Annotated in this window: 46 protein-coding genes (2 of these 46 cut by a window edge); 16 read left to right on the top strand and 30 right to left on the bottom strand. The window is 62.2% G+C overall.

Going from position 1 to position 57,671, the window contains the following annotated elements; genetic code table 11:
• Nucleotides 1–1,297, bottom strand: the 5' portion of a protein-coding gene (locus tag ACYP2A_RS08715; RefSeq protein WP_459744437.1) for a benzaldehyde dehydrogenase. Its footprint begins 173 nt before the window's first position; 1,297 of the gene's 1,470 nt are visible here — the first part of the coding sequence; the start codon lies at nt 1,295–1,297; its stop codon lies off the left edge, out of view.
• A gap of 409 nt (nt 1,298–1,706) precedes the next feature.
• Between ACYP2A_RS08715 and ACYP2A_RS08710 the strand changes: the two genes are divergently transcribed.
• The 4 genes from ACYP2A_RS08710 (at nt 1,707) to ACYP2A_RS08695 (ending at nt 4,675) form a co-directional block, all read left to right on the top strand.
• Complete coding sequence (locus ACYP2A_RS08710; RefSeq protein ID WP_459744435.1) at nt 1,707–2,144, top strand: bleomycin resistance protein; 438 nt, start codon at nt 1,707–1,709, stop codon at nt 2,142–2,144.
• A gap of 67 nt (nt 2,145–2,211) precedes the next feature.
• Nucleotides 2,212–3,771, top strand: coding sequence for a sensor domain-containing diguanylate cyclase (locus ACYP2A_RS08705; protein WP_459744433.1), 1,560 nt, complete (start codon nt 2,212–2,214; stop codon nt 3,769–3,771).
• 30 nt (nt 3,772–3,801) lie between these two features.
• Entirely contained in the window at nt 3,802–4,188 is a 387-nt protein-coding gene (locus ACYP2A_RS08700; protein ID WP_459744431.1) for a hypothetical protein, read from the top strand.
• 28 nt (nt 4,189–4,216) lie between these two features.
• A complete protein-coding gene (locus ACYP2A_RS08695) occupies nt 4,217–4,675 on the top strand; it encodes a metallophosphoesterase family protein (protein WP_459744430.1) in 459 nt (152 codons plus the stop codon).
• Between the two features lie 3 nt (nt 4,676–4,678).
• Here ACYP2A_RS08695 and ACYP2A_RS08690 read toward each other — a convergent pair whose 3' ends face one another.
• From ACYP2A_RS08690 to ACYP2A_RS08665, 6 genes are read right to left on the bottom strand one after another with little or no spacing between them, the layout of a single operon-like run.
• Nucleotides 4,679–6,622, bottom strand: a complete 1,944-nt coding sequence (locus ACYP2A_RS08690) for a response regulator (protein ID WP_459744429.1) — start codon at nt 6,620–6,622, stop codon at nt 4,679–4,681.
• Nucleotides 6,612–7,475 carry a sensor histidine kinase gene (locus ACYP2A_RS08685; RefSeq protein ID WP_459744428.1) on the bottom strand — a complete coding sequence of 288 codons (864 nt, stop codon included), beginning with the start codon at nt 7,473–7,475 and terminating at the stop codon, nt 6,612–6,614. The genes ACYP2A_RS08690 and ACYP2A_RS08685 overlap by 11 nt, the downstream gene beginning before the upstream one ends.
• A complete protein-coding gene (locus tag ACYP2A_RS08680) occupies nt 7,468–8,478 on the bottom strand; it encodes an ATP-binding protein (RefSeq protein ID WP_459744619.1) in 1,011 nt (336 codons plus the stop codon). The genes ACYP2A_RS08685 and ACYP2A_RS08680 overlap by 8 nt, the downstream gene beginning before the upstream one ends.
• Nucleotides 8,475–8,879 carry an anti-sigma regulatory factor gene (locus ACYP2A_RS08675; RefSeq protein ID WP_459744427.1) on the bottom strand — a complete coding sequence of 135 codons (405 nt, stop codon included), beginning with the start codon at nt 8,877–8,879 and terminating at the stop codon, nt 8,475–8,477. Before ACYP2A_RS08675 ends, ACYP2A_RS08680 begins: the two co-directional genes overlap by 4 nt.
• Nucleotides 8,876–9,238 carry an STAS domain-containing protein gene (locus ACYP2A_RS08670; protein ID WP_459744425.1) on the bottom strand — a complete coding sequence of 121 codons (363 nt, stop codon included), beginning with the start codon at nt 9,236–9,238 and terminating at the stop codon, nt 8,876–8,878. Before ACYP2A_RS08670 ends, ACYP2A_RS08675 begins: the two co-directional genes overlap by 4 nt.
• A gap of 4 nt (nt 9,239–9,242) precedes the next feature.
• The gene (locus ACYP2A_RS08665; RefSeq protein WP_459744423.1) at nt 9,243–10,094 is read right to left on the bottom strand and encodes an STAS domain-containing protein; all 852 of its coding nucleotides are present in this window, start codon (nt 10,092–10,094) and stop codon (nt 9,243–9,245) included.
• A 290-nt stretch (nt 10,095–10,384) separates the two neighbouring features.
• On the opposite strand from ACYP2A_RS08665, the gene ACYP2A_RS08660 reads away from it, so the two are divergent.
• Nucleotides 10,385–10,939 carry a DUF6891 domain-containing protein gene (locus ACYP2A_RS08660; RefSeq protein WP_459744421.1) on the top strand — a complete coding sequence of 185 codons (555 nt, stop codon included), beginning with the start codon at nt 10,385–10,387 and terminating at the stop codon, nt 10,937–10,939.
• A gap of 4 nt (nt 10,940–10,943) precedes the next feature.
• Here ACYP2A_RS08660 and ACYP2A_RS08655 read toward each other — a convergent pair whose 3' ends face one another.
• Complete coding sequence (locus ACYP2A_RS08655) at nt 10,944–12,131, bottom strand: MFS transporter (RefSeq protein WP_459744419.1); 1,188 nt, start codon at nt 12,129–12,131, stop codon at nt 10,944–10,946.
• A gap of 192 nt (nt 12,132–12,323) precedes the next feature.
• On the opposite strand from ACYP2A_RS08655, the gene ACYP2A_RS08650 reads away from it, so the two are divergent.
• Nucleotides 12,324–14,039, top strand: coding sequence for an amidase (locus ACYP2A_RS08650; RefSeq protein ID WP_459744418.1), 1,716 nt, complete (start codon nt 12,324–12,326; stop codon nt 14,037–14,039).
• A gap of 8 nt (nt 14,040–14,047) precedes the next feature.
• On the opposite strand, the gene ACYP2A_RS08645 is transcribed toward ACYP2A_RS08650, so the two are convergent.
• Entirely contained in the window at nt 14,048–14,875 is an 828-nt protein-coding gene (locus ACYP2A_RS08645; protein ID WP_459744416.1) for a hypothetical protein, read from the bottom strand.
• Here ACYP2A_RS08645 and ACYP2A_RS08640 point away from each other — a divergent pair.
• The gene (locus tag ACYP2A_RS08640) at nt 14,868–15,032 is read left to right on the top strand and encodes a hypothetical protein (protein ID WP_459744415.1); all 165 of its coding nucleotides are present in this window, start codon (nt 14,868–14,870) and stop codon (nt 15,030–15,032) included. The genes ACYP2A_RS08645 and ACYP2A_RS08640 overlap by 8 nt on opposite strands.
• On the opposite strand, the gene ACYP2A_RS08635 is transcribed toward ACYP2A_RS08640, so the two are convergent.
• Both ACYP2A_RS08635 and ACYP2A_RS08630 read right to left on the bottom strand, forming a co-directional pair.
• Nucleotides 15,019–17,277: a glycoside hydrolase family 3 N-terminal domain-containing protein gene (locus ACYP2A_RS08635; protein WP_459744413.1), complete on the bottom strand. Its 2,259-nt coding sequence runs from the start codon at nt 17,275–17,277 to the stop codon at nt 15,019–15,021. The two genes, ACYP2A_RS08640 and ACYP2A_RS08635, sit on opposite strands and share 14 nt — an antisense overlap.
• A gap of 32 nt (nt 17,278–17,309) precedes the next feature.
• Nucleotides 17,310–18,830 (bottom strand): OpgD/OpgG family glucan biosynthesis protein, encoded by a 1,521-nt coding sequence (locus tag ACYP2A_RS08630; RefSeq protein ID WP_459744618.1) that lies wholly within the window; start codon nt 18,828–18,830, stop codon nt 17,310–17,312.
• A 289-nt stretch (nt 18,831–19,119) separates the two neighbouring features.
• Between ACYP2A_RS08630 and ACYP2A_RS08625 the strand changes: the two genes are divergently transcribed.
• On the top strand, nt 19,120–21,600 hold the full coding sequence (locus tag ACYP2A_RS08625; RefSeq protein ID WP_459744412.1) for a UvrD-helicase domain-containing protein: 2,481 nt from the start codon (nt 19,120–19,122) through the stop codon (nt 21,598–21,600).
• A 1-nt stretch (nt 21,601) separates the two neighbouring features.
• Here ACYP2A_RS08625 and ACYP2A_RS08620 read toward each other — a convergent pair whose 3' ends face one another.
• Nucleotides 21,602–21,862, bottom strand: a complete 261-nt coding sequence (locus ACYP2A_RS08620; RefSeq protein ID WP_459744410.1) for a DUF1652 domain-containing protein — start codon at nt 21,860–21,862, stop codon at nt 21,602–21,604.
• Nucleotides 21,863–22,196: 334 nt separating this feature from the next.
• On the opposite strand from ACYP2A_RS08620, the gene ACYP2A_RS08615 reads away from it, so the two are divergent.
• Complete coding sequence (locus ACYP2A_RS08615; protein ID WP_459744409.1) at nt 22,197–23,276, top strand: polyamine ABC transporter substrate-binding protein; 1,080 nt, start codon at nt 22,197–22,199, stop codon at nt 23,274–23,276.
• Between the two features lie 14 nt (nt 23,277–23,290).
• Here ACYP2A_RS08615 and ACYP2A_RS08610 read toward each other — a convergent pair whose 3' ends face one another.
• Nucleotides 23,291–24,058: an AraC family transcriptional regulator gene (locus ACYP2A_RS08610; protein ID WP_459744407.1), complete on the bottom strand. Its 768-nt coding sequence runs from the start codon at nt 24,056–24,058 to the stop codon at nt 23,291–23,293.
• A gap of 116 nt (nt 24,059–24,174) precedes the next feature.
• On the opposite strand from ACYP2A_RS08610, the gene ACYP2A_RS08605 reads away from it, so the two are divergent.
• From ACYP2A_RS08605 to ACYP2A_RS08595, 3 genes are all read left to right on the top strand, one after another.
• Complete coding sequence (locus ACYP2A_RS08605; protein ID WP_459744617.1) at nt 24,175–25,062, top strand: EamA family transporter; 888 nt, start codon at nt 24,175–24,177, stop codon at nt 25,060–25,062.
• 280 nt (nt 25,063–25,342) lie between these two features.
• Nucleotides 25,343–26,020 (top strand): hypothetical protein, encoded by a 678-nt coding sequence (locus ACYP2A_RS08600; protein WP_459744406.1) that lies wholly within the window; start codon nt 25,343–25,345, stop codon nt 26,018–26,020.
• 82 nt (nt 26,021–26,102) lie between these two features.
• On the top strand, nt 26,103–26,999 hold the full coding sequence (locus ACYP2A_RS08595; protein ID WP_459744404.1) for a polysaccharide deacetylase family protein: 897 nt from the start codon (nt 26,103–26,105) through the stop codon (nt 26,997–26,999).
• A 14-nt stretch (nt 27,000–27,013) separates the two neighbouring features.
• Here the strand turns inward: ACYP2A_RS08595 and ACYP2A_RS08590 are convergent, their stop codons facing one another.
• Nucleotides 27,014–27,904 (bottom strand): LysR substrate-binding domain-containing protein, encoded by an 891-nt coding sequence (locus ACYP2A_RS08590; protein WP_459744615.1) that lies wholly within the window; start codon nt 27,902–27,904, stop codon nt 27,014–27,016.
• Nucleotides 27,905–28,076: 172 nt separating this feature from the next.
• Here ACYP2A_RS08590 and ydiJ point away from each other — a divergent pair, with 172 nt between their 5' ends.
• Entirely contained in the window at nt 28,077–31,118 is a 3,042-nt protein-coding gene (ydiJ, locus tag ACYP2A_RS08585; protein WP_459744402.1) for a D-2-hydroxyglutarate dehydrogenase YdiJ, read from the top strand.
• A 105-nt stretch (nt 31,119–31,223) separates the two neighbouring features.
• A complete protein-coding gene (locus ACYP2A_RS08580; RefSeq protein WP_459744400.1) occupies nt 31,224–32,330 on the top strand; it encodes a Gfo/Idh/MocA family protein in 1,107 nt (368 codons plus the stop codon).
• 29 nt (nt 32,331–32,359) lie between these two features.
• Here the strand turns inward: ACYP2A_RS08580 and ACYP2A_RS08575 are convergent, their stop codons facing one another.
• The 15 genes from ACYP2A_RS08575 to ACYP2A_RS08505 all read right to left on the bottom strand — a co-directional run bounded on the left by ACYP2A_RS08575 (nt 32,360) and on the right by ACYP2A_RS08505 (nt 55,644).
• Complete coding sequence (locus ACYP2A_RS08575) at nt 32,360–34,183, bottom strand: glycoside hydrolase family 15 protein (RefSeq protein ID WP_459744399.1); 1,824 nt, start codon at nt 34,181–34,183, stop codon at nt 32,360–32,362.
• A gap of 130 nt (nt 34,184–34,313) precedes the next feature.
• Nucleotides 34,314–36,146 (bottom strand): hypothetical protein, encoded by a 1,833-nt coding sequence (locus ACYP2A_RS08570; protein ID WP_459744398.1) that lies wholly within the window; start codon nt 36,144–36,146, stop codon nt 34,314–34,316.
• Nucleotides 36,147–36,161: 15 nt separating this feature from the next.
• Nucleotides 36,162–39,860 (bottom strand): hypothetical protein, encoded by a 3,699-nt coding sequence (locus tag ACYP2A_RS08565; RefSeq protein ID WP_459744396.1) that lies wholly within the window; start codon nt 39,858–39,860, stop codon nt 36,162–36,164.
• The gene (locus tag ACYP2A_RS08560; protein ID WP_459744395.1) at nt 39,857–40,711 is read right to left on the bottom strand and encodes a hypothetical protein; all 855 of its coding nucleotides are present in this window, start codon (nt 40,709–40,711) and stop codon (nt 39,857–39,859) included. The genes ACYP2A_RS08565 and ACYP2A_RS08560 overlap by 4 nt, the downstream gene beginning before the upstream one ends.
• Nucleotides 40,708–42,195, bottom strand: coding sequence for a hypothetical protein (locus tag ACYP2A_RS08555; protein WP_459744393.1), 1,488 nt, complete (start codon nt 42,193–42,195; stop codon nt 40,708–40,710). Before ACYP2A_RS08555 ends, ACYP2A_RS08560 begins: the two co-directional genes overlap by 4 nt.
• On the bottom strand, nt 42,192–46,745 hold the full coding sequence (locus ACYP2A_RS08550; RefSeq protein WP_459744392.1) for a DUF6603 domain-containing protein: 4,554 nt from the start codon (nt 46,743–46,745) through the stop codon (nt 42,192–42,194). Before ACYP2A_RS08550 ends, ACYP2A_RS08555 begins: the two co-directional genes overlap by 4 nt.
• A gap of 31 nt (nt 46,746–46,776) precedes the next feature.
• Nucleotides 46,777–48,939: a ComEC/Rec2 family competence protein gene (locus tag ACYP2A_RS08545; protein WP_459744391.1), complete on the bottom strand. Its 2,163-nt coding sequence runs from the start codon at nt 48,937–48,939 to the stop codon at nt 46,777–46,779.
• Nucleotide 48,940: 1 nt separating this feature from the next.
• On the bottom strand, nt 48,941–49,204 hold the full coding sequence (locus ACYP2A_RS08540; protein ID WP_459744390.1) for an acyl carrier protein: 264 nt from the start codon (nt 49,202–49,204) through the stop codon (nt 48,941–48,943).
• Nucleotides 49,205–49,219: 15 nt separating this feature from the next.
• Nucleotides 49,220–49,960, bottom strand: coding sequence for an SDR family NAD(P)-dependent oxidoreductase (locus tag ACYP2A_RS08535; RefSeq protein WP_459744388.1), 741 nt, complete (start codon nt 49,958–49,960; stop codon nt 49,220–49,222).
• Complete coding sequence (locus ACYP2A_RS08530) at nt 49,957–51,249, bottom strand: beta-ketoacyl-[acyl-carrier-protein] synthase family protein (protein ID WP_459744386.1); 1,293 nt, start codon at nt 51,247–51,249, stop codon at nt 49,957–49,959. Before ACYP2A_RS08530 ends, ACYP2A_RS08535 begins: the two co-directional genes overlap by 4 nt.
• Entirely contained in the window at nt 51,242–51,763 is a 522-nt protein-coding gene (locus ACYP2A_RS08525) for a 3-hydroxyacyl-ACP dehydratase FabZ family protein (protein ID WP_459744385.1), read from the bottom strand. The genes ACYP2A_RS08530 and ACYP2A_RS08525 overlap by 8 nt, the downstream gene beginning before the upstream one ends.
• Nucleotide 51,764: 1 nt before the next feature.
• Nucleotides 51,765–52,370: a hypothetical protein gene (locus ACYP2A_RS08520; protein ID WP_459744383.1), complete on the bottom strand. Its 606-nt coding sequence runs from the start codon at nt 52,368–52,370 to the stop codon at nt 51,765–51,767.
• Nucleotides 52,371–52,383: 13 nt separating this feature from the next.
• Nucleotides 52,384–52,758 (bottom strand): hypothetical protein, encoded by a 375-nt coding sequence (locus ACYP2A_RS08515; RefSeq protein ID WP_459744382.1) that lies wholly within the window; start codon nt 52,756–52,758, stop codon nt 52,384–52,386.
• Nucleotides 52,759–52,794: 36 nt separating this feature from the next.
• The gene (locus tag ACYP2A_RS08510; protein ID WP_459744380.1) at nt 52,795–54,450 is read right to left on the bottom strand and encodes a M64 family metallopeptidase; all 1,656 of its coding nucleotides are present in this window, start codon (nt 54,448–54,450) and stop codon (nt 52,795–52,797) included.
• A gap of 270 nt (nt 54,451–54,720) precedes the next feature.
• The gene (locus ACYP2A_RS08505; RefSeq protein WP_459744378.1) at nt 54,721–55,644 is read right to left on the bottom strand and encodes a LysR substrate-binding domain-containing protein; all 924 of its coding nucleotides are present in this window, start codon (nt 55,642–55,644) and stop codon (nt 54,721–54,723) included.
• Between the two features lie 107 nt (nt 55,645–55,751).
• On the opposite strand from ACYP2A_RS08505, the gene ACYP2A_RS08500 reads away from it, so the two are divergent.
• Nucleotides 55,752–56,564 carry a phytanoyl-CoA dioxygenase family protein gene (locus ACYP2A_RS08500; RefSeq protein WP_459744376.1) on the top strand — a complete coding sequence of 271 codons (813 nt, stop codon included), beginning with the start codon at nt 55,752–55,754 and terminating at the stop codon, nt 56,562–56,564.
• 103 nt (nt 56,565–56,667) lie between these two features.
• Nucleotides 56,668–57,615: an ABC transporter substrate-binding protein gene (locus tag ACYP2A_RS08495; protein WP_459744614.1), complete on the top strand. Its 948-nt coding sequence runs from the start codon at nt 56,668–56,670 to the stop codon at nt 57,613–57,615.
• 14 nt (nt 57,616–57,629) lie between these two features.
• Here the strand turns inward: ACYP2A_RS08495 and ACYP2A_RS08490 are convergent, their stop codons facing one another.
• On the bottom strand, nt 57,630–57,671 hold the final stretch of the coding sequence (locus ACYP2A_RS08490) for a TonB-dependent siderophore receptor (RefSeq protein WP_459744375.1). The gene runs 2,373 nt beyond the window's last position; 42 of the gene's 2,415 nt are visible here — the last part of the coding sequence; the start codon falls outside the window, past its right edge; its stop codon occupies nt 57,630–57,632.

Genomic DNA, 57,671 nt, shown 5'->3' with positions numbered 1-57,671 from the left:
TGCGCAGGCGCTCGCCCAGCTTCAATGCGCGCCCCACATCACGGGAAATGACCGCTGCCGACAGGCCGTACTCGGTATCGTTGGCCAGGCGAATGGCGTCCTCGTCGGTGTCGAACGGCACGACGACGGCGACCGGGCCGAAGATCTCTTCATGAAAGGCCGGGTTGTCCTGCTGCACACCGCTGAGCACGGTGGCCTGGAAAAACAGCCCGTCGTACTCGCCGCCGGCTTCGATGCGCGCACCGGCCTGTTGCGCGGCCTGCACGACCTTGTAGGCATGGTCGCGTTGCTGGGCATTGATCAGCGGGCCCAGGTGCACTTCGCCTTGTGCAGGATCACCCACGGTCAGGCTGCGCGCCTTGGCGGTCAGGCGCTCGACAAAGGTGTCGTAGATGCCGCGTTGGACCAGCAAACGGCCGGTCGACATGCAGATCTGCCCCTGGTGCAGGTACACGCCCCAGGTGGCGTTAGCGAGCGCAGTGTCCAGGTCGGCATCGTCGAGCACGATCAGCGAGTTCTTGCCGCCCAGTTCCAGCGAGACTTTTTTCAGGTGTTTGCCTGCCGCTTCGCCGACCTTGCGTCCGGCACCGGTAGAGCCGGTGAACTGGATCATCGCTACATTCGGCTCGGCGACCAGCGCCGCACCCGCTTCGGCCGCGCCCGGCAGCACGTGCAGCGCGCCGGCTGGCAGACCGGCCAGTTCAAACAGCCGCGCCAGCACCAGGCCGCCGCACACTGCCGTGCGTGGGTCGGGCTTGAGGATCACGCTGTTGCCCACCGCCAGTGCCGGTGCCACAGCGCGCGCGGCCAGGTACAACGGAAAATTGAACGGCGAAATGATCCCGATAACACCCAGCGGGCGACGGCGCGCCAGACTCAGGCGGCCCGGTGAAGTCGGTAGCACCTCGCCCTGGCTGCGCGAAGGCAGGCCTGCGCTTTCATAAAAGGCCTTGATGGTCAGGCTGGTTTCAAAGGCCGCCTTGGGCCGGGTCGAGCCGCTTTCACGTACCAGCCACTCGACGATCTCATCGAAATGCTGCTCGGCCAGTTGCGCCGCTTTACGCAGCACGCGGGCACGATCGTCATAGGGCAGGGCGAACCAGTTTTCCTGTGCGTCGCGTGCCACCTGCGCCGAGTGGGCCACGGTGTCGGCATCGGCCAGGCCAATGCGGCCCAGCGTGGCGCCACTGGCTGGTTCGATCACCTCGCCTGGGGCCAGCGGTCCTGCGACCCACGCGCCGTTGAACAGGCGCTCGTTCCACAGTTGATTGGGCAGCAGGCTTGAAGTCTCAGACATGGGGCATCCTCGTTGTGCTTGTTATGGGGGCCGCACCAGGCGGCTTGGCGTTGCGGATTGAAGGATGCTCAGCATGAGCTGTGCCAACCCGGATTTATTGGAGTTGAGGCTGGTTGAGTGTTCAGGGGGTGAACAACTGGACAGTGCAGTGTTCAGGAACTGCACAGTAGGAGATCACCCGCCGCCACGGCGCCGCGCTGTCGCGCAGCAAACATGCGATTGTAGGAGGGGGCTCTGCCGGAATGCCGGACCACCGCGGTCGGCTGCGTTAGCAGTCGTAAATGTTCAGCGTTTCATAGATTTCTGTGAGCGCTTCGCGCTCAATCGCCAGCAGAGACGGATCGCCGCCCGCTCCCTCCTACAATCGTATGATTCAGGCCATCGCTAATGTCCGAAGAGAAGCCCTGTCATGAGCAATGCTCTGGTTCCCGAATTTTCCGTATCCGACTGGCGTGCTTCCAGGCGGTTTTATTGCGACATCCTCGGTTTTACCTGTGTGTACGAGCGTCCCGAAGAGGGCTTCTGTTATCTGAAGATCGGCGAGGCGGAGTTGATGATCGATCAGATCGGCGCCGGACGTACGTTTGATGACGGGTACTGCCCGGACAGCTACCCGTTTGGCAAGGGGCTCAATGTGCAGATTCGCGTCACGGCCGTGGCGCCGCTGCTTGAAGCGCTGGCGCGTGAGGGCATTGCGCTGTTCTTGCCGGTTGAAGAGCGTTGGTACCGTGTCGGTGCAGAGGAAAGCGGTAACCGGCAGTTTGTCGTCGCAGACCCGGATGGTTATCTGCTGCGCTTTTACCAGAACCTGGGTGTTCGTCCGGCCGGGCCGTTGGCAATAAGCTGAGCAAGTGGTTCAAAGGTATGAAATCTGCATGTGGGCAAGCCGTGCGTCAGAATAATAACGAGGTCTCATGACGAGTATTTCAGCCGAACCGGAGCGACTGTCACACAAGACCCTGTCGGTCTGGCTGGTGTTCTTTATCTGTCTGGTGTGTATCTCGCTGATTCTGGCCACTGCCTGGCAGATCAGGCAATCGGCCAACGAGCGTCTGGCCAGTGCTGAAACGGCGGTGTTCAACATCGCCCGTGCTGTTGAACAGCATGCCATCGACACCGTGCGCCAGGCCGATAACACCCTCAAGAATCTTGCCGAGCGCATTGAGGTCGATGGTGTCGGGCCGCAGCAGCGTCTGCGCCTGTCCCGGCTCATGGCGCGCAATGTGGCGGATGTCGAAGGCCTGCAAGGGTTGTTTATCTACGACGCTGACGGCAACTGGGTCGCCAACTCGTTCAGCACCGAGCCGAGCAACAAAAACAACAGCGATCGCGATTACTTTATCTATCACCGCGATAACCCTTCGGCGCTGGTCAATGTCGGCTCGATTGTAGTGAGCCGCACCACCGGCGAGCCGATCATTCCGATCAGTCGCCGGCTTGAAACAGCGGATGGGCGTTTTGCCGGAGTGGTTCTGGCCACGGTGCCGGTGGCTTATTTCCAGACTTTTTTCGAACGCCTGAACGTCGACACTCAAGGGGTGATCTTCATTGCCCGCTACAACGGTGAGTTGTTGGCGCGCCGGCCCACCATCGACGGGCTGATGACCACCAACATTTCCAAAGGCGAGATCTTCAGCAAGTACTTGCCTGCGCGACCCAATGGCATCGTGTTTGTCACCTCGGTGATCGATCATATTGAAAGGCTCTATGCCTACCGCAGCGTACATGGGCTGCCGCTGGTGATCGCTGCCGGGCTGTCGTCGACGTCGGTCTATGCGCCATGGTGGGGATATGTGGTGCGCTCGTTCATGATCACCGGGTTGATGATCGCTGCGCTGTTGATCCTGGGGTATCTGATCTGGCGGCAGATTCAGCAGTTGCTGACCGCGCAGGGCAAACTCAGCGCAGCGCACCATGAACTGGAGCAGATCGCCCACACCGACGGCTTGACCGGCATCGCCAACCGGCGCCGCTTCGACACAGCGCTGGCCCAGGCTTGGGCGCGCAGCCAGCTCAGGAGTATGTCACTGGGGATCATTCTGCTGGATATCGACTGGTTCAAGCAGTACAACGACCGTTATGGCCACTTGCAGGGCGACGAATGCCTGAAGCGCGTGGCTGCTCTGATTCGCGACCAACTCACGCTGCCCGGTGTTCAGCATCAGAGCTATCTGGCCGCCCGTTATGGCGGGGAAGAGTTCGTGGTTCTGCTGCCCGACACCGATCTCGACGTTGCCACAGGCGTGGCCGAGCGCATCCGCGCGGCGATTGCCGCCGACCGCCTGGAGCATGCCGCTAGCCCGTTTGGCACCGTGACCATCAGTGCCGGAGTGGTCAGCACCCGTTCGACGGCTGCTGAAACACCTGCTGACCTGCTGGCCAGGGCTGACAGTTTTTTGTATGAGGCCAAGCGGCAAGGGCGCAATCGGGTGTGTCAGCGGTTGAGCGTCGACCTGCTGCATAAGCAGTCGTAAGATCACGAAACTTGATATGGACATCTCCTTATGACCCGCAGAACGCGCATGCTGTTGCTTCTTCTGGTGCTGGTTTCGGCCTTTGCCTTCGTCGTGATTTTCGACTGGTCAGTCCCCGGCAAGTTGTATCGTGGCTACCAACAGTCCCAGGCTTTTATCCCCACGCCTGAGCAGCGTGAGCAACTGATCAGTTCGCTGCGCGCCGAATTCGGCGAGAACGTCGATGTCAATTACAGCGTCGGCTTCGATCAGAGCGGCGAAGTCAACAAGACCGTACAAGTGGTGTGGTTCTGCGGTACTGACGTGGACGGCCCGCGCTTTCTGAGAACCGCCGTGCGCAAGCTTAACGACATCGGTTTTGGCTGGCCCGACCATGTGGAAATGTTATTCAGGTGCGGTTTTGCCCAGCCAGAATAATGTGCGCCGTTGACTGACAGGAGTCTGCATGAAAGCTGGTGTGATATCCGATACCCATGGCCTGCTGCGACCTGAAGCGCTGACGGCGTTACAAGGGTGCGAGCAGATTATCCATGCCGGCGATATCGGCAAGTCCGACATTCTTGAGCAACTGGCGCATATTGCGCCAGTGCATGTTGTGCGCGGCAATAACGACCTGAAAGCCATCTGGGCAAATGAATTGCCGGATCGGCTGGAGTTCGAATTGGGTGGCTGCAAAATCCTGCTGGTACATGACATCGCTGATGTCCCGTCTGACCTCGATCCGGCGATCAGGCTGGTGATCACCGGGCACTCGCACAAGCCGCTGATCGAGTGGCGTGGCGAGCGGCTCTATCTCAACCCCGGCAGTGCAGGGCCAAGGCGCTTCAAGTTGCCGGTGACGGTGGCAATCGTCGAGGTACAGGCTTCAGGGCTTGAAGCGCATCTGGTGGCATTACTGGAATGATTGTCAACCTCCCGCCAGCGTCCTGCCGACCTTGTCGAGCAGTTCGTTGATCTGGAACGGCTTGATCAGCATGTCCATGCTGTCGCCGAGAAACATCTGTCGGTTCATGGCCCCTGCTGCGTAGCCGGTCATGAACAGGATCGGCAGGTCGGGCCGTTGATGGCGTGCACGTTCGGCCAGCTCGCGGCCGCTCATGCGTGGCAGGCCGACGTCGGTGAGCAGCAGGTTGATCGAGGGGTCGTTCTGCAGGTGCCGCAAGGCGGCGTCGACATCCTCGCAGGCAGTGCAGCGATAACCGGCGTCGATCAGTACTTCGGCGACGAACATGCGCACCGAGGCAATGTCATCGACGATCAGCACATGCTCGCCGGCACCTTGCGGCGGCGGGTTTTGCGCGGGGCGCTCGGCGATTTCGGGCTCCAGGCTGGCGGGCAGCATGATGGTCACCTCGGTACCCCGGCCTGCGACGCTGCGAATGCTCGCATTGCCGGCTGACTGGCGGGCGAAGCCGTAGATGCTCGACAGCCCGAGCCCGGTGCCCTGGCCCAGCGGTTTGGTGGTGAAGAACGGGTCGAACACCTTGTCGATCAGCGTGTGGTCGATGCCGGTGCCGTCGTCGCGCACACTCAGCGCCACGTAGGCGCCGTCGGCCAGGTTCGGGTCGCCGCTGGAGTGGGCCATGTAGGTCGCGATCCAGATATGTCCGCCCAACGGCAAGGCGTCGCGGGCATTGATCACCAGATTGAGCACGGCGCTTTCGAGCTGGCTTGGGTCGACCAGCGCGATGGCTGCATGGGTGGTCAGCTCGAATTGCAGGGCGATGCGTTCGCCGATCGTACGTTGCAGCAGTTCTTCCAGCGAGCGCACGCGTTCGTTGACGTTGACCGGCCGGGTATCGAGTGGTTGCTTGCGGGCGAAGGCCAGCAGCCGGTGGGTCAGTGAGGCGGCGCTCATCGCCGAGCTGAGGGCGGCCTCGGTGTAGAGCTGCAGCTTGTCTAGGCGTGAATCGCCAATGCGCTTCTGGATCAGTTCCAGGCTGGTGATAATGCCGGTCAGCAGGTTGTTGAAGTCGTGGGCAATACCGCCGGTGAGGTTGCCCAGGGCGTCCATCTTCTGTACTTGCAGCAACTGTGCCTCGGTGCGTGCCCGTTCGGCGACTTCGATGGCCAGTTGGGTGTTGGCGGTGTCCAGTTGCGCCAGGTGCGAGCGCTCGCGGTGGCGGTGCTCGGTGACGTCTTCGACAAACACCAGGCTCAAGCCCGGCGTACGGTAGGGCGAGAGCTGCCATTCGGTTTCGCGCAACTGGCCCTTTACGCACATCGTCAGCGAACCCTGCCAGCGCTCACCGTCGGCCAGCCTGCGGCGCAGCTCATCGATCAGCGCGGTCTGTTCGCCGGCAAAGCATTCGTCCAGGCCCTGGGGATTGCGATTGTCCTGAATCAGCTGGCTGAAGGCGCGGTTGCATTCGTGCACCTTCAGTTGTGCATCCAGCACGGCAATGGGCGCCGAAACGTTGACGAAGATTTCGCGAAACCGCGCCTCGCTCTCGCGCAGGGCGTTTTCGGTATCGCGCACCCGCAGCAAGGTGCGCAGGGTGGCTAACAGGACGTCCGGGTCGACCGGGTGAATCAGATAGGCGTCGGCGCCGGCGTTCAGGCCGGTAATGATGTCACCGGTCTGGATCGAGGCGGCCGACACGTGAATAACGGGCAGCAAAGCGGTAAACGGATCGGCGCGCAGGCGGCGCACGATGTCGAAACCGCTCATGTCCGGCAGGTTGACGTCGAGGATCAGTGCATCGGGTTGCTCGGCATCAAGCAGGCTCAGACCTTCACCGCCAGTGCCTGCTTCCTGCACTGTATAGCCATGTTTTTCAAGGCGTCGGCGCAGGGCATAGCGGGTGGCGGTGTTGTCATCGACGATCAGCAGGCGGATTTCACGCTTCATCAGCGGTGTCCTCGGCAATCGCCAGCGGAATGACGACAAAGAAGCTGGAGCCCACCCCCGGCATACTTTCGACGCCCACCCGGCCACCGAGCAGTGCCGCGAAGCGTTTGCACAGCGACAGGCCCAAGCCTGTGCCGCGCAAGCGTTTTTGCAGTGGCGAGTCGACCTGGGAAAAGTCTTCGAACAGTTTGTCGTGCAGTTCGGGGGCGATGCCAATGCCGGTGTCGCTGACTGCAAAACGGATCTGATCGTTGCCTTCAAGTTGCGCCGAGACACGCACTTCACCGTGGCTGGTGAATTTCAACGAATTGGCAATGAAGTTGCGCAGAATCTGCGCCAGCTTCTTGTCGTCGGTGAACAACTGCGGCAAGCCTTGCGGCTCTTCGAAGATCAGGTCGACGTTGCCGGTGTCGACGATAGGCCGGAACATGCCGCGCAGGGCGGCGAACAGGTCGAGCATGTCGAACCAGGCCGGTGAGATATTGATGCGCCCGGCTTCGATCTTGGCGAGGTCGAGCAGGTCATCGACCATGTCGCTCAGTTCGCGCGTTGCGCTACTGACAAACGCCACCTGCTTGTGTTGCTCGATGCTCAGCGGCCCGTCGAGTTCATCGGTCAACAGGCTGGTAATGCTCAGGATCGAACCCAGCGGGGTGCGAAACTCGTGGCTCATGTACGACAGAAACCGGCTTTTCAGGTCCGAGGCCTGGCGTAGCTGTTCGGCCTGGGTGTCGAGCTCCGAATACAGGGCCAGCACGCCTTGGTTGGTTTCATCCAGTTCGGCGCGCAAGGCGTCGTTTTCATCTTGCAGGCGTTTGATTTGCGCTGCCGGGTCGTTGCCGGTGTCAGCCATGTTCAGCCTCCAGTGTCAGCACGATGACCGTGACATCGTCACGACCGCGACAGAAGTCACGGTGCAGGACGGTGGCGATCACTGCGGGGTGGCGATGTACCAGGCCGGGGTAGTCTTGAAGGTTCCAGCGTGACTGCAAGCCGTCACTGTACATGATTAAAAGGTGTCCGTTGACCTGGGGATAATCGAACGATTGGGCCTTGCGATACTGGGTGCCGACGATGCCAGGGTGTGAAGCCAGGCCTCTGGAACGCGCGGCATTGACCAGGCTGGCGCTGATATTGCCGATACCGGTAAAGCTCAGCAGTCCGTTCGCTGCCTGGTATTGCGCAATGGCGACGGCGCCGCCCCGGGTGCCGCCCATGGCCTGGTTCAGCTCGTTCATCAGCTGTGTGGGCGCGCTGAACGGCGCATCGCCGAAGGCTTTCTCACCGGCGCGGGCGGCCAGTTCGGCCTCCGGGCCGTGGCCAAGGCCGTCGATGACCAGCGCACTGAAGCGGGTGCCTTTGACGCTCAGGTGCCAGACATCGCCGCACGCAGGATCGTTATGCAGGGAGTGCTGGCTGACCCCGAATGAAAGATCCGGGGCCTTGTCGCCACGTCGGTACAGGCGGGCGAGCAACACCGTGCCACGCTGGTCGCTATAGACATCGAAGACTTCGGCCAGACGCGAAATAGCGCCCAGGCCAATGCCTTGAGTACCGCCGGTGGAAAAACCATCGGCCAGGCAGGCATCGAGGTCAAAGCCCTGGCCGCGATCCACCGCCAGCAACTCGATGCCGAAACCGTCCGGGCGCGGCAACGCGCGCAGGTGCAGTTCGCCATGCGCGGCATGTTTGAGCAGGTTGCTGGTCAGTTCGGTGGCGACCAGCGCCACACGGCCGGCGTCGGTTTCGTCGAAGCCATGTTCTTCGGCGAGCTTTTGCGCAGAGCGGCGGGCATGCCCGACCTGGCTGCTGTCCTCGATCGACAGAACCCAGGTCAGGGTGCCGCTTATCGTCATGTCCATCGGGTAATCGTTATCCGGGTGCCTTGACCTGGCGCGGTGTCCAGTTCGAATTCATCCACCAGCCGCCGCGCGCCGGTCAGTCCCAGGCCCAGGCCACCGCCCGAAGTCCAGCCGTCGGTGAGTGCCAGCTTGAGGTCGGGAATGCCCGGGCCTTCGTCACGAAAGGTCAGGCGCAGGCCGACCCGGGTGCTGTCGTCGAGAATCTGCCAGTCCATGTCGCCACCGCCGCCATAAACCACGGTATTGCGCGCCAGTTCACTGACCGCCGTGACCATCTTGGTCAGGTCGACCAGGCGCATGCCGCACTCGGTGGCCAGCTTGCGTGCGGTCTGGCGAGCCAGTACCACGTCCTGCTCGATGGTGATCGGCTGGGTGCCGCTGCTGCGCTCGATCATCGCAGGCTCACTCGCTCGCGTAGCCGTTGCATGCCACGTTCGACGTTCAGCGCGGTGCTGACGCCGGGCAGGTCCATGCCCAGCTCGACCAGGGTGATCGCCACCGCCGGCTGCATGCCCACCAGCATGGTCTCGGCGTCCATGATCCGCGACAGGCCGGCAATGGTGCCGATCATGCGACCGATAAAGGAGTCGACCATGTCCAGCGCCGAGATGTCGATCAGCACGCCGCGTGCCGAGGTCTTGCTGATCAGCTCGGCCAGGTCGTCTTGCAGGGTCAGGGCAAGCTGGTCATGCATGTCGACCTGAATGGTCACCAGCAGAAACTCGCCCATGCGCAGAATCGGAATTCTGTCCATGATTTCAGACCGCTTTGGCAAGGTTGATGCCCAGGCGGGTCAGCGCCAGTTTCAAGGCATCCGACAGGTTGGCCTTGGTGACCACGCCTTGCAGGTCAAGCCCCAGGTGCACGATGGTCTGGGCAATTTGCGGCCGTACGCCGCTGATGATGCAGTCAGCGCCCATCAGGCGGATGGCGGTGACGGTCTTGAGCAGGTGCTGGGCCACCAGGGTATCGACGGTCGGCACGCCGGTGATGTCGATAATGGCGATTTCCGAGCCGGTGTCGACGATGCGTTGCAGCAAAGACTCCATGACCATCTGGGTGCGTTGCGAGTCCAGGGTGCCGATCATCGGCAGGGCCAGCACGCCGTCCCACAGCTTGACCACCGGGGTCGACAGTTCCAGCAGCTCTTCCTGCTGGCGCTTGATCACCGCCTCACGGGACTTCTGGAAGGTGGCGATGGTATGCAGGCCCAAGGCATCGAACAGTTCGGAGATTTCCAGCAGTTGCTCGGCCAGTTGTGCCGGGTCGTCGCGGTAGTGGCTTTGCAGCAGGCTGAACAACGGGCCCTTCAACGCAAAGATGAAATTGGCAGTCTGCTGCGAGTCCTGGCCGAGCAGGGCACGGCTGGCCGACAGCTTTTCCAGAAACTGGCGGGTTTCGGCCCAGCCGGCAGCGGCGATGACGGTACCGTTGCCGTTTTCGAGTCCTGTGATAACCAGCTGCAGGAACTCGGTGGTTTGCTGATGCAGGTCTTGCTCTTTGAGATTGCGGGTGGCGCCCTTGGCTTGCAGGCCCTTGAGCCACTCTTCGAGCAGGTGCGGCTGTTTATTCTTGATCGCTTCGATTGTGCCGATCTGCAGTACTGCCATGTGACTCGCTCCCCGAATAATAAACACCGATTCCCCCACGAGTTTCGGCGTACGACACTGACCTTGACGGCTTAAAATAGTTGAGACAACAGTGCAATCTGTATGAAAAATTTTCCGACAGGCTGACCGGTATCAATGCCGCGCAGAATAATTCAATCCTTGGCGGCAGAGAATAGACCTGTTGGCCCCTGCGTGTATTGAAATCATTGAGTTACGGGCTGTGGAACCGCCTTGACCGGTGCCGGTCGGTATGTTGTACCCACCTGCAACTCAATCACAGGTAACATTCCATGAATGAAGACGAGCGCTATGTGGCGAACAGCATCCGGTTATGGGTGTGGTCCGGCTTCTATACCGTTGAAGAAATGACCGAGATGGTCGATGACATTCTTGAGGACGACTGCAACGGCGCGATGCTCAAGCGCCTGATCGAGCCGCAATTGCAAAACAAGCGCGAGGCCCAGCAAGCGTGGCCGACGGTAACGTCGTGTGACCGGCTCGACAAGGTCTTCGAGCGGTTGCATCAGGCAGGCATCTGCGCGCTGGGCAATGCCGGCTACACCATGTCCGACGGTTTTTCCGAAGTGGCCGAGGCCACGCATGACATGCCCGAAGGGCTTTACCACGGCTTCTGCTTTTATCACGGCCAGGATGTGGAGCGCGCCATCGAAGAGGGCGGCCTGATGATTGCCTTTGGTGCCATGGCCGATGATCCCGCGCACAGCCTGCGCGTCGCACAGAAGATTTGTGACGCACTGAAAACCGCAGGTTTCGATGTGGCCTGGGACGGTACTGTCCAGCAGCGCATCGAAATTCCAGGCTTTCAGTGGTTGCGCCGCAGCTAGATGTTTATTTGACCTGATCACGCTGCCTGATAAGAAAGACCAGCCACAGGCACAAGCCAAAAGCGATCAGCGCCAGTGCCGTCAGTAAATGAATCACCGCATCGCTGCCCCATGTCGCGATCACATAGCCGCAGGCCAAAGGCGCTGCGGCCTGGGCGAGCAGGGCGGGCCGCGCCATGCGCCCGGACACCACGGCGTAGTCCGAGGGCTGCACGACCACCATCGGCAAGGTGCTTTTGACGATGGCCCGCAAGCCGTTGCCGACGCCGTAGCACAGCAGACCCAGGATCACCAGGTCCGGGGCAAAGTCGACCAGCAGCAGGCCCAGCGCGGTCATGCCGCTGGACAACAGTGCGGTGAACATCGGCGCCTGGCGCTTGATCAGCAAATCGCCTATGCGGCACAGCACTTGCGCCGGACCAATCAGTGCACCCAATGCAATCGCCGAGGCCAGGCTGTGACCGCGTGCCTGCAAGACGGTGATCAGGACGATGGACAGGCAGGTCATCAGGGCGGCGGCAATCGCGAACAGCAAAGTCATGCACCAGTAGATCGACGGTGCCAGCGCTTGCCCGCTACCGGTGGCAGCCTTGGTGCTGGCTGGCAACGGTACATGCTCGGCCAGCGCGTAACGATAAAGTGGATACAGGGTAAACAGCACGATGATTCCCAGCACCGCACAGGTCATGCGCCAGCCCATGGCATGGTCCATGATCGCCAGCAGCGGCCAGATCAATGTGGTGGTAAAGCCTGAAATCAGGGTGATGCCGACAATCACCGGTCGCGCCTTCATGCCATACATCGCGCCCAGCGAGGTGAACAGCGCGTCATACAGCCCGGTCGCCATGGCCGCGCCAAGCACCACCCAGGCCAGCAAAAAAACCGGCAGCGACGGCGCGATGGCCAGCAGTCCCAGGCCTGCGGCGAGAATCAGGCCATGAGCGCCTAGCACCTTGCGCCCACCGATACGCGCAATCAACCGCCCACATAACGGCGATAACAATGCAGCCACCAGTAAACCCAGCGAGGCCCCGCCCAACACCCATTGATGCGACCAGCCGGTGTCGGCCGCGATCGGGTCGGCCAGTACGCCGAGCAGATAAAACGAGCCGCCCCACGACAGAATCTGCAACAGGCCGAGCAGAATGATTTTGGTGCGGTTGGGGCGTTGCGGTTCAGTAACGGTGTTCAAACGGGGTCCTTGCGATCATGACAGGCGTCGGCGGGGCTGCAGCTTAGCGGCTCAAGCACGTGGTTTACAGGGCTGTCTGCGCCCTGCTGCAATCAGACAATGCAGTGGCGCTTATTGACGGCAAGATTAGGCCCTGTCGAAATGACCTGCTTATGCCGTAATGCCTGTATTCGAAACCGAGTGAATATGTTCATGCCAGAAGTCACCGAAGTCTCCATTGCCCAGTTGCGCGACGCGCTCGAGTCTGGCCGAACCACCGCCGTCGAGCTGGTCAAGGCCTATCAGGCACGCATCGATGCCTTTGATGCGCCAGGCACGAGTACGGCGCTTAACGCCGTTGTGGTGCGTAACCCTGAAGCCCTTGCCGAGGCCGAGGCTTCCGATGCCCGGCGCGCCAGCGGCAAGATCCTCGGACCGCTGGATGGCATTCCTTACACCGCCAAAGACAGTTATCTGGTCAAGGGCCTGACGGCCGCCTCCGGTAGCCCCGCGTTCAAGCACCTTGTGGCGCACAAAGATGCCTTTACCGTCGAGCGCCTGCGTGCCGGCGGGGCCATTTGCCTGGGCAAGACCAATATGCCGCCGATGGCCAACGGCGGCATGCAGCGCGGCGTGTATGGCCGGGCTGAAAGCCCCTATAACGCCGATTACCTGACTGCCCCTTTTGCGTCCGGTTCATCCAACGGTGCCGGCACTGCTACGGCCGCCAGCTTCGCAGCCTTTGGCCTGGCCGAAGAAACCTGGTCCAGCGGGCGCGGGCCGGCCTCCAACAATGGTTTGTGTGCCTATACACCCTCGCGCGGGGTGATTTCGGTGCGCGGTAACTGGCCGCTGACCCCGACCATGGACGTGGTCGTGCCGTATGCGCGGACCATGGCCGACCTGCTGGAAGTGCTCGATGTGGTGGTCGCCGACGACCCCGACAGCCGCGGCGACCTGTGGCGCCTGCAACCCTGGGTGCCGATTCCCCAAGCCTCCAGCGTGCGTCCGGCCTCGTATCCTGCACTGACTGCCGGCCCTGCGGCGCTGGCCGGCAAGCGTTTTGGCGTGCCGAAGATGTTTATCAACCAGGACCCGGACATGGGCACCAGCGAGGCGCCGGGTATTGGCGGCCCGACCGGCCAGCGCATCGACACCCGCCCGACGGTGATCGCCCTCTGGAAGCAGGCGCGTCTGGCTTTGCTGGCAGCCGGTGCCGAGGTTGTGGAAACCGACTTTCCGCTGGTCTCCAACTGTGAAGGCGACCGCCCCGGCGCGCCGACCGTGTTCAATCGTGGGCTGGTGTCCAAAGCCTTTATGCACGACGAATTGTGGGAACTGTCGGGCTGGGCCTTCGACGACTTTCTGCGTGCCAATGGCGACCCGGCGCTGAACCGTCTTGCAGATGTCGACGGCGCGCAGATTTTTCCTCACGACCCCGGCACCTTGCCCAATCGTGAAGACGAGCTGGCCGCAGGTATGGACGAATACGTGAACATGGCAAAGCGCGGGATCACGCCCTGGGACCAGATCGCGACGCTGCCCGACGGCCTGCGCGGCCTGGAGCAGACCCGGCGCATTGACCTTGAGGAGTGGATGGACCGGCTAGGGCTGGACGCGGTGATCTTCCCGACCGTGGCCGATGTGGCGCCGGCCGATGCCGACGTCAATCCGGCCTCTAACGACATTGCCTGGAGCAATGGCATCTGGGTCGCCAACGGCAACCTTGCCATTCGCCATCTGGGCGTGCCCACCGTCACCGTGCCGATGGGGGTAATGGCCGATATCGGCATGCCGGTCGGCCTGACCTTCGCCGGGCGTGCTTATGACGACAATGCGCTGCTGCACCTGGCGTCGGCCTATGAAGCTACCGGCAGCAAGCGGCTGGTGCCGCCACGTACGCCGCCGTTGGTCAATACCCCGCTGTAAGGCGGGTATCAGCGGTTGTCGTCCTCGAAGCCGCTGAATTCGATATCCGGTGCGCTGGTGTTGTGCCTGGACGGCACGCTGCGGCCCAGGCGCACCTGCATCGCTTCCAGTGTGCGGACGTCGGGCAAGGATCTCGCTTGCCAGGCGGCCGCAGGCGATTGCAGCCAGCGCACTTCGCTCACGTCGGCATTGTCGGCGGCGACGTACATCGAGCGCAGCATGGCGAAGGGCTGTGCATAGGCGCTGGGCCTGGACAGTGTCACGTCGAGCACGGTCTGCCTGCGGCTGATTTCGCCGACCCGGACCTCGGCACGGTTGCCATTGCCGAAGCGCAGATGGAAGGTGAGCGGCTTGAGCGCAATGCGGATCGATCTGATGTTCACCACCGGCCGCGGTGTCTGCTCGACCGGGCCGAGCAGGAACGACGAGCCGTACACGCCATCGCCAAAGCGTGCCTCGGGCAACGGTTTGATGCGCCAGTAACCATCGGCGGGGTAGAGCACAATCGCCTCCAGCGCCTTGCCGTTGCCTTTCTTGAACACTTGCAGCAGATGAAAGCCACGCTCGCGACGGGTGCCTATCTGCACCGGCACACGTTGCGGGCGCCAGAACGTCGGCAGCGTGAGGCCGACGATGCGCCACTCGGCGTTGTCGAGCAACACCACGCTGCGGGGCTGGAAGCGATGCGCCGGGTCAGTGGGGTGTGCGCCACCGTCGAAGTTGCAGCCTGAAAAGTCAGGTGCGACGACGGCGGTGTCGATTGTGTCGAGGTAGTCGGGTTGCAGCGCTTTGATACGCAGGTGCCGAAGGCCTTCTGCACGCAGCGATATGGACACATTGTCCTCCTCGGCGCAGACAGTGGACGTGCTACGGTTCTCGACCGTGGCGGCGACAGGGGCTGCCGACGCGGTGCTGGATAAAACCAGCACAACGGCGATGCCAGCGCATAACACCGAAGTGGCGCAGGGCATGGCCGGCATCAGCGCGCCTTAACTGCAGTTGGCAGGCGCACCGTGTCGATCACGGTGAAGCTGGCTTGATTGTCGGTGGTCGAGCTACCGCCGACAAAGACGGTAAAGGTCCCGGCCTCGACAACAGGCTGGAAATCTTCGTCCAGAAGAGCGAAGTCGTCTTGATCAAGAACAAAATCAACCGTCTGTGCCTGGTTCGGGGCGAGCCTGACTCGGGTAAACCCGCGAAGTGCGCGTACCGGCCGCGTCACACTGGCCACATCGTCACGCAGGTACAACTGGATGATCTCCTCGCCTTCACGTACGCCGGTATTGCGCACGGTCACCTGTACGTTCAGTGACTCAGTGGCCTTCAGCCGGGTCGTACTCAGCTCTGGCAGGCTGTAGCTGAAGGTGGTATAGCTCAAGCCATGACCGAACGGGTAGCGCGGTTGCCATGATTGATCGATGTAGCTGGAGGTATAGAAAGCTTTTTCGCTGGTTGGCCTGCCGGTGTTCTTATGCCCGTAATAGATCGGGATCTGACCCACAGCGCGCGGGAAAGAGACAGGCAGTTTGCCGCTGGGACTGACTTCGCCAAACAGCACATCAGCCAGTCCATTGCCCATTTCCGACCCAAGAAACCAGGCCTCAAGGATGGCGGGGACTTTCTCGGTGATCTCCGGTAATGCCAGTGGGCGGCCGTTCATCAGCACGAGCACCAGGGGTTTGCCGGTTGCGATCAACTGTTGCAGCCAGGCGTCCTGGGCGGCGGGTAACCCCAGCGAGGCGCGGCTACGTGCCTCGCCGCTCATATCGGCGCTTTCACCCAAAACCGCAATGATTGCATCGGCCCCGGCAGCGGCACGTTGTAGAGCACCTGTCTCCGGTAGCCCGGAATTCTCAGGCCCAGGCTCTGCGATATGCACCACCTGTGTCCCGGCAGCCACCGCGCGCTGTATGCCTTGCAGCACCGTGATCGACTCTTCGGCACGGCCCGCCCCAGCCCAGGGACCCAATGTCGATTGGGCGTCCGTTGCCAGCGAACCGACTACCAGCACCTGGCGCAGGTCCTTGGCCAGTGGCAGCAGCGTAGGGTCGTTTTTCAGCAAGACAATCGACTTTTGCGCGGCTTCGCGCGCCAAGGCTCGTGTTTCGGGCGTCAGTAGCCGGGCATGCTCACGAGCCATGTCGCTGTAACGGTACGGGTCGTCAAACAGGCCCAGTTTTTGTTTGGCGTGTAGAACACGCCGTACCGCGTCATCCAGCCAACGTTGCGGGATGTGCCCGCTACGGACCAGGGCTGGCAAGTGCGCGGCATAGAAGCCGCTGACCATGTCGATATCAACGCCTGCGTCGAACGCAAGCAAGGCTGCTCTTTCCGGGGTGGCCGCGATGCCGTGGCGCATCAATTCCTGTACGCCGGTGTAATCACTGACAATCACGCCGTCAAAGCCCCATTGCTCGCGCAACATGTTCTTGAGCAATGGCCGATGGGCATGCATCGGCACGCCGGCAATTTCATTGAAACCGGGCATCACCGCGTCGACCCCGGCGTCTACTGCAGCCCGAAAGGGCGGCAGGTAGACTTCGCGCAGGGTGCGTTCGGACAGGTCGGCAACGTTGTAGTCGCGGCCAGCCTCTGCCGCGCCATAGGCGACGTAGTGCTTGGCGGTAGCCAGCAACGAGGAAGGGTCGTGCCTGCCGGCACCGCGAAACCCGCGCACCCGCGCCACTGCCAGGGCAGAACCGAGAAAGGGGTCTTCACCGGCACCTTCCACGACCCGCCCCCAACGCGGATCGCGGGCAATGTCGACCATAGGGGCAAAGGTCCAGTGCACGCCGCTGGCACTGGCCTCTATGGCCGAGGCACGGGCTGTACGCTGCGACAGGTCAGGGTCCCACGCTGAGGCCTCTGCCAGCGGTACGGGAAAGACTGTACGAAAGCCATGAATCACATCGAATGCAAACAGCAACGGAATGTGCAAGCGCGAATGCTCCATCACCTGCTGTTGCAGGCGGCGTGTGTGTTCGGCGCCGTAGACCCCAAGCACCGAGCCTGCCAGCTCTACAGGCAAGGTCGTGCGGCTTTCCGGTACTGGGCCGGTGGGCGTCGTCTGCACGCCCGGTTGTGTGAGCTGGCCGGCTTTTTCTTCAAGGGTCATCTGCGTGAGCAAGCATTCTATCTGCTCGCTGTGGCTGGGCTGTACTTCTGCCCGGGCCAGGCTGCAGGCAATGACGATAAATGCCAGCAGCCTGCCGACGATGGTCGAGCGAACGGGATGCATGGTGATAGCGTCCTCAGGTCGGGGCTGATGCCCTATTGCTGTGCGGCAACCGGGCCGGACGAGGACTCGAACGGGTGATACTGATACAGCCAGATTTCCGACAGCGTCTTGTCTTCCAGGCGCAGGAACAGACGAAGCTCCACTGGTTCCTGGCCCGTCACACGCAAATCGAATCGCGCCCGCCAGTGTCCCGCCACGCCGTCAGGCACAGCCTCGGTAAGCACATCAGACAGGCTGCCTCTCGACGTAGACAGAACCGCTTGCGGCTTTACCCCCGAAGGCAGCTTTTCCAAAGGTGCGCCCTGAAAGTCCACGGTGAAATTGCGCACACCTTCGGGCCGCGTCTGGCCGGCCTGGCCGCCCCGGCCCAGGCGCGTGGCGACACAACGAGCCAGGGGCGTGGGGTAGGGCTCATCAGCCAGCCAATGCAGGCGGTAGCGCAAGCGGTAACTGTTACCCGCTTCGGCTGGCGCCTTGGGGACCCACATGGCGACGATATTGTCGTGAATTTCGTCATCGGTCGGAATTTCGACCAACTGCACACTGCCTTCGCCCCAATCGCCGAGCGGCTCGACCCACAGCGAAGGACGACGCTCGTAGCGGACGCCGTCGAGATAGTTGTTGAAGTCACGATCGCGCTGCAACAGACCGAAGCCTTTGGGGGTCTTGTCGCTGAACGCCGAAGCCATGGTTCGGGGCGGATTGTTCAACGGGCGCCAGATCCGTTCGCCACTTCCCGTCCACAGGGCCAGGCCATCAGAGTCATGTACTTCCGGGCGCCAGTCTGCGGCGGTGCGTTTGGCCGCCTCACTGAACCAGTACATCGAGGTCAGCGGCGCGATACCCAGGCGACCTGTCTCCCAGCGCAAAAACAAGGCGCAATCGATGTCCATGACCACGCCCTTGCCTCTATGGATCACGAAACGATAGGCACCGCAGATACTCGGCCCGTCGAGCAAGGCGTACAGCGTGACGTCCGGGTCCTTATCGCTGGCCGGCGTCTGGAACCAGACATGGGTGAAGTCAGGAAACTCTTCGGGTTTATCGGCCTGCGCGACATCCAGCGCGATGCCGCGCGCAGACAGGCCGTATTGATAGAGTTCGCCGATTGCACGGAAGTACGAAGCCCCCAGAAAGGCCAGCCAGTCATTCTGTTGCCACTTGAGTGCCCGTTGGTTGCCAAGGCGGCTCTCCTGGAAGCGAAAGCCGGCAAAGCCCGCCTGTACGGGTAACTGATGTGCAGGACTGTCTGGCGGGATTTCGAAGTAGCCGGGGTCATAGACAAGGGTTTGAGCAACGCCCTTGTCGATCACGTGCAGGGTGACAGGCACCTGAAAGAACTTGCCCAAATGAAAGAAGGTTACCGGAAATTGCCCCGGCCCCTGAGCAAACAGGGCCTTCTCTGGGTCAAACCTGATCCGGGCCAGAGCGTCGTAGTCAAGTCTGGAGAGCACAGGGGCCATGGCCGTGGACGCAGGTACATAAGGCTTTGCTGAAGTGGCCTCGGCCAGCTTGATCAATCCCTCGAATGAAAACGCTTCGGGCGGCCCCAGCAAGGGATGTTCATCGGCTATTGCCCGGTGTCTTGAACTGAGAATCGGCCCTGATGCACCCAGGCATATGAATGCCAAGAAGTTGCGACGCCGTAACATAGGGTCCCTCCGTTACGGTTTGAGAGAGCGAGTACGCCTGCCATTGCTGAAAGTATGGTTGTGAACCCGGCAAATGCAGGGCGGGGCGACCACTGACTTATCGGGTGCTAATGGCCAGCCGCCAGCTCTGGAGCCAGACGGCAATTTTGTTCACCATAGGCATCCTTCGAAGTCCCCCACGGAAAACCGCGTGCCTGACGACCTGCCTTCTGCATTGCCCCCGGAGCTTGCCATCGAGCTTGTCGATACGCAGCGCTTGCCCTGGCTCAAACGGCTGTTGTCGCGGGTATTGGGCGGTGGCCTGAACAGGCTTGGCGCACAGCACAAGGCGTCCTGGGCACAGGGCCACACCGATGGTTATCTGGCCGGTCATGACGAGGGGGTGCGTGAAGGCTACGGCGAAGGGCATCTGGATGGCGTCGAGCGCGGCCGGCAGATGCTGCTGATCCGTGACACCCGTCCCGAGGAGCATCGCGGACCGCAGATCGAGGATCATCTGTTCGACGACTGGCGCTTGCCGCTCACGCCCGAGCTGAAAAAACGCTTCAAGGCCGATGTCGCACAAAAGCTGCCGGTGCAGGCCCAGCCCAGCACCGCACAATGGAAAATGATCCTCAGCGACACGCCGTCCACCTACGTGATCGCCGGCGCCGGTGCGGGCAAGTCGACCTCGCTGGTGCTGCGGATTTTGTTGCTGACCCGGTATCTGGGGTTCGAGCTGGACAGCATGACCGTGGTGACGTTTACCCGCGAGTCGCGCAAGGACTTTATTGCACGGCTGATCGAGATCATGGCGCTGTGGGGGTATGCCTTGAGCCCGCAGCAGGGCCGCGAGCTGGTGCGTACCTTTCATTCACGCATCCTGCCGCTGGTGCGCAGCCTGCCGGGTTTCGAGCAACTGCAGGCGTTCGAGAACCTGACCCATCAAGCGGCAGGCAGCCAGCCGCAGGGCGAGGCGGATATCGACAGCAATCCGTTCGACCTGCGCATCAACGACGCCCAGCGTCAGGCCCTCAACCTCTGCTACCGCGACCTGTACCAGCGCGATGAACGCTTTCGTCAGGTCATCACGCCGCTGTACCGTCAGGCCCGGCAGCTCAGGATGCTGGACCGCGAGCATCCCGATGTGCAAAAACGCCTGGCTGTCACCGAACTGTCGGCCAAACGCGACGAAGACTGGTGCAACAGCGTCGAGCATTTGTGGAAGCAGGCCCGGGCCTGGCCGATCAAGGGCATCAAGCCTACGCGGCAGACGATGCAGATCAACGGCCATGCCTTTCACGTACACGGTTACGCTGCCGAACTGGACGCCTGGGTGGTGCTGGGTGTGGACGAGCGCGAAGACCGCGAACTGAAACGCCCTGACGCCAAATTACCGCTGTGGGCCGAAGGGGTGATCAAGCGCACGCTGTTTCAGGCGTTCTGCGGTAAACCGGTGATCTGGCTGGACAGCTACCAGAGTGGCGGGCAACTGCTGTCGAATCTCGCCGGCAAAGCGGTGACAGGTCCCGGATTCGACTACAAGGTCAAGGGTGAACTGGTCAGCGCGCCGTTGCTCGATTGCTTCGTCGCCGCCGCAGGCTTTATCGAAAACCTGGGCCTGGACGTGCCGGCGGCCGTGGCGCAGATGAGCTTTGCCAGCGACGATACGGACCGGTTCTTTTTCGAGGGGCTGAGCCTGTTCTGGAAAGCCTTCGAGTCACATTTGCTCGACCTGAGCCCGCCGGTGATGACTTACAACCGGATGTTCGCCCTGTTTGGCGAAAACGTGCCGGAGAACCTGACGCAACTGAGCGATGAGGTCCTGCGCCCGTTGTCGCACCTGATGATCGATGAATTTCAGGACGTGTCTCCACAGATCGTTTCGTGGTTGCGCGCCAGCCTGCGCGAGATTCGCCGTCGCGGCCCGGCCATGCATGCCGGGCGTAAGGCCAAGGACTCATCCTTGCTGTGTGTCGGCGATGACTGGCAGTCGATCTACGGCTGGCGCGGCAGTTCACCGCACTATTTCATGGCCTTTAGCGAGACGTTCTCTGCACCCGCTACCACGCGGGTGATGCTCAGCGAAAACTACCGCAGCCATCAACACATCATCGATGCTGCCGAGCATATCGTCCGCGCCGCGCCGGCGATTACCGGCAAGAAAGCCAAAGCCAGTGGTGCACAGCAGGAACTGTGGCCCGTCACGGTGCTTGATCGCGACGACACGGCACTGTTCGAGCGCGTTCAAGCCCATTACCAGCAAGGCGACAGCATCTTGCTGCTGTACCGCAAGGGCAGCGAGCGGCAGCGCTTCGACGAGCGTTTGCAGGGATTGCTTGCCAGCGACCGATCGCGGCAGATCAAGACCCTGAGCTATCACAGCGCCAAGGGGCTGCAGGCCGATGCAGTGTTTCTGCTCGGCGATTGCCAGCACCTGACCCAGTCACCGGCCAAGAATCAGTTGTATCGCCTGGCGGGACTGGGTGAGAAGGGCGAGCCGCAAGCCTTCGACAAGGCGCAGCAGGATGAAGTGTTGCGCCTGGCCTACGTGGCCATCACGCGGGCCGTACGCCAGTGTTACTGGTTTATCGACGCGCAGGATCCCAGCATCGCGCCCAAGGCCTCGGATCGGGTGGCCGGCGACAAACCGTTCTTCGACGATCAGCGCCGCCAGTCGCTGCGCAGCTGATTCACGACATTTGCATACGAGCGCCGGGCTGGCTGAACAGCTCCATCTCAGCCTCGATGGCTTCAATGATGATTTCCACGTCACGGGCATGCATCACCGTGGCGCAAGGCAGGCCGGCGATGGCCACAAGGGTCTCGCCGCTGACGCGATCAAACAGGCGGGCAATCATGCTGCTGGGGGCATCCATGGTGGCCTCGAAGCCGACTGGATGGAAATGCCAGCGCATCAGCTGGCAGGCATTGGGGAATGTAACCTTGTTCATGAGACCCACCTGTTACATACGAGCATCGGTCGATACTCAGAGTGGCAGGGCAAGACGTCTCTGCGCAGGTCCGTTTGTCCGATTATCCAAACCACGATTGTCGGGCAAATCCCTGCAGGGGTGTCAGAAATGTCCTGATCGAGCATTGAACATAGCACTGCATTGGGAAACAAAAAGAAATATTTGTTGGACGGTCGACCATCCGGCGGATTTCATGATGTGGATCATGTTTGAGACACTTTATTACGCTGCTGTTCTCTGCTCGCAGAAGGTTTTCCGTTGAAGCATTGACCGATAGAAGGCAAGCTGATGTCACGAAGTCGAGGGCAGCACCATGTTAAAAACCATCACGCTGGGATTGCTGTTGGCGGTCCCCGCCAGCCACGCGGCTGAAGTCGTCAATATCTATAACTGGACCGACTACATTGCCGCTGACACCTTGAAGAACTTTCAGGCCGCGACCGGCATCCAGCCCAGTTACAGCACTTTTCTGAGCAACGAAGAACTCAACGCCAAACTCCTGGCCCGGGGTTCGGGTTATGACGTGGTGTTTCCCTCTGTGCATTTTCTGGCGCGGCAGATCGAAGCCGGGGTGCTCAAGCCTCTGGACCGACGTCAGTTACCCAACTGGAACAACCTTAATCCGGTGTTGCTCAAAGCCTTGCAGGTCAACGACCCGGATAACGCCCATGGCTTCCCCTACCTGTGGGGTAGCACCGGCATCGGCTTCAACCGTGCCAAGGTCAAGGCGGTGCTGGGCGACACTGTGCCGCTGGACTCATGGGACCTGATTCTCAAGCCCGAGAACATGAAAAAGCTGGCTGGGTGCGGCGTGGCGTTGATCGACAACGGCCCCGAGATGCTGCCCATTGCTCTCAATTACCTGGGGCTGGCACCACACAGTGAAAGCCCGGCCGACTACGTCAAGGCCGAGGCCTTGCTGACAAGCGTGCGGCCTTATGTGCGGTATTTCCACCTCAATAGCTACATTGCCGATCTGGCCGAGGGCAAGATTTGCGTGGCAGTGGGCTTCTCTGGCGATATCTCTCAGGCCCAGGAAATGGCGGTCAAGGCCGGTAGCGATGTGAACATCGATTACGTGGTGCCCAAAGAGGGCGCGCCGATGTGGTTCGACATGGTCGCGATGCCAGTCGATGCACCCAACGAAAAGGCAGCCTACGCCTACATGAACTACCTGCTGCGTCCCGAGGTGATTGCCAATATCACCAACCAGATGCATTACGCCAACGGCAACGAAAAGGCCGATGCATTGATCGCCCCCAAATTGTGGAACGACACCACGATCTACCCGAATGCCGACATGGTCAGCCGCATGTTTGTACTCGAGTCGGTCAAGCCTGAAGTTGAAACGCTGCGCAACCAGATCTGGGCACGGATCAAGCTCGGTCAATGAGCCGGCTTGTCATCTTAGACATAGCGGCTCGGCACTTCACCGAGTACACGCTTGAATACAGCGGTAAAGGCACTGGAGCTGCTATACCCCAACGCCAGTGCGACCTGTGTCACCGGTTCGCCGTGGCCCATGCGGACCACGGCGGCGAGTAAACAGGCCTGTTGCCGCCATTCGATATAACTGATGCCAGTGTGCATTCTGAACAGCCGGGTGAAGGTGCGCCGGCTCATCGCGGTGCGCTGTGCCATGTCATCGATGCTCACCTCCAGAGACGGGTTTTGCAGAAACTCACGGCATGCCTGGGCTAGCCGAGGCTCATGCGGCACAGGGGCATTGAGTAAAAGCGCTGGCATCGCGGCGATCTCGTGCAGTAACAAGCCCAGCAGATGGCCGCCGTGGCCATCGCTGGCCGCGCCGACCGGGACCTGCATTGCCTTCATCAGCAACTGGCGCAGCAGCGCCGACACCTCTAGCACCTGGCAATGCGCCGGTAATTTCAAGCGTTGCGCCGCGTGCTCGCTGACATAGGTATTGAGCATCGTGACCGGGCCACGCATGTGCATGGCATGCGCCAGCCGGGCGGGCACCCAGACACCGCGCTGGGGCGGTACGACCCAGTTGCCATCGTCGGTCAACAAGGTGATGACGCCACGCGCGGCATAGGCGAACTGCCCGCGCTGATGACTGTGGGAGGCGAACAACTCGCCGTCGGCATAGTCGCAGGCGGTCACCACCGCGTCAGGTGGCGGGGTCTGGTCAGTGTTTGCGATGGTTATTGGCATGGCCCGATTCTAATGATAATTGGCCCTGGATCGAAAGCAGGCCATACCTGTTTCTTGCATATTTGCTCAGTAAATCAAGCACCTTCGCTTGGCGACCTGAGAAAAGATCCGCAACCATGCAGAAAAAACACCTGTTACTCGCTGTGCTGGTAACGGCCATCTGGGGGATCAACTTCCCTGTGACCAAGCTCGGTCTTGCCGATATCGATCCCTTATTGTTGACTGCGCTGCGCTTCACACTGGCCGCCTTGCCGTGGGTGTTCTTCGTCAGGCGCCCGCCGGTGGCCTTGCACTGGCTGGCAGCCTATGGACTGATTTTCGGCGTGGCGATGTGGGCGCTGATCAATCAGGGCATTGCGCTTGGTGTGCCACCGGGCAGCGCTTCGCTGCTGATTCAGTTCAGCGCCTTCTTTACCCTGGGATGGGGCGTGCTGGTATTCCGCGAGCGCTTCACCTGGCCGCAGCTGATGGGCAGCGTGCTGGCGGCGATCGGGCTGGTGGGCATGCTGTCGAGCAGTGCGGGCAAGGGCACCACGGTCGGCTTCATTCTGCTGATCGCCAGCGCGTTCGCCTGGAGCCTGGGTAATGTCGTCATCAAAGTGTCGAAGGTGCAGGAGATTTTTGCCTTCGTGGTGTGGGCGAGCCTGTTTCCACCCATTCCACTGTTTTTACTGACATGGCTGTCACACGGCTGCGAACCCTTCGCGGCACTGCCTGAGCACTTACATGCAGTCAGTCTTTTTTCGCTGGCCTTTCAGGTCTACGGTGCGACGCATTTTTGCTACTGGGGATGGAACCTGCTGTTGCGTGAATACCCGGTTTCAACGGTGGCACCGATGTCGCTGCTGATCCCTGTGTTTGGCATTGCCAGCACCCTGGTGATCCTCGGCTTGCGCCCGGGCGCTTGGGAGATGGCCTGCATGGCGTTGATTCTGCTGGCGCTGGCGCTCGGTTCAAGGCCGGGGCGCGGAGTGTTTTCACGCCGCAGGGCTTCTGAGTCGTGACGTTTTTCTGACAAATGACCTGCTAAGTTTCGGTTCTCTTTGCAACAGAACGCTTTTTTCTCACTCCTATGGTGGGATTTGGATACCCAAGAAGTAGAAAAATCCTACATGTCCTCGGTCTTCTTCATACAGAAACATACTGCAGTTAGCCTTCACAGAGGCTAACAGCGGCACTGGATTACCACCTTTCGAACGGACTCACGAACCCGCCAGGTCTGGCAACGTTGCCGCAGTGACTGGACAAAATTGCATTGATAAAAACCTGCACCGGATTCTGAACATGATCAAGCGTCTCAAATCTTCCCTGACCCAGTGGCGGCATCGCCGTTGGCTGGCTCTGCCTGTTGTGCTGACGGCCTCGGCAGTGTTGTGGTTTGCCAGCGGCGAAGGCGTGATGGCCGAACCCAAGAACGGCACTCAGACCCTGGTGTTTCTGCGCCACGCAGAAAAACCGGCCATGGGCCTGGGCCAATTGAACTGCCAGGGCCTGAACCGTGCACTGGACCTGGCAGAGCTGCTGCCCAATGAGTTCGGCAAGGCGGATTTCATTTTTGCCGCCAACCCGAGCCGGCATGTGGAAGAAGGCGAGGGCGACTTGTCCTACAGTTACATCCGGCCGTTGATGACCATCGGCCCGAGCGCGATCAAACTCGGCCTGCCCGTCAATATCAACTTCAGCGCCAATGACACCAGCGACCTGGCCCATGAGCTGATGGAAGCCAAATACCATGACTCGACTATCTATACCGCCTGGTCGCATGGCTATCTGCCTGACCTGGTCAACAAAGTGGCCGAAGAAGCGTCGGGCAAGAAAATGACCCTGATCGATGACTGGACCGGCGATGATTTTGATTCGCTGCTGGTCATAACCCTCAAGTGGACCAACGGCAAAGCCACGCTGGACTATCAAGTGCACAAGCAGAACCTTAATAACGGCACGGTCAGTTGCCCGACCTGATCCTTGGCGTTTGCAAGCCGCAGTGGCGCTAAAGCGCTGCGGCCGCTAGTGTGTGCAGCTTTTCGCTCAAGCACCGACCTTAATGAAAACCGTTTTTGCTGCCCTTTGGCTGTCTGCCGCTTGCCTGTTGTCCGGCTGTATTGGCGCACCGGTGCCTCTGACCGAGCACGCCGCCGAGCAATTGCGCCAGGCTGCGCCGGTGCGTTTTGTGCTGACCTTCGATGACGGCCCGAGCGGCTCAAGCTTTTATAACCCCACCGAGCGGGTGCTTGAAGACCTGGCCAATAACCCGGTGCAGCCCGGCATCAAGGCGGTGTTCTTTGTGCAGACCGGCGCCGTGGGCGGTGGTGGCACTGACAAAGGCCGTGAAGTGATGCACCGTCAGGGTCAGGAGCTACATGTGCTGGGGTTTCACAGCAGCACGCCACGGCACACCAACCATCGCTCGCTCAGCCCCGAAGCGCTGGAGCAATCGCTGAGCGAGGGTGTGCAGATCATCGAAACCCAGACCGGCCAGCACGCCACGCTGGTGCGCCCGCCGTTCTGGAATTACGACCATCGCACCTTTGCCGCCTATCAACGTCATGGCCTGCATGTACTGCTCACCGACCTGAGCGCCAACGACGGCAAGATCTGGGGCTTCAACATGAGCCCGCGCCGCCGGGCGCACTTTCTGCGCGAGGTTTCGCTGGTGCGTGAACGCATCGCCCGCGGTCAGTTACCGGTAGTGGATGGCGTGACGCCGGTGGTGGTGACCTTCCACGACATCAACCGCTACAGCGCGCGGCATATTCAGGAATACCTGCAAATTCTCATCGACAGCGCCCGCCAGGACGGCCTGCCGCTGGCCGCCAAACCTTTCTACGACGATACCGCTGAACTGCAACGCGCGGCCATGGCGCGCACTGTCAAGAATGGCGAGACCATCGTGCATTTGCCGGGGCTATGGGATTGGGTCTGGGACCATAACGGCCATTGAATACCGGCGCTGACTCAGCGGACAGCCAGCAACCAGTCCCTGAACACGCACAACGACGGCAAATTCTGAAACCGGGTCGCGTACGCCAGGTAATAGCTGCGACCGCTGTCCATCGGCTCGAACAGGCTGACCAGTTCACCCTTAGCCAACTCGTCGCGCACCAGCACACTGGGCACCAGGGCGATGCCGATGCCGGCCGCTACCGCCTGGATCAGATGCGAGGTGACCTCAAAGCTGGGTCCCGGCCGCAAAATGTGATGGTTCAGGCCGTTATGCTCGAACCAGTCAGACCAGGCATTGGGCCGCGACACCACGCTGAGCAGCGAATGCTGGGCCACGTCCTGCGGACGCATGTCGGCATGGCCGGGCAGCGCCGTGGGGCTGGCGATGACGACCAGTTTTTCAGCCATCAGCAGGTGGGCGATATAGCCGGGCCAGTTGCCGTTACCGACGCAAATCAAAGCATTCATGTCCTGCGCGGCCGTACTCAAATCGGTCAGGGCGATGCGCGAATGGATATGCACGACAAAGCCCGGATGCCGGGCGTAAAAGTCATGCATCTGCGGCAACAGCCAGCGCGAGCCAAAGGTCGGCAGCACGGCCAGATTCAATGTGCCGCCTTCGGATTTGTGCGCGATGGTCTGCAAGGTCGCACTGCGAATGCGCCCCAGGGCGGCGGCCAGCTCATGCTGGTACAAGGCGCCGGCGGTGGTCAGCTCGATGCGCCGGCCGTCGCGCTTGAACAGCTCTACCTCCAGTTGCGCTTCCAGCGCCTGCACCTGGCGGCTGATGGCGCTCTGGGTCAGGGCCAGTTCGTCGGCAGCCTTGGTAAAACTGCCATGCCGCGCCGCCGCCTCGAAAGCGATCAGCAGCGACATCGAAGGGGTAAGGCGTCGTGGATTCATCGTGGTCAAAAAGCTCATTCATAAAACTCATGCAAAAACGCCAGGTTTTACATTTGCCTGATCCAGGGTTGTGCCTGAAAATCCGTATCAACCGTTGATCAGCCGTATCCCGGCATTGCCGCCAGCATACGTGTTCTGCATATAAAAAGTCTTCGAGACAGGAAATACCGCCATGATTGCCTTGTTGAAACCCGCTAACGAGCAGGCCGACCTGTATGACCGCTTTCTGACTGCCCTGGCGCAGGAAGGCTTTGCCGGCGATATCGCCCGCGATCAGGGTTCGCGCACCGTGCTGGCCACCGACAACTCGATCTACCAGCGCCTGCCGCAAGCGGCGGTGTTTCCTCGCGACAGCGGCGATGTCGAGGTGGTTGCGCGCCTGGCCGCCCGGCCCGAGTTCAATTCTATCGTCCTGACCCCGCGTGGCGGCGGTACCGGCACCAATGGCCAGTCGCTGACCGACGGGCTGATTGTCGACCTGTCGCGGCACATGAACCGTATTCTGGAAATCAACGTCGAGGAGCGTTGGGTTCGGGTGCAGACCGGCGTGGTCAAGGACCAGCTCAACGCCGCGCTCAAGCCGCACGGGCTGTTTTTCGCCCCGGAGCTATCGACATCCAACCGCGCCACCATCGGCGGCATGATCAACACCGACGCCAGCGGCCAGGGCAGTTGCACCTACGGCAAGACCCGCGACCACGTGCTCGACCTGTCCACCGTGCTGCTGGGCGGCGCGCGGGTGTACAGCCATGTCATGGACGAGCAGGCCGTGGCCGCCGAACAGGCGCGTAACGACCGTGGCGCCGAGGTCTACCGCTGCGCGCAAGGCATCGCCGACGACAAGGCGCAGTTGATCAAGGATATCTTCCCGCCGCTGAACCGCTGCCTCACCGGCTATGACCTGGCGCATCTGCGCGAAGAAGACGGGCGCTTCAACCTCAACAGCGTGCTGTGCGGCTCCGAAGGCTCGCTGGGCTTTATCGTCGAGGCACGCCTGAACGTGCTGCCGATCCCCAAGCACTCGATTCTGGTCAACGTGCGCTATGCAGGCTTCATGGACGCACTGCGCGACGCCAAGGCACTGATGGCCCTCAAGCCGCTGTCGATCGAGACCGTGGACTCCAAGGTGCTGATGCTGGCCATGCAGGACATCGTCTGGCACGGCGTGGCCGAGTATTTCCCGGAAAACCCGCAAACACCGACGCTGGGCATCAACCTGATCGAGTTCAGCGGCGATGATCTGGACGACGTCGAGCGCCGCGTGCATGAGTTCGTCGAACACTTGCAGCGCGACACCTCGGTGGTGCGCCTGGGCCACACCCTGGCCGTGGGCCAGGCGGCGATGACTCGCATCTACACCATGCGCAAGCGCGCCGTCGGCCTGCTGGGCAACGTCAAAGGTGAAGCGCGGCCGCAGCCGTTCGTTGAAGACACCGCCGTGCCGCCGGAAAACCTCGCCGACTTCATTCAGGAGTTTCGCGACCTGCTCGACAGCTACGGCCTGCAATACGGCATGTTCGGCCATGTCGACGCTGGCGTACTGCACGTGCGACCAATCCTGGACATGAAAGACCCGGCACAGGCCGCGCTGATCCGGCCGATCTCCGATCAGGTCGCGGCACTGACCCAGAAGCACGGCGGCCTGTTGTGGGGCGAACACGGCAAGGGCCTGCGTTCGCAATACGTGCCGGGCTATTTCGGCGAGCTGTACCCGTCATTGCAGGCGCTCAAGGCTGCGTTCGACCCGCATAACCAGCTCAACCCCGGCAAGATCGCCACGCCGGCCACCGTTCCGACCGCCAAACTGACGCTGGTCGATGAAGTGCAACTGCGCGGCGACCTGGACCGCACCATCGACGAGCGCGTGTGGCAAAGCTACGAAAGCGCCGTGCACTGCAACGGCAACGGCGCCTGCTACAACTACGACCCCAACGACGCCATGTGCCCGTCGTGGAAAGCCACCCGCGACCGCGTTCACTCGCCCAAAGGCCGTGCTTCGTTGATCCGCGAATGGCTGCGCCTGCAAGGGGAACAAAACATCGATGTGCTGGCAGCGAGCATCAAGGCGCGTTCGGCCGGTGCCTTCAGCGGCGCGCTGAACAAGGTCCGCAACAGCATTGCCAGACTGCGTGGCCAGCAGGATTTCTCTCACGAAGTCTACGACGCCATGGCTGGCTGCCTGGCGTGTAAATCCTGCGCGGGGCAGTGCCCGGTCAAGGTCAACGTACCGGATTTCCGCTCGCGTTTTCTCGAGCTGTACCACACCCGTTACCTGCGCCCGCTCAAGGATTACCTGATCGGCTCGCTGGAATTCACCATTCCGCACCTGGCGCGCTTTCCCAAGTCGTACAACGCCATCATGGCTGCCAAGCCGGTGCGCTACCTGCTGGAGCACGTGGCCGGCATGGTCGACAGCCCGCTGCTGAGCCTGATGGATTTCCGCGCCGCCTGCGCGCGCTGGAACGTCGGCATCGCCACCCCCGAGCGCCTGGCGGCACTGAGCCCCGAGCAGCGCCAGCGCACCGTGATCCTGGTGCAGGACGCCTTCACCCGCTATTTCGAAACCCACCTGGCCGCCGACTGGCTGGAGCTGATCAGCCGCCTGGGTTATCAGGTGTATCTCGCGCCGTACGCCCCCAACGGCAAACCGTTGCAGGTGCAAGGCTTCATGGCAGCCTTTGAAAAGGCCGCCAACTACAACAGCCAGACCCTGAGCCGTTTGCAGGGCTTCGACATTCCATTGGTGGGCCTGGATCCTGCGATGACCCTGGTCTATCGCCAGGAGTACAGCAAAACCCTGGGTGAAAAAGCGCCTACTGTATTGCTGCCACAGGAATGGCTGGCCAACGCGCAACTGCCCGAGCGCGCCGACACTGGCCAAGTGTTCCGCTTCTTGCCGCACTGCACCGAGAAAACCAACGAACCGGGCAGCGTCGGCCTGTGGCAAAAAGCCTACTCGCGCCTGGGCCTGAAGCTCGACGTACTGCCCAGCGGCTGCTGCGGCATGTCCGGCACCTACGGCCATGAAACCCGCAACGTCGCCACCTCGAAAATCATCTACCAGCAGTCCTGGCAGCCGCTGGTGGCCAAACATGCAACGGACGGCGGGCTGGTCGCGGATGGCTATTCGTGCCGCAGCCAGGTCAAGCGCCAGGACGGCAAAGTGGTGCTGCATCCGTTGCAAGTGGTGTTGCAGCAGGTGAGGGGCGTCTGATCAGAGCGGCAACCTCTGGGCAAATCTCTCTGAACTTCTAAGCTCTCCACGGGCCAATCCTGAAAGGGCAATGTTTTCTTTTGCCCGCTCAAGAGGAGACTCAGGATGCCCACAGCAGACGGCAAGATTCGATATGGCGTAGTCGGTGGCGGCTCGATTTCCCAAGGGGCGTTCATGCCCGGTGTCGGTCAGACCGAGAATTCGGTCCTGACCGCCCTGGTCACCGGTGATCCGCAAAAGGCCGATCAACTGGCGAAGCTATACGGGATCAAGGCGTACCGCTATGAGGACTATGAGCAATTGCTCACCTCCGGCGAAATCGACGCCGTGTATGTCGCAACGCCCAATTTTCGCCACCGCGAGTTCGTGATTCCGGCCTTGGAGGCGGGTATTCATGTGTTGCTGGAAAAACCCATGGCCACCAATGAGGCCGACTGCCACGCAATGATCGAGGCGGCGAACCGCACCGGCAGCAAGCTGATGATCGCCTACCGCCTGCACCACGAGCCGGGCACGCTGGAGATTATCGAGCGCGTTCGCGCCGGGGATTTTGGCGAGCCAAAGCTGTTCACCTCGACCTTTACCCAGACCGTGAAAATCACTAATCACCGGGCCAAGCATGGCTTTGCCGCCGGTCCCGTGCCGGACATGGGGCCGTACCCGCTGAACATGGTGCGTCAGTTGTTTGCTGATGAGCCGATTGAAGTCACTGCGTTTGGCAGCAAAAACCCGGACCATGACATTGGCACCTGGGACACAGTGACCGTGGCGCTGCGCTTTCCGGGCGAGCGGCTGGCGCACTTTACCGTCAGCTATAGCTTGCCGGACAGTGAGCGCTTCCAGTTGATCGGCAGCAAGGGCGAAGTCGAGGCCTCGCCGTGTTTCGGTTATGGCGAAGGCGTGGGCATCGCTTATCGCGCGCACATTGGCGACAACACCCGCGAACATTTGCAGCCAGTGGTGGATCAGTTTGCCGGCGAAACGGCGTATTTCTCCGACTGCATTCTCAATAACGAGATGACCGAAGCCGATGGTCAGGAAGGCTGGCGCGATGTGCGGGTCGTGGCGGCGATTGAGCGGGCACTGGAAACCGGTCAGCCACAGACCCTGGAAACATTGCCGGGCCGGCGCGGAACCGAACGGCACCAGCAGCGCCAGTATGCGCTGGCCGAGGTGCCGGGGTTTATCGATACCGAGTCACCGACCGAGTAAACGCACCCGGCCGGTTTGCACGATACGTGTCAGACCGGCCGTCTACGGTGATCGGAGCCCGACAACGCCCGCGCCGCGCCCAGCAGCGCCAGATGCGTCAGCCCTTGCGGCAGGTTGCCCAGGTAGCTGCCGTTGTGCGGGTTGACCATTTCCGAATAAATGCCCACGCCACGTTCAAGGCCCTGCACGGCATTCTCAAACATGCCTGCCGCGCGCTCACGGTCGCCCAGCAGTGCAATGGCTTCAGCCATCCAGAAACTGCACGCCAGAAAACAGCCTTCCTCTTGATCGACCTCGGTGTAGCGGTAGTGAAACGCGCCGCAGCCCAGTTCGCGGTCGATGGCATTCAGGGTGCTTTGCAGGCGTTCAGTGTGCGGGTAGCCAAAGCGGACGGCCAGCGTCAGCGAGGCATCGAGGCGGTCGCTGCCGGGGTAGAACAGATAAGCCTGATGCTGTTCACTCCAGCAGTGCTCCTCGATCCAGGCCTCGACGCGCTGGCGTTCGCGATCCCAGCGCTCGCAGCAGGTGGTGGGCAGGTGGCCGTCGCGAGCCAGTTCCACCGCGCGGCTGAGAGCTTGCCAGCAACTGATTTTCGACATGCTGTAGTGCTGCTCTTCAGGCAGCTCCCAGATGCCGGCATCCTTGCGCCGCCAGTGGTCGGCACACCGATCGGCCAGGTTGGCGAGAAGCATGGCACTGGGGCCGTCCAGAATGTTGCCGCAGTCGATAAAGCACTTGGCGGTTTCGAAAATGTCGCCGTAGACGCCGTGCTGCCATTGGCTGGCGGCGTCGTTGCCGACCATCGGCGGGGAGTGTTTGTAGCCGGGCAGGTCAAGGGCCGCAGCGTTTTCTGCCAGGTCGCCGCACAGTGTGTAGCACACGTGCGGGCCGTGTTCGCCCAGGCGCTTGAGCAGCCAGGTAAAGGCCGCCTTGGCTTCCGGTTGTGCACCAATGCTGAGAAAGGCTTCGATGGTGTAGCCGGCATCGCGGATCCAGGCGAAGCGGTAGTCGTAGTTCTTGTCGCCGCCAATGCGCTCGGGCAGCGAGGTGGTGGCCGCCGCCATGATCGAGCCAGTGGGCGATGACAGCAGCAACTTGAGCGCCAGGGCGCTGCGAGTGACCAGTGCTTTGTATTCACCCTCATAGGTCAGGCCGTCGCTCCAGATCCGCCACTCACGGTCGGAGCCGTCGATGCGGGCATCGATCAATTCCAGCGGCGGCACCACCAACGGTTCGTCCCGGCCTGCGACAATGGCCAGCACTTCGCGCTGGCCCTGATGAACCTGCAAACGCGCCTTGATGCCCTGGTCGCCACTTTCGTCGATATCCAGGTTGGCGCTGTGCAGGAACATGCCCAGCACACGTCCGGCATGGAAGACATTGCCATTACCGCTCTGCGAAATATAAGGGCTGACCTTGTCGGCCTGGGTGCCGAAATTGATCTGCACGTCAAAGCTGACCTGGCCTTCAACACCTTCGATGCGCCGGCCCAGTTCTGCCCAGGGCAGGCGGCCTGCCGGGCCGCTGTTGAGCGATTCGGTCATGCGCGCCTGACCGGTTTCGGTCAGGAACAGGGTTTCCAGCACGTTGCTGTCTTGCCGGTAACGGCGCTCGACCCGGTACGGGCCTTGAGGCGTGATGGTGAAAAAGCCGCCGGACTGCGGCGCCAGCAAGCGGTCGAACAACGGCGGCGAGTCCATGTGCGGCACGCACCACCAGTCGATGCAGCCATCGGCGCCCACCAGCGCGACCGAACGGCCATCGCCCAGGGCGGCGTAGTCCTCCAGAGGAAGGTAGCCATCGGCATCACGGCGCGGGGTGTGCATTGCAGAAAAAGAGAGTTGTAGGGTCATAACGCCTGCCAGGCCAAGTCGAAATTCCGGATGAAGGCATCCACATCAGAATTCCGACTTCGCCTGGCGGGCAGGGTTCGGGGTATTTGCCTTCAGAGGCTGCATTGCAGGCCTCATCAGGCAGCCGTTTTCAACGCCGGTCGGTCACTGCCTCGAACCGGGGTGAGCTCTGTCCTGGTGCGTTGCGTACCAGCATCGCCAACGGTAACAGACCGTTGCTGTCGGCCTGGCCGCTACGACCGGTCAGGGTCAGGGTGCCGAAGGCGCAGGTGAGGGTGGCAGTGGTGACATTGTCCTTGAACAGCAGGCGGACGGTCAGGCCATCGGTGCTCCAGGTGAATTCTTGTCTGGCGAGGATGCATGTAGCAAGGGGATCCGAGCGCATCAGGGTCCAGGTGCCGATTCGATTGCTGCTGAATTGCAGCACGTTACTGAGGCTCGGGCCGTTGCTGCCGCCACTGACCTGGCTGGTGGACACGAAGGTATGGAGGTAACCCTCGGTGCTGTAGATTTGCTCGCAGACATGGTCGTTCGTGTTTTTCGGGCCGGTGACCAGCAGGTTGATCTTGCCTGCAGTGTCCATGCCGATAGTCAGGGGCGAGCTGCCCGGGATGCCGTTGAGCAGTTGCAACACCGGGTTGGTCACGCTCCAGTGGGCGGTGATCTGTACGTTCGGGTTGTCGACGTCGAAGGCCGCGACCCGCGGTGTCGCGGTGAAGCCGCTGATGACGGGGGCGTTGGGAGTGACGGTGATGGTCTGTTGGGCGCTGGCGACCTTCTGGCCTTTGAAGTCGTAGCCGTCCAGAGTGTAGACGACGTCGTCGTTCGGCAACGGCAACGGCGCGTAGACATCGACACGGGCATCGACGTCCTGGGTATGGATCTGACCGTTGATGGTCCAGCTCAGCACCCGGCGGCCCAGAGCAAACGTCTGCCAGCTCAGTAGTACGGGCGTGCCCTGCCTCATATTGCTCGGTGACAGGCTGAGAAAACGCTGGATCCCCGGCACCGGATTCTGCTTGAACAGCGCCAGGGTGGCGTAGCCGTCCTGATAGCCGGGAATATTGTTCCATTGCAGGTAGGCCAGGGTGGTCCCCACCGACAGTTGGGTCACGATGCTGCCGAGCATGAACTCGAAACTGGCCTGCTCGCCGGTACCGAGAATCTGCTTGTTGTTCAACTGGTCTGGCGTCAGGGTCCAACTGGGTGAGCCTTGAGTGTTGGCACTGATTGACCAGCGCCTGCCGTAATCCTGTACGGCCTGGCGGGTGAAACTGGCGGCCCGTTCCGCAGACGTCAGCGCACCGAAACCGTTGCCCTTGCTGGCGTAAGTGAACGACAGGGTAAAGCTCGGCGTCTGCTGACCCCATGGCACATCGTCGGGAACGATCGGGGTGTCGCGCGAAGGATTGGTCAGGCGAAACACCAGCGAGTCCTGCATCGGAAACGCCGGGTCCTGAGTGATGTACACCACATTGCTGCCGGTGATGGCGAACTCAATGTTCAGGGGCAACAGCTTGCCCGGATCATTCTGCGCCATGACCGGCAGTTGTACCGAGTCGCCGTCCAGGAAAAATTGATCGACAGTCACCTGGCGCGAACCCGGCTGGCCGCCGAGGGTCACACCCTGCAGGCTGATGGTGAGGGTGCCGGCGGATTTGAGGGTGGTCTTTTCTGCCATCGCCAGGCACCAGACCTGGCCTTGGGGCGTCTGTTGCGACTGTACAGTCCAGCCCGCACAACTGACCTGAACCAGGGCAGGATCGGCTACCAGCCCTGCAAGAAACACATAGATCAACGCGGTGCTGCCGTCTGCCGAATCCTCGCCCACCGGCGCACTGCCGGCCAGCAGCAGGTCTGACCCACTGTTGTTGGCCAGGGTCAGGGTCAATGTTTGGGATTGCCCCAGGTAAGCGACCGGCTTGCCGTCCGCATTGGCGATGCTGCAATCGATTCCTGCCATGAACTGCTACTCCTTTTAGTTCGTGTTGCGCACCAGCCGCAGCCAGCCTTCTTCGATCCGTTGGGGTGAAACCAGCGTGGCGGTGTTCACGGCTTTACCGGGGGGCGCCGCCGTCCAGCCGCTAGCGCCAGGGTTACGCGTCAGCCACTGCCAGGAGAAGCCGTTTTCCTCGGGCACAGGAACCGGCATCACCTCGCCCGCACCCACCATGGGCGTGGTCAGGAAGGTCACCGCGATGGCGTCCAGTGCCGGTTGCCACTGGGCCCGGGGAATGGAAATGGTCTTGACCGGCACCACGCCTGCGGTGGCATTCACCGAGCCGTGAGGGTCGATCAGCAAGGTCAATGCCAGGCCATCGCCGGTGTTCGAGGCCGGTACCGGGGTCAGGGCGGTCTTGTTGATGTCTACTGCAACCACGCCATGCCCGCCCGTGGCCGCTGGCGAGTAGAACGTGGTCCATTGATCTGCGCTGCCGTCTTCGACGAAATAGCCCACCAGGCCATCGTCATACAGGCCCAGGTCGCCCAGGCGCACCGGAAAACGCACGTTGCCGATACCGGCGCTGGGGCGGGGTTGAGTGGGGTTGGCCACGGTCTCGGCGAAGGCCTGCCAACTGCCGTCGGCGGCGGGCTGGCCCTGCAATTCCAGGCGCAGGGCTGCGCGCACCACTGCCAATGGCCGGCCGATCAGCACGCTGAGGCTTGGGTCGGCGGTGGGGGCCGAGGGCCCGCTGGCGCCACTGGCCTGATCCAGGGTCGCGAGCAGGGCGGTGAGGAAGGACACGCCTTGCGGCTGGTTGTAAAGGGCGCGGACGAAGTTGGCCAGATAGGGGTTGATCGCGGCCATCACCTGGTCGAACGGCCGGGTCCAGTTATCACTGCCCGGTGCGCCTTGCCAGCGTGGGCCAAGGGTGTTCAGTGCACCGACCGCAGTGCCGTCGGCATTGTAGACATTGAGGCTGTCGTCAAGATGGTTGAACAGCACCCAGCCACAGATGGGGGCCGGGCCCTGGTCGGAACACTCGGCCTGCCCGTCCTGGGCGCTGAGCCAGCGAAATTGCAGACGCGCCGGCTGGGTCAGGCGTGGAGGCAGAACGATTTGCCCATCGTTGGCAATGCTGCCGTCTGCCAGGCGGCGTTTCAGGCGCTGGGCGATGATCGGCGTCGACGCCGGCAGGTTCACGGCCTGGCCGTAAGCACCCACCAGACGCAGTCGGTTGATGCGCAGTTCACCGGTGCGCAGCGGGTTGAAGCCGTTGTTGGGTGCAGGAGAGGCGACATTGGCGCCGTCGATCGCAGGCGCCACCTGATTGTTGGTGAAGTTACGGATGATGGTCGAAGGGCTCAGGGCATCCATGACGGGTAATTGCAGGGTCTGGCTGCGCATCAGCAGGCCCTGATTGAAGCCGTTCAGGCTTTGGGCCATGGCCTGCAGGTCGAGTTGGCCGACGATGCCTTGCAGCACCTTGGTGTTGGGATCGTCCGGGTAGTTTTTCAGGTACTGGCCGATTTGCGCTTGCAGGTTCAGTTCGGTGCGCCCGGCCAGTGTCAGAGTGCCGGAATAGGTCTGGAACGTCGGGTCCGGGGTCAGGTTACCGTTGGCATCGAAGTCCAGGCCGTCCTGGTCCAGGGTGAAAGAACCGGTCACTGCATCGGCTGCATAGGCTTCACCGTTGCCGCCCTGTCCGACCCGGTGATAGGGCGAGAACAGCACTTCCCAATTGAGGAAGGTCGGCAGCCAGGGTTGCTCCCAGGTGCCAAGCCCTACGGGAGAGGGCGCGGTGCCGTTCAGCACCACCGGGGCGTTTTCTGCACCCAGCAAGCCCGTAGCTCGCGCCTGCGGCCGAGCGCGAGCGGCCAACTGGGCCTCGCGGATCTGCTGGAGCAGATCGGCTTCGCTGGGCGTTGCGCCGAGCAATTGGCGGCTATTGGCGGCCACGAACTGCTGCGCCAGATCCGGGGCCCGCAAGGGGTCGAGGGTCAAGGCTTCGGCCAGCAGGGCACTCAGTTCCGGCGGATAGCTGGCGCCGCTGGGGGCGGCAGCAAGACGGATATCCGGGGCCAGGCGGGTGCCGTGCAGGGTCAGGCTGCTGACCAACTGACTGCCGACCCTGCAATCGAGCAACCCTTGGGGATGAAAGCGACCATCGCCGCCATGACGGGGCGAGGCTTGGGTCGTGGGGCGGCCGGCCAGCAGGATCACCGGGTCGTTCGGTTGCCAGTAACGCGCAGCAGAAGAGGCCTTGATCTCCCAGCCCGCGCCGAGACTGGCGGTCAAGCTGGCAGTGGTGCTGTCGATCTGGGCCTGGAGCTTTGCCAGGCTGCCGGTTTGTGCAGCACCCAGGCCGTTGATCTGCGCCAGGCTGTAATTTTTCAGGTACGCCCGTGCGCTGTCGGCGTTGAGGCTGGTCGGGTTGGCCTCGTTGTATTGCAACAGGATGTACTTGGCCCAATCAACGAAAAGCTGCTGGCGCAGGGTGTCGAAGTCAGCGGTCTGGCCGTCGAGGCTACGTTGCAGGCGGTTGAGTTGCTCCAGTTGTTGCGCCGCGTTGGCGGGCAACTGGCCGTTGGTGCTGGACGGGGTCGCGGGGTCACTGGCGATTTGCCGGACGACCCAGACGGTACCGCCGGAAAAGGCACCGAACCCGGACTGATGCACCGCCTCATCGGCCGCCGCCGCGCCGCCGATCTTGCCCAGTTCCTGAAGCATGCCTTGCTGAAACACGTTGAGCAGGGTTTCCAGGTCCTGTACGTCGGGGTTGCGCGCCTGAATCAGCGCCGAGACCGCTTCGGCGGTATTGTCGGCGATCACCACGTCGATACCATCGGCATCGGGCGGGGTCAGCCAGGACTTCTGTGGGTCCCAGGTCAGGCCGCTGAGCTGGCCGTTGCAAACGGTGCGGGTGGGGACGTCCGGGGTATTGCTCACGGTCCAGTCAAGGGTCTTGGCGATATACGCCTGACGGGCCTCCACAGTGGTGGCTTCGGCGGGATAGACCAGGCTGCCCAGCGGGTCGGTCTTGTCATCGGAGTACCAGCCCGTGACGCTATAGGACAACGGCGTCTCGCTGGTAAAGCCTTTGGCGTCGTCGTCATCCAGAGGGTCCCAGAACGAGAAGACGTTGGTGCAATGAGGATAGGCAGCAGCATACGAGGGGGTGCCATAGCCGACCGTGGTCGTGCTGCTGGCGTACTGCGCACCGGTGCGCCCGGCCCAGTCGGCCTGACGGTAAACCCGGCCCTGGTACTGGTAGGGCTGTGCCTGTCCGGTCAGGTCCGGCGTCACGGGCACGGCCCGGGAATAGGCGTTCTGCGGCAGGCTTGGGTCCTGGCTGTCCAGCAACTGGTCGCTTTCGATCACCCAGGCCGTCTGGACGGTGGCGCCGTTGGCATTGCCGCCGGCGATGCGGGTGACCAGCCAGAGATTGGGTGCCTGCAGAAACGCCACCTTGCCGCCATCGGTGGCGCCACGGTTGATGCTGTCGGGCAGTGCCCAGTGCAGGTGAATGCCCGGCTGCATCTTGTCCTGGTCATTCACCGAGTCGAAGGGGTTGGGCAGCAGATCCTGCGCCAGGTACGGGCCTCTGGATTGGCGGGTGGGCATCAGCGCGAAATCGCTGGCCACGGCCGCGAAGGCATTCACCGCCGGGGCATCCGGCTGGCCGATCACCAGTGCGGTGACATCGATGGGAACGATCAGTCCGGTATCGCTCATGCTGAAACCTCCTTGTTCTGAAAGCGCACGGTCTGAACGCCCTCGACCAGTTCGAGGGCGAACTCCGCCGCGGTGAACGGGCGCTGTTGGGTACTGCCCGGCACCAGATTGGCACTGTTGGCCACCAGGCCGGCCTGCAATGCGCTGGCCAGGTCGGCTATTTTCAGCACCCGTTTCCCGCCGCCCGCCGCACGGTAGGTCACCGTCACGCTGGCGCTGTCAATCAGCGCGCCGGGCTGGGTGTCAGCCTGGGCGCTGGCCGGAACGGTGACGTAGCGCAGGGCTTTAGTATCATTCTGGATATCGACGCCAAAATGCATGGCCTCGGCCGGTTCACTGATATCGACATGGTCAATCTGGCCGGTGGTCATGAACAACAGCACGGTCGGCGACAGTACCTGCTGGCGCAGTACGCCGGTCAGGCGCTGGTTGCTGGCATCGAAGGCCCGCACTTCCAGCCCCGGCCAGCCGGTGACCACGTTTGAGCGCAGGACGAAGCCACTGACGGTGGTCGCCGGTGCCACCGCAGCATAAATCCGGGCCACCAGCTGCGCATCGATGGCGGCGTCGAGGGTGCAGGAACGGCCCAGGCTGCTGGCCCCTTCGAACAAGGCATTGATCCAGTTGGGGTCCAGCACGAAAAAGCGGATCGACTCGGGCGGTAGCATCGCCTCGTCCGGCACCAGGTAATTGAACGGCACCCCCTTGAGTACGGCGAGGTTACCCAGCCATTGGCTGATAGCCCCCGGCACCGGATTGCTGTCGGTGTCCCGTGCCGTCAGCAGCGCCGGTTGGGCCACCATCGCTTGCAAGGTCAGAAACTGGCTGTTGCGCTGGGCGAGCCGGGTCATTGGTCGGTCTCCGAGGAAGAGCGGTCACATTGGGTGGCCAACGAGTCGGCGATCAGGCCGATGGCCAGGCTGCGCAAGCCGTGCGGGCTTGCTGGTGCTGCGCCGAGGCTGTGCAGCCTGGCGTTGTGGGACACCGCGCCCTGCAGGCGCAGGCTCAGGCTCTGGCTTTCGCCGCGCTGGGCCAGCGTGCGGGCTTCGCTGCGTTTCCAGGCGTAGAGCGTGCTGGCGTAGAGGCTGTTCTGCAGGGCCATGCTACGACCGATTTGCCAGGCGGCGGCGTAGGTCACATCCATCAGGCCGTTGGCCGGGTCGAACCGCACCGCCTGATCAGCCACCACCAGTGGCGCCGTGGCCGGTGGCGGCACGATGACTGCTGAAGAGGTAAAAGGCAGCAGCGGCCCGCGATACCACGACACGGTGGTGTCGCCCAGGCGGGTCTGGTGGTCAAGGGCGGTGTAGCCCATGGCGAAGGCGTCGGTCACGGTTTGCCCCGCGCTGCCTTGCGCCGCAAGGGGAGCCGGGCGTTTGAGCGGGGCGCAGTCCAGCCCCTGCAGGTAGCCGCTGAAGGTTTCCTGTGGGTCGAACGAGGTGAATGTCCAGTTGGCCAGCGACACCAGTCGCAGCGTTTGCGCAGTGCCGCCGGCGGCCAGGGTCAGCGGCGAGGCGCTTTCGCCATCGCCGGTGGGCAGGTAGCCTGCCAGTCCCTCCAGCGAGACCAGATGCACCACGCACTTACTGTTCGGCGCCGGCAGGCGATTGCCCACCACCACCGAAAACGAGCCGTCCTGCTCGGCGTCATCCTGCTCCTGTTTGCTGGCCAGCGACACGCTGCGGGCGTGAGCCAGCCAGTCCAGTTCGTCAAGGGTGGGCGCAATGGCGGCGAACAGGGCTGCTGGCACGTCGATCACCTGGCTGCTGTCCCACCAGTTTTCACCCACGGCAAGGGTGAAGGTCGGCGTGCCTGCGAGCAGGGCGTAGCCGTCGGGATAGCTGGCGGTGGTCGCCGGCAGACTGCTGGGCGACAGGGTGTTTGTCTTGGCGTCGTCGTCGCTGCGGGCGAATGGCTGGCGTTGCAGGTCCCCCACCAGCACCGATTGCAGGGTTGGCGCTTCATCGTCCTCGAACAGCAGCAGGGCCAGCCACGAGGCATCGTCGGCCTGCAATTGCGGTGACCGTTCCCAGGGCAGCGTGCGGCGTGACAGGATCACGTGGGGCAGCACATTCTGATACTCGCCCTGATTGTCGTTGGGTGGGAAGCACACCACTTCACTGGGGGCCAGGCTGAAGCGCTCGCCGCGTACTGCGAACTTGCGGGTGTTGACATAGGCTTCGTCGAACGCCTCGCCCGGCCCGGCTTTGGGGTCGGTGTTCTGCAGGTGCTGGGTGATGGTAATGCTGTAGCTGCCCGCCATCAGGGGCGGTAACCAGTGGTCGACGAACTGTATGGTGCCATCGCTCAGGGGCGTTGAAGTGGCGCTGGTCATGGGCGGGCGGCTCCGGAGCTGGACGATTGGGGTTGGGCGCCGAGTACCGACAGCAGCGGGGCGCTGAGCAGGGTGTCGGCGGCGTTGGCAGCCAGGAGGCTGACATTGACCTGGGCAGTGACGCCCAGGCCGGCAGCGTTCAATTGCGCGAGGATTGCCGAGCGGGTGCCGCTCACCGTGGGGTCGGTCAGCGCCTGTATGAACACGGGCATGGTGTTGCTCTCGTCATGGCCGGTGGCGTCGGGCACCGTCGGGACAGGCCAGAGCACCGGGCGTGGCGGTATCTCTTCCTGTTGGCGCAGGATGTCCAGATTGATCGGCAGCGGCGTCACGTCGGGGTTGTCTTTTTTCGCGACGATGCTCAGGCCGGTCATGGCATTGGGGATGCTGCGTTTGGCGGCATCGTTCAGGTCCGCAAGGCCCGGGTCCAGCGCCGCTGCGGTGGACCAGGTCGCCGATGGCAGGTTTTCCAGCACCGGGCTGACATCGACACGGATGTCGTCGGCCCCCATCGGGCTCCCCAGTTTGCTGATGACCACGCTGTGGCTGGAGACGAAGAAGCTGTTGTCGACACCCACCGGGCCCACGCCGAAGTCGGTGTTGCTGGCTGCGATGTCCTGTTCGGCACCGGAGCCTGTGTAGGCGGCCGCCTTGCTCGGCAGTGCAGACCAGGTGGTGAGCTGGAAACGTTCCGGATCGAGGATCCAGTCCACTGCGTGGTTGTCGTCGGCGGTCAGGTCCTTGAGCATGCCGCTGGCCACCCGCACCAGGCACACAGAGTCGGTGCGCTGGATGGGGGTGCTGTTACCCAGGCTGCCAGGCAGGGCCGCCAGCAGCAGGTCATGGGGTGGGTTCTTCGGCGCCGCGTCGCCACCGCCGGGCAGAAACGAACTTTTGAAGTCGCTCCACTGAATCGGTTTGACCTCTTCCTGATTGCTGGCGCCGAAGCTGATAGTGATGCTGATGACGTATAGGTCGGCGGTGGCGGTACCGGCGAATTCCGGGCCCCAAAGGTGGATTTGCACGCCGACGTGCACGCTGACCGTGAATGAGGTGATGCCGATATCGACTTTGTAGGAAGCGCCGATGCTGACGCCGATATCGGCATCGTAATGAAACGGCTTCCAGCCCAGCAGGAAATCCACCCAGGCCTTGAACCAGGCGCGCAGATCGCCGCTTTGCCAGACCGCTTCAAGGCTGCCGCCGGCCATCACCGCTGAGGGCACCAGGGCAAAGTAGAGGCCGCCCTTGACCGTCAGTTCGCTGGTGACATTCCAGTTGAAGCCCAGCCGCGGTACGTCCGGATACCAGGCCGGTGCGTTGAATGCCGGATGGTAGCCGCCCAGAGACACCACAAAGTCGCCGGCCTTGTAGCCGTACGGATCGTCCGGGTTGTCCTTGGTCCAGGCCGCCACGGCGAAGCCGCCGGTCAGGTGGCAGTCCTTGGACAGGATGAACGAGTTCGCGGTCAGTTGCGCCCCGAGGAACAGGGTGCCGCGGTTGAAGTTGTAGTCGGCCTTGAGCACCAGTTCAGCGTAGCCGATGGGGGATGGGGCCTGCGGCGGTACCGATACCGTGGCCAGGCCGAGCAGGGCTATTTCGAGCTCGTTGCCCAGCTTGCCAGTGGCGAGCAAGAAACCTTTGATCATCTGGAACGAGGCGACCCTCACGCCTACCGCGAGGAAATACTCGCCATAGGAAGGTGGCACGTAGTCGTGCATCACCCTCAGTGCCTGGGACGCATCCTTGTTGGCAAAGGGCGAGCCGCCGTTGACGGCGGCGATCAGCGGCATCTGGTCGAGCTTGTCCAGCCCGGGAATGATGAGATCGCGGTTGAAACCGAAACCCGCCGCCACGGCGTCCACCTGAAGGAACGGCGGGCCGCCGATCGGTGCTGCCAGTACGGCATAAGCGAATAAAGAAGGTGAGCCGTCGAGCGAGGCATAGGAGCCCAGCGCCGAGAGCTGGAACTGCGGCACCTTGAGGATCAACTGGCCTTCGTACTCCACCAGTTCGTTACCGTTGCCGTCTTCGGTCACCACTTTCAGCAGGCCGCCAGCAATGGTCACCGCATCGTTGCTGAAGCCAACGAACAGGCCGTCGAGCGCGGCGCCGTCGGGAATCGGCGGCCAGACCGGGCGGAAGGCAATAGCCGCGCCCATCAGGTCGATCTCGATGCCGCCCATGGAGAAGCCGCCGTCGATCATCAGCCATACGCGCTGTTCGCGGTAGGCCACGCCGACGCGACTGAGGCTTATCGGACCGAAGCTTTTCTGCACATTGATCCACTTGCCCTGGGCCTTGGCCGTACCAGCCGGCACCGGTGCATTGGTGGCGGTCTCTGCCAGCAGGGCCTGTTTGGGCTGGTCCGGTTTGGCGAAGGCCACTTGCAGCGGTTTGGCCGTCTTGCCGCCAAGCAGCAGGTTCGCCGACAGCACCACACGGCCTTCGACACTGAGCGCCGGGACCTGAGGCAGGCCTTGGGGAATCAGCGCGTTGACGGCGGTGATCTGCTCGGGGGTGAACAGGCCCGAGGCGATCACCAGGTTCATGCCGTCCAGACCGATCTGCTGGATCGAGGCGATCTCGTGCCCCACCACCGGCAGTTGCGAAATATCCGCTTCGACCGCGATATGCACGACGGCCGCGTAAAGCCGCGCAGCCTGGTCGTCGACAAGGCTGATCAGGCTGACCGCCACGTTGTCGGTGCTGGCGGTCAGAATCAGTTGCGATTTGTCGAAATCGTAGGTGAACGATGCCTCGGTGAGTTCCGGCAGCAGTTCGGCCGGCACACCCGACAGATCGAGGCCAAGGGTCTGTGCCAGGTCCAGCAGCGCCAGCTTCTTGCCGGGTGTCGGCACCAGCTCTGCGCGCAGGAACCTGGCCTTGTTGTCCTGCTTGAAGGTGATGCTGAACGTGGCCGTGCCGATGACCAGAGAGCCCTTGAACTCACCCTGCCAGGCGCTGGCCGGTTTCGACAGCGCAAGGTCGATGCTGAAGTCCAGGGTGGTGCCGGCGATGGGAAAGCTGCCCTCGCAGGCGAAGGTAAATGCCGATGCACCGGTGTCCAGGCTCACCGCCAGATTTTGCAGGGTGAACTCACTCAGGGCAGCGGGGCAGGTGACGCCGAACTTCGTGGTCACATCGCTGATCAGTTGGCCGATGGCAATGGTCTGGCCCCAGGCCGTGCGGCCAGAGACTTGCCAGCCCTTGTCGTAGCCCGCCTGCACGGCGATATTGACACCGGCCAGGGTCAGTTCTGCACTCATCTTGCCGGTGGCGCCGGTACTGGCCTTGTCGATTTCCAGATCAAGGTTGTTCAGCACCAAGGGACCTGCGCTGAACACATCGTCCATGCTGAAGGCAAAGCTGAAACTGCCTTCGCCCGGCACCGTGTTGAAGGCCAGTCTGGTGACCGTGGTGTCGGGAAAACCGCCAGCTTCGCCCAGGTACTCGATCAGCACATCGCGGATCTTGACCGGGGTTTGTGCTGACAGGCTGCCCGCCAGTTGCAAGGGCGGGACACCGATCGACAACAGCAGGTCGGCTGGAGCCTGATTGAAGGTAAAGGGCAAGGTGGCAGAGACACTGGCGTTGAGCAGCTTGCGTTGCTGCCAGTCGAAACCGATTGTCACGCTGTCCAGGACCAGGTTGGCCAGCGGCAGTTTTGCCACGGCGTCGTTGACCGCTGCGGCGGCGGCATCGCCGGTGATCAGCCCGGCAATCGCGGCGAGGGCCGGCTGGCGGTTGTCGTTGGCACTCACCAGAATACTCACTTGGCTGCCACCGCTCAGGCTGACGCTGACCGTCCAGGGCTCGCCGCCGATCAGCAGATTGCCGCCCACGGTGCCACTCAGGGTGGTGAGGACTTGGTCCAGCTCGGTTTTGGTCTCGCTGGCCAGGGTGACCCAGACGCCGGTCAGGCTCGGTCCGCCCTCCACCAGCGACCAGTCGCCGTTAACTGCGGTGGTGACCGCGCACTGGGTGTCGGCATCGCTGGAATAGTCAGCCAGCACCTGGATCTGGCTGAATGGCATGTCGGTGAACAGAGGCAGGCTTGTCGGCAGCCATTTGCCGAAGCTGTTGCTGAAGGCGAAGTTGCCCACCGCCAGAAGGGGCAGGCGGCTGTCGGGCTGGCTCAGAGCGAGTACCAGCGCGGCATCGTCATTCAGGCTGCCGCTAAATACGGTCTCTGTCTGCCCGAAGGCCACGCTTGCCGTACTGGCCAGGCTGGTACTGATAGCCTGGCCTTGCGCTGCCTGGGTAAAGCTCAGGGTCAGTTGACTGATGACGGCGTTACCGCCAAGCCCATTGAGTACCCAGCTACCACTGGGGGAGCCGGTGACGTTGAAACTGCGCGGCCATTCGCTGCCCGGCATTGCGATGCTGGCGTTGGCCAGACTGACCTTGCAACTGCCGAACAGGTTGTCCAGCGTACTGATGCCTGTGGTGTCGCTGCCCAGCGACAAGGTGCCGGCGGCGTCGATTTTCTGCTTGAGCAAGGCCTGCAACTGGTCCAGGTCCTGGGGAACGGCATTCATGGCGGTCATGCGGGTTGCCTCCGGAAAAGATCGGTCCGCCTCAGAGAAGGCCGTCCTGTACGTCCATGTTCACTGCGGCCTTGTAGTAACTGACCGTGAACAGCCATTCGCCGCCGTTCAGGGCTTCTTGCAGGCTCTGTACGGCAGCCTGCGCATCGAGATTCATCGCTTCCAGCGCGCCGCGCAGCGCCTGTGCGCAGGCGTCTGCATCGCCGTTGCCGCACGCTGCGCCTGCGGCGGCGCCGGCTGCCACCGACAGGGCGCTGTTGCCGCAGACCCGGGTGATGACACTGGCCACCAGCTGCGGGCCCGGTTGCGAGGCCGCGCGTGCTGGCACTGTGTAGGCCAGGCCCAGATCATCGATGGCGGTGCCGGTTGCCAGGCAGGTCTGTTCGGCAAGGCTGATGGCCTGGGCGGCCAGGGTGCCCGCCTGTTGCAGGTTGGCGGCGCCCAGAATCTGCTGCACGGCCGCATTGGTGTTGGCGGACTGGGTGGCAATCTGTGCGGCGGCATTGGCAAGAATGTCGCGGGCCTGATTGGCATGATCGGTCGCCGACTGTGCCGCCGTGACATAGGACGGCACGTTGGCCTGCGCGGCGACAGCGGTGTAGGCCGTGGCCAGATTATCGATGCTGCCTGGAAGGTCGTTGAGGGCCGCCAGCACCCCGGGCATGGCTGCAGCGGCCGTGGCCGCAATCTGCGCGGCGGCGTGAGCGCAGTTGTACATGTCTGACGCCTGGGTGGCCCGTGCCAGAGCTTTTTCCTGGACGTCGATCTCATCCAGCCAGCCCTCGAGGCCGGCCGGCATGGCGCCCATATTGGCTATGTAGTCGCCGGTCACGCCCAGGCCCCGCTTGCAGCGCAGGGTCCAGATCGCTGTGGCGATGTCGCGGCTGGCCTGGGTGTCTACCAGTGCCCTGACCGTATCGACGATGTTGCCCTTTAGCGCTGCTTCTGCGGCGGCCTGCGAGGCGGCGACGATCTGGCTGCCGTTGAAGGCATGCGCGGCGATCTGGGTCACCGCCAGCACACCCCGGTAGACCTGGCCTGGCCAGGTCGGGTTATTGATTGCCTGGGCTTCGCTCACGTCTACCCGCACATGGCCGCGATGGGCATTGCCGATCGGGTCGCCGGCCACTTCGCCGAGGGCGACGAAATGGTTGCTCATGTTTTCTTCGGTGTCGTAGCCGGTGAACCAGGTCCGGCGCGGTTTGCCTGGCGGTGCCGGTGGCGGGGGTGGTGGTGCTGCACCGCCGTTGCGGGGATAACCGTTGAGCACATTGACGGTGGCGGCGGCAGGATGGCGGTGCTGGTTGTCGTTGCTGTTGGACACCATCACCGCCAGAGGGCGCATGCGCTGGATGAAACCGGGCGAGCTGGCAGTGTCGGCACCGTGGTGGCTGGCCTTGACCACCAGCACCCGGCCGGCGGCCGTGTCAGTGGGGTTGGCGAACTGGGCGATCAGCGCTTCTTGCGGGTCTTCGATGTCGCCGCCAATGTAGTACTTGAAATTGCCAAAGGTCAGCAGGAAGGCCAGGCTGCAGGCATTTTCCGGCTCACTGACGCCAGCGGCGGCCAGTTGCGAGGCTTGCCCGCCAGGACGGCGGACCCACTGGTTGCAGGCGATGCAGGTCAGGGTCGGCGCATTGGTGCCGGTCAGCTGGAGAATCTCGGCCTGCGGGCTGTCAATCAGCCAGCCGGGTGCCAGATTGATCGCCTGCTGTACCTGAAACCCGCTGCCACCTGCAGGAACGGCCGGGCTGTTGGTGTTGCTGATCAGGCTATAGGGGATGTTCGGCAGCGTGTCGGAGGCCCTCACTGCGCGTGTGATGCGCGTGCGGGTGGGTTCCAGGTTGATGGCTTGCAGGTAGCGCAGGTACAGGTTATCGGGGCCGCCGCCCGGCCAGCCACGATCATAGATACGCGCATTGTCGAAAGTGGTGACATTGCGCTCCAGCAGGGTCACCAGGCCGCCCAGATGATCCCGGTCGTAGTGGGTGGCGACCAGGGCATCCACGCTGGCCAGGCCAGCGGTGGTGGTGATGTAGGTGAGCACATGCCCGGCGACGTCCTGGTGCCCGCCGTCGATGAGCACCGACCTCAGTTGCTGGCCCACGGGGTTGGTCGGGTTGCGTGCGACGATCAGGGTCGCGTCACCGGACTTTCGCACATCGATATGGTGAATCTCCAGCGACCAGGCCATGTTACACCCACGCCTTGACGCCGACCGCGCCGCTCAGGCTCTCGATCAGGGCATCGATGCTGGATAACTGATTCAGTTGCTCCACCGGTACCTTTACCTGTAGCTCGCGCATCGCATCGGACACGATCGTGATGATGTCCAGGCTGCTGGCGCCGAGATGGTCGAAGCGCAGGCGGGTGTCGATCGGGCCCAGGTCGAGAAATGCCAGGGCCGCCTCGGTGTGTCGCAGTACCACTTCGCGAACCTTTTCCTGAATATCGTGCATAGCCTGCGCTCCTTGTCATGGCACCCAGTCGAGGCCGCCAGTGAGATTGATGGCCTGGCCGTTGACGAAGCTTGCCCCGTCAGAAACCAGGTACAGCACGGCCTGGGCAACGTCTTGCGGCGTGCCCAGGCGGCCGGTCGGGCATTGCCCGAGCCAGTGTTCGAAGGTTTTCGCCGGGGCGGTTTTCCGGCTCATGTCGGTATCTATCAGGCCCAGGACCAAAGCATTGGCGGTAATACCCCGACGGCCATATTCGCGGGCCAGGGTGGCGGCCATGGCAATCAGCCCGGCCTTTGACACGTTGTAGGCGATCTGTCCGGTCATGCCCTGGGCTGCCACCGACGACAGCAGCACGATGCGCCCGCGCCGGCGGGCGACGAAGCCCGGCAACAAGGCTCGGCACAGGCGAAAGTTGCCATCCAGATTGACGTCCATCACCGCGCGCCAGTCAGCGTCCGGTAACGAAATGGCCAGGCTGGGACGGTTGATTGCGGCGTTACCCACCAGCACGTCGATGCCGTCCAGTGCGCTGTCGGCCTGGTCGCAGGCCCGGTCGATGGCAGCACCGTCGGCCAGGTCCAGGCGCAGGCCAAGGCAGCGCTGGCCGGCATGCCGTTCGGCGGCGTGGCGTTCCAGGTCGGCTGCCGCTTCGGCGTCATGATTCCAGGTAAAAGCGATGTTGTGCCCGGCGGCCAGCGCCTGTTCGGCAATGCAGCGACCAATGCCGCGGGTGCCACCGGTGATGAGAAAGTTCATGGCCGGGGCTCCCAGCGACCCAGGATCGCTACGCAGTTGTTACCGCCAAAGCCGAACGAGTTCTTTAACAGGTAGCGCACCGGATGAGTCACCGGGCCGCTGGCGCAGACGTCGAAGTCCAGCTCCGGGTCGGGGTCGTCGAGGTTGATGGTGGGGTGCAATTGCCCGGCTCGCAGTTGTCCGATGCCGGCCACCAGTTCCACCAGCGGCGCTGACCAGCAGGTGTGTCCGAGCATGGATTTGGGCGCATTGACCTTGAGCCGTTGCAGATGCTTGCCGAAGACACGGCGGATCGAGCGGGCCTCTGTGATATCGCCCAGAGGCGTCGAAGTAGCGTGTGCACTGATGAAATCAATGTCCTGGGCGGTCAGCCGGGCTTCGCGCAAGGCGGCCTCGATGGTGCGCACCTGTCCATCTTCCTGCGGGCCGGGCTGGCGACTGGCATCCGAACGGGCCGCCACCGCCAGCACTTCGCAAAGCGGCTCGGCACCGCGGGCCAGGGCAATGTCGGCACGTTCAAGCACCAGGCAAGCACCACCATGGGAGGGTACGAAACCCTCGCGGCGTCGATCAAACGGGCGACTTGCCTGTTCCGGACGGTCGTTGAACGAGCGATGGCTTACGGCTTGCATCAGGGCCAGTGCATGCAGCTCCAGTGGCGAATAGTCCAGCACCGGTGCCAGCACCACGACGCGCTCGGCACCGTTGAAGCGGATTTCGTTGAAGGCTGCCCGCAAGGCCAGGGCACCGCTGGCGCATGCACCGCCGACGGTGTAACCAGGGCCGCGGATGCTCAGGACCTCCGAGGCCACGGCGACGTGGTCGGTGTCCAGGCCAGCAAGGCCGTACTGCACGTCGATATGGTCAGGGTCGATCTGGAGCTGGCGGAAGTTGTTGAAGCAGTAGTGTTGTCCGATATTGTGTCCGCCGACCACGATAGCGGTTTCTTCGTCCGCCCCCGACAGGGGCTCGAATAGCCCGGCGTCCTGCCAGGCGCGACCGGCCATCAGCACCGACAGGGCGGTGGACCAGGGCAGCCGGTTACTGACACGACGCAGGCGCAGGCGAGCATCGTCAGGCAGGCTGGCCGCCAGCACGGCCAGTCGTGGGCGCGGGTCGAAGCCTTGCATGCTGCCACCGACTCTGGTGGCAATCGCTGGCTCGAAACCGCTCCAGCGGGTGATGCCCGAGCGTCCGGCGAGCAGGTTGTCCAGCAGTGTGCCGGGGTCTTCACCCAAGGTGGTCAGTACCGACTGGCCGGTGACAACGATACGGGGCAGCTCAGACACGGCAACCCTCCATGACCAGCACCGTACGCACCGTGCCGGCGACGCTGATGCGCCCAGCGAAAATCGCCAGCATGCCGTTGTCGTCGAGCATCTGTACCTCGATATCCATGGTTTCGCCAGGACGTACCTGGCCGAAAAACTGTGCGCCGAACACCCGCGTGGCGAGCACGCTGAGCGGCGTCGCAGGGCAGCCCGACGCCATGTGCAACAGGCATTGTCCGGCCTGGGCGATGGCTTCGCCCTGAAGGGCGCCTGGGTAGATCGGGTTGCCGGGAAAATGGCCGGCCAGCACCGGGTCGTCGGGATCGACACGGCGCTGCGCGAGCAATGCCGGAACCTGTGGGTCCCAACTCAGGACCCGGTCCAGCAACAGAAATGGAGGACGGTGGGGCAGCATGTGTTCCAGCGCCGGAAAATCAGCGCGGGTGTGCCCAGTTTTCTGTTGAAGCAGCGGGCCCCGCCGCAGCTGTGCCAGTGCCGCCGCGACATCCAGACCGGCAGCGAGCCCCGCCATCTCAGGAAAACCTTGCCTGAGTCTTGGCCACAGCGGCGTTCAGCACCCATTCCAGCTCGGCGTCGGCCTGGGGCTTTTGCACCGCAGCCACGGCGCAGGACGCGCTATTGCGGCAGGCAATGCCCTGAGTGTCATACCCTGCGAACCACACCGATTCAAAGGCCGCGACCACTTGCTGGCCCGGCGTGGCGCCGCCATTGGCATCGGGATGGATCATCGCTTTGACCGCTGCACGGTAGCCGCTGACCTGCATCGCCGCGGCTGCCGCCTGCGGACCTTGCAGGGCATTGCTGCGGTTTTGCACAAACTGGTGGTCATACGCCGACAGGGCGCTGGCGACGAAGTGGTTGCCGGACACCTCTGTGCTATGGCTGGCGGCGCGCCTGGCGAAGTCGATGGCCAGCTCGCGGAATTCCTCTGCGCTGAAGAACTCGTCCTGCAAGGCCAGAAAGACCTTCACCGACAAGGGAATCGGCAGGGTGGCCAATACCGGCAACGGCAGCTCGGTGGCGTGGTGCGCGGCGAACATCTGGCGAATCTTGTCTTCGGGAAAATCGTCGCAACGGCTGAGCTGTATCACCCGCTCCACGGACATTGTATAGGTCATGACGCGGTCCTCTTCAGGCGTTGGAAAGGGTGTAGGAGACCGTGATGGTGTCCCCGGTGGTGGGGAAGGTCTTGGAGTAGTTGTACGCTGGCGCTGCACCGCCGTTGCCGAGGATGTTGGCGGTGTTGGAGCCGTTCATGGAGAAGACCAGCACGAATTGAGTGCCGTCCTGGGTCTGGTAGGTGACCTGGCCGTTGGGGGTCTGGCCGTTGGCTATGAACAGGGTGACCGGGTCGGTGCCTGGCTGCACCTGGGTGATGGGTGTGCTCTGCCAGTTGGCACCGTTGATGCTGTACTGGTTGCTGACCAGCCACAGTTTCTGGTTGGTGGTGATGGTACCGGTGCAGGTACGGTTAGGGGTTGGGCTACTGCCGCCGCCACTACTCATAAGCGTTCTCCATGATGGCCTTGCTGTGTGGGTGGGTCAGGATGCCGCGGCCAGAAGTGTGCCGGACAGAATGCCTGCTGAAACACGGCTGACCGTGGACGGCAGGGCAGAAAGGGCGCTGGCGCTGGCGGGCCAGGCAACGGCGTTGCGGGTCGCGCCGACCGGGCCGCTGGCGGTGGCGGCGGCGAGAAACACAAAGGCTTCGTCGCGCACTGCGCAGTTGAGGTCCCGGGCAGGCACCAGACCGGTACTGGGTACGCTCTCCAGGTTCATCCAGAACCGCGCGCTATTGACCCGGACATGCTTGAGGGTGCTGCCCTGCGCCGCGAACAGGTGGATAAACTGACCTTGGGCGGCGGCACCAGCGGTGATGCAATCAATGGCCGAGCCTGCGCTCAGGCCCAGTTGCGTGGTGACCTCGGTCCAGTTGGCGTCCCAGACCTGTGCGCCGTTGCGCACGCTGAGCCAGACGCCCCTGGCGCCTGCGGCGAAGACGAACAGTTGGCCGCTGATGACCGCACATGCCACCCGCGTGCAGCCCGCAGGCAGGCCGTTCGAGGTGATGGCGCTGAACGCTCCCCAGGCCGCTCCGGCCGGTTGACTGGCCAGCCAGACCTGGTTGACCGAGAGTGCAATGGCGACGACCACCGCGCCGTAGAGCGTGGCGGCGATATCCGTGATCACACCCAAGGCACCGTTGTCCAGCGGCTGGGGGTGCTGGCTCTGCCAACTGCCTGTCACGGTGGCGCTGTTATAGCCGATCACTCCATTGGCCAAGGTCAACACATACAAACGGCTGGCCAGGCTGGTGGTGGCAATGGCCTGCACCGGGGCGGGTTGCACCGGTGCTGCGACTGCCTGCACCGATGACCACTGGCCCTGATAGTTCTGGCTGGCCAGCCAGGACAGGTTAGTGGTCTGGTGATAGGGCGCGAAGGCCTTGAGCAGTTCGCCATGGCACACCAGACAGAAAGGCGCGGCCGGGTCACGCATCAGGCAGTTCTGGCTGGGGCGGTAGATCCCGTTGGCGTAATTGCCGCCACCTTCGAAGGCCCCGACCATCCACGACTGCCAGCCACTGGCTGACGGATCTGAGGGCAGCGTGGTGAAGCCGGGCGTCAGGTACTGCTTCCACTTAAGCGGCTCTTTGGTCCAGCCCTTGGTAAGGTTGGGGCTGGAGGGTTCGATGTCGGGCCAGTCCTGCGACAGAGTGGCGTATTCCACCCCCAGCCCGGCCACCAGTTGTGCAATGGCCCGTGCCAGGATGGTGACATTGCCGCTGTCCAGCGTCACCGTGCACTGGCCGCCGCCGAAACTACCGCCGGCGGTGCTGGTATTGGCGATGACAACCGCCAGGTGCCAGGTGATAGCGGCCGCACCGAGGGCCTGCGCGACCTTGCCGGCATCTGCCGCAATATCGCCGCCAGGACCACAGGACGCAGTGCCCAGCGCACTGTTGGCGGATAGCCCTGATTGAGTGGAAACGGTATCGACCTGATAGACGTTGATCGCGTCAAGCAGGCGCCACGAGAGGGGAATGATGTTGCCCAGACCTGCAATCAGTGTGGCCGTGGCTTGATGGAAGGCGTCCAGTTGACTGGAAGTAAAACCATCACCGGTGACCGCAATCAGGAAACGTTGGGTGTCAGTACCGTTGTCGACAATTTTCACGCACGAAGTAGCAGCATCCATTCAAATGATCCTCATCCTTAAGGTCAGAATACTTACTTGAAAACGCGAACGGGTCTTACTTGAGAGGTGGCATATTGATGGTGTCGTTTTGGCACTGTCAATAGGGTGGTAGGAAAATAAATGCAGGGTTTTTGAACTATGCGTCAGCTTTTTTGTCTGCTGCGCCGGTCTGGCGCGGCGTGCAGTTGATTGGCGGAAAAGCGGCCTGACACCGGTTTATTGAGATAAGTCAGTTTTTCATCGCATGACTGACATCGGCCAGCCCGGACTTCATGTTCGCTCAAAGGGGCTGAACGGCTGACGCTGCGAAAACCAGGCCACAGCCTGGGCCTTGAATGCTTCAGCAGGCGGTGTCAACGGGCAGCGCTGGTCATGTGCCAGGACGATTCGTTGAGCAGGCAGTGACTGTTTGACAGGCCTGCACACCAAAGGTTGTCCATCGTAACTGTGGTCGCCAAACGGTCGCGTGTAGGTCAGGGCTACACCAAAACCATTGGCAACCAGACTGCGCTGAAATTCGAAGCTGTGCGTGGGCTGCACACTGGCGGGTACGAGGCCAAAAGCGTTGAACAGGTCGAGAACGTGCTGCCGACTGTGGATTTGATCTGTGACGACCAGATTACAGGCACTGAGTGCGCTCATATCGACATGCGATTCTCTGGCCAATGGGTGATCCGCTGCCAGCAACGCATGGGCGGTGAGTTGGCAGAGCTCGACACACTGCATGTTGGCTGGCAAGCCGAGGTCATACGTCAATGCCAGTTCCAGCGCGCCTTCGCCAAGTCGTTTTCCCAGGTATTCGAACCCGCCTTCACGCATGTCCACGTTGACCCGTGGCGAGACTTGCCGCAGGCGTTTGAGGATTTGCGGCAGGCAATAGGGGGCGATATCGCTATAGCACCCCACCACCAGCTCACCGGCAAAGTCACCGCCTTCGCTGCCGATATCCGCGCACTTTCGTGCTTCAGCCAGTACGCGCTTTGCCTGGCCCATGACGGTTCGCCCAAACGGGGTCAACGAGACGCCCAGCCCACGTTGGCGAACAAACAGGGGTTGCCCGTAAAGACCTTCAAGTTCGGTGATCGCCGTTGAAATTGACGGTTGGGAAACGTGCAGTTCCTCGGCGGCCAGGGTGAGGTTGCCGTGCTTGGCTGCCGCCAGTGCATAGCGCAATTGTCGCAGGGTGAACTTCATTGCTTTTTCTTGGGTGATAAATAAATACATATTATTTTATCTTATGTATTTGTCATGGAATATTTGTCCTGCGTCACCTTTATCTCGTTATAGGGAGTACCCAGGCCATGACCGACAGCTCATACACCGTTGATCAAAAAGACATCGACGCCTTCCAGCGCGATGGCGCGGTGTGCCTGAGAGGCATCTTCAGTGACTGGACCGCACAGATCGCGGCGGGTATAGAGCGCAATCTGGCGCAGCCTGGTGTGTACGCCAGCCGTTACGTCGAGCCCGGTGACGCGCCCGGTGGTTTTTTCGATGACTATTGCAACTGGCAACGAATCCCCGAATTTCGCGCAGTCATCGAACAGTCATTCGCAGCGTCCATCGCCGCGCAAGTGATGCAGTCGCGTACAGCGCAGTTTTTCCATGACCATGTTCTGGTGAAAGAGCCGGGCGCGCAAAAAGCCACGCCCTGGCATCAGGACATTCCTTATTACTTTGTCGAAGGGAGCCAGTCGGTGAGTTTCTGGATTCCGGTGGACCCGGTACGCGAGTCAACCCTGAGGCTGTTGCCAGGTTCCCATCGCTGGGGTAAAGGCATCAGGCCGGTGCGCTGGGCGGACCAAAGCGATTTTTACCCGGGTGCCGACGACTATCGGGACGCACCGGACCCGGATGCAGAGGAGGGCATGCTGGTTCTGGAATGGGACATGCAACCCGGTGATGCGGTGCTGTTCGACTTTCGAACGGTGCACGGAGCCAGGGGCAACGGTTCCGCGCAGCGGCGGCGGGTGCTTTCGCTTCGCTGGGTGGGGGATGATGTGCGTTATCTGGAGCGTCCTGGACGTACTTCGCCGCCCTATCCGGGGCATGCCATGCAAACGGGTCAGCGGCTGCGTGAGGACTGGTTTCCGACCCTTTATACAGCGTCCTGAAATGACTGACATATAACCTTTTAGAGCGTATTTCGCTGCCATCTGCCCATCCCTGATCTGATCCTTTCATTGTATAGGTGCATCGATGACGAAAAATAACGTGATGGCATGGCTGCTTTCGTGTGGGCTGTTGGTCGGCAGTACTGCGACCCACGCTGCCGGCTGGTGCGAATCGGGCAAGCCTGTGAAGTTCGCGGGTTTGAATTGGGAAAGCGCCATGTTGCTGACCGATGTGCTGCAAACCCTGCTCAAGGACGGCTATGGTTGTACGGTCGACACCTTGCCGGGTAACTCCATCACCATGGAGAGCGCGCTGGGCAGTAACGATATCCAGGTGCTGGCAGAGGAATGGGTGGGGCGCAGCGAAGTCTGGAACAAGGCCGCAGCCAGCGGCAAGGTGGTGGGCGTGGGCGCACCGATCATTGGTGCCACCGAGGGGTGGTACGTGCCGCGTTATCTGATTGAAGGGGATGCCAAACGCAATATCAAAGCCAAAGCGCCCGGGCTCAGGAAAATCAGTGACCTGTCGCAATACGTCGAACTGTTCAAGGACCCCGAAGAGCCGGCCAAGGGACGTTTCTACAACTGCCCGGCGGGCTGGACGTGCGAACTGGAGAACAGTGAAATGCTCAAAAGCTACGGGCTTGAAGCGAGCTACACCAATTTTCGACCCGGCACCGGCCCAGCCCTGGATGCAGCGGTGTTGTCGAGCTACAAGCGTGGCGAGCCTATCCTGTTCTACTACTGGACGCCCACGCCGTTGATGGGGCAGGTCGACCTCGTCAGGCTGGAAGAAAAGCCGGGCGAGGACAAGAAGATCAGCATCCAGGTTGGTTTATCCAGAACGTTCCATGAGCAGGCGCCTGAATTGGTTGAGATACTGGAAAAGGTCAATCTTCCGATAGATCTGCTGAACCAGAACCTTGCGCTGATGACCAGGGAACACATCGACTCCTCCAGGCTGGCAAAGATATTCCTCAAGCAACACCCGCAAGTCTGGCACGGCTGGGTCAGTGAAGAGGCGGCGAAGAAGATCGACGCGGCGCTGTAGGTCGCGCCCAGGGCTCAGAAGTCGACGGTGGCCGACAGTAACACGGTGCGCGGTGA

The sequence above is a fragment of the Pseudomonas sp. 3A(2025) genome (assembly GCF_054589175.1).
Note: the sequence above shows the minus strand (reverse complement) of the source record. Positions and strands in the feature narration are given on the sequence as shown.

Excerpts from the sequence above, each read along its gene's own strand:
- ACYP2A_RS08665 (WP_459744423.1), bottom strand. The coding sequence starts at position 10,094 with ATGGCAGTACTGCAGATCGGCACAATCGAAGCGATCAAGAATAAACAG.
- ACYP2A_RS08565 (WP_459744396.1), bottom strand. The coding sequence starts at position 39,860 with ATGAGCGATACCGGACTGATCGTTCCCATCGATGTCACCGCACTGGTG.
- ACYP2A_RS08575 (WP_459744399.1), bottom strand. The coding sequence starts at position 34,183 with ATGACCCTACAACTCTCTTTTTCTGCAATGCACACCCCGCGCCGTGAT.
- ACYP2A_RS08615 (WP_459744409.1), top strand. The coding sequence starts at position 22,197 with ATGTTAAAAACCATCACGCTGGGATTGCTGTTGGCGGTCCCCGCCAGC.
- ACYP2A_RS08505 (WP_459744378.1), bottom strand. The coding sequence starts at position 55,644 with ATGAAGTTCACCCTGCGACAATTGCGCTATGCACTGGCGGCAGCCAAG.
- ACYP2A_RS08545 (WP_459744391.1), bottom strand. The coding sequence starts at position 48,939 with ATGGCCTGGTCGCTGGAGATTCACCATATCGATGTGCGAAAGTCCGGT.
- ACYP2A_RS08510 (WP_459744380.1), bottom strand. The coding sequence starts at position 54,450 with ATGGATGCTGCTACTTCGTGCGTGAAAATTGTCGACAACGGTACTGAC.
- ACYP2A_RS08705 (WP_459744433.1), top strand. The coding sequence starts at position 2,212 with ATGACGAGTATTTCAGCCGAACCGGAGCGACTGTCACACAAGACCCTG.
- ACYP2A_RS08580 (WP_459744400.1), top strand. The coding sequence starts at position 31,224 with ATGCCCACAGCAGACGGCAAGATTCGATATGGCGTAGTCGGTGGCGGC.
- ACYP2A_RS08595 (WP_459744404.1), top strand. The coding sequence starts at position 26,103 with ATGAAAACCGTTTTTGCTGCCCTTTGGCTGTCTGCCGCTTGCCTGTTG.
- ACYP2A_RS08635 (WP_459744413.1), bottom strand. The coding sequence starts at position 17,277 with ATGCATCCCGTTCGCTCGACCATCGTCGGCAGGCTGCTGGCATTTATC.
- ACYP2A_RS08640 (WP_459744415.1), top strand. The coding sequence starts at position 14,868 with ATGGACACATTGTCCTCCTCGGCGCAGACAGTGGACGTGCTACGGTTC.
- ACYP2A_RS08600 (WP_459744406.1), top strand. The coding sequence starts at position 25,343 with ATGATCAAGCGTCTCAAATCTTCCCTGACCCAGTGGCGGCATCGCCGT.
- ACYP2A_RS08660 (WP_459744421.1), top strand. The coding sequence starts at position 10,385 with ATGAATGAAGACGAGCGCTATGTGGCGAACAGCATCCGGTTATGGGTG.
- ACYP2A_RS08620 (WP_459744410.1), bottom strand. The coding sequence starts at position 21,862 with ATGAACAAGGTTACATTCCCCAATGCCTGCCAGCTGATGCGCTGGCAT.
- ACYP2A_RS08695 (WP_459744430.1), top strand. The coding sequence starts at position 4,217 with ATGAAAGCTGGTGTGATATCCGATACCCATGGCCTGCTGCGACCTGAA.
- ACYP2A_RS08570 (WP_459744398.1), bottom strand. The coding sequence starts at position 36,146 with ATGGCAGGAATCGATTGCAGCATCGCCAATGCGGACGGCAAGCCGGTC.
- ydiJ (WP_459744402.1), top strand. The coding sequence starts at position 28,077 with ATGATTGCCTTGTTGAAACCCGCTAACGAGCAGGCCGACCTGTATGAC.
- ACYP2A_RS08610 (WP_459744407.1), bottom strand. The coding sequence starts at position 24,058 with ATGCCAATAACCATCGCAAACACTGACCAGACCCCGCCACCTGACGCG.
- ACYP2A_RS08670 (WP_459744425.1), bottom strand. The coding sequence starts at position 9,238 with ATGGACAGAATTCCGATTCTGCGCATGGGCGAGTTTCTGCTGGTGACC.
- ACYP2A_RS08520 (WP_459744383.1), bottom strand. The coding sequence starts at position 52,370 with ATGACCTATACAATGTCCGTGGAGCGGGTGATACAGCTCAGCCGTTGC.
- ACYP2A_RS08500 (WP_459744376.1), top strand. The coding sequence starts at position 55,752 with ATGACCGACAGCTCATACACCGTTGATCAAAAAGACATCGACGCCTTC.
- ACYP2A_RS08555 (WP_459744393.1), bottom strand. The coding sequence starts at position 42,195 with ATGACCAGCGCCACTTCAACGCCCCTGAGCGATGGCACCATACAGTTC.
- ACYP2A_RS08710 (WP_459744435.1), top strand. The coding sequence starts at position 1,707 with ATGAGCAATGCTCTGGTTCCCGAATTTTCCGTATCCGACTGGCGTGCT.
- ACYP2A_RS08690 (WP_459744429.1), bottom strand. The coding sequence starts at position 6,622 with ATGAAGCGTGAAATCCGCCTGCTGATCGTCGATGACAACACCGCCACC.
- ACYP2A_RS08700 (WP_459744431.1), top strand. The coding sequence starts at position 3,802 with ATGACCCGCAGAACGCGCATGCTGTTGCTTCTTCTGGTGCTGGTTTCG.
- ACYP2A_RS08650 (WP_459744418.1), top strand. The coding sequence starts at position 12,324 with ATGCCAGAAGTCACCGAAGTCTCCATTGCCCAGTTGCGCGACGCGCTC.
- ACYP2A_RS08590 (WP_459744615.1), bottom strand. The coding sequence starts at position 27,904 with ATGAATCCACGACGCCTTACCCCTTCGATGTCGCTGCTGATCGCTTTC.
- ACYP2A_RS08605 (WP_459744617.1), top strand. The coding sequence starts at position 24,175 with ATGCAGAAAAAACACCTGTTACTCGCTGTGCTGGTAACGGCCATCTGG.
- ACYP2A_RS08680 (WP_459744619.1), bottom strand. The coding sequence starts at position 8,478 with ATGACGATAAGCGGCACCCTGACCTGGGTTCTGTCGATCGAGGACAGC.
- ACYP2A_RS08685 (WP_459744428.1), bottom strand. The coding sequence starts at position 7,475 with ATGGCTGACACCGGCAACGACCCGGCAGCGCAAATCAAACGCCTGCAA.
- ACYP2A_RS08515 (WP_459744382.1), bottom strand. The coding sequence starts at position 52,758 with ATGAGTAGTGGCGGCGGCAGTAGCCCAACCCCTAACCGTACCTGCACC.
- ACYP2A_RS08535 (WP_459744388.1), bottom strand. The coding sequence starts at position 49,960 with ATGAACTTTCTCATCACCGGTGGCACCCGCGGCATTGGTCGCTGCATT.
- ACYP2A_RS08675 (WP_459744427.1), bottom strand. The coding sequence starts at position 8,879 with ATGATCGAGCGCAGCAGCGGCACCCAGCCGATCACCATCGAGCAGGAC.
- ACYP2A_RS08560 (WP_459744395.1), bottom strand. The coding sequence starts at position 40,711 with ATGACCCGGCTCGCCCAGCGCAACAGCCAGTTTCTGACCTTGCAAGCG.
- ACYP2A_RS08540 (WP_459744390.1), bottom strand. The coding sequence starts at position 49,204 with ATGCACGATATTCAGGAAAAGGTTCGCGAAGTGGTACTGCGACACACC.
- ACYP2A_RS08550 (WP_459744392.1), bottom strand. The coding sequence starts at position 46,745 with ATGACCGCCATGAATGCCGTTCCCCAGGACCTGGACCAGTTGCAGGCC.
- ACYP2A_RS08495 (WP_459744614.1), top strand. The coding sequence starts at position 56,668 with ATGGCATGGCTGCTTTCGTGTGGGCTGTTGGTCGGCAGTACTGCGACC.
- ACYP2A_RS08525 (WP_459744385.1), bottom strand. The coding sequence starts at position 51,763 with ATGGCGGGGCTCGCTGCCGGTCTGGATGTCGCGGCGGCACTGGCACAG.